The organism is Arthrobacter sp. G119Y2 (assembly GCF_038069765.1).
GTDB lineage: Bacteria > Actinomycetota > Actinomycetes > Actinomycetales > Micrococcaceae > Arthrobacter_B.
The window spans coordinates 109921-166733 of the sequence record NZ_JBBPFS010000002.1 but is presented as its reverse complement, the minus strand read 5'-3'; the positions used below and the strand labels follow the sequence as shown (position 1 = coordinate 166733).

Annotated in this window: 49 protein-coding genes and 3 tRNA genes; 21 read left to right on the top strand and 31 right to left on the bottom strand. The window is 66.3% G+C overall.

The genetic code is table 11. The features are described from left to right. Positions 1–96: 96 nt before the first annotated feature. The 3 genes from nusG to WKB88_RS04470 all read right to left on the bottom strand — a co-directional run bounded on the left by nusG (position 97) and on the right by WKB88_RS04470 (position 1453). Positions 97–921 (bottom strand): transcription termination/antitermination protein NusG, encoded by an 825-nt coding sequence (gene nusG / locus WKB88_RS04480; RefSeq protein WP_341393365.1) that lies wholly within the window; start codon positions 919–921, stop codon positions 97–99. 95 nt (positions 922–1016) lie between these two features. Further along, entirely contained in the window at positions 1017–1283 is a 267-nt protein-coding gene (secE, locus tag WKB88_RS04475) for a preprotein translocase subunit SecE (protein ID WP_341393364.1), read from the bottom strand. Between the two features lie 97 nt (positions 1284–1380). Further along, positions 1381–1453 (bottom strand) — tRNA-Trp (locus WKB88_RS04470). A 298-nt stretch (positions 1454–1751) separates the two neighbouring features. On the opposite strand from WKB88_RS04470, the gene WKB88_RS04465 reads away from it, so the two are divergent. Next, positions 1752–2972 carry a pyridoxal phosphate-dependent aminotransferase gene (locus tag WKB88_RS04465; protein ID WP_341393363.1) on the top strand — a complete coding sequence of 407 codons (1221 nt, stop codon included), beginning with the start codon at positions 1752–1754 and terminating at the stop codon, positions 2970–2972. Positions 2973–3026: 54 nt separating this feature from the next. On the opposite strand, the gene WKB88_RS04460 is transcribed toward WKB88_RS04465, so the two are convergent. Further along, positions 3027–3713 carry a response regulator transcription factor gene (locus WKB88_RS04460; RefSeq protein WP_341393362.1) on the bottom strand — a complete coding sequence of 229 codons (687 nt, stop codon included), beginning with the start codon at positions 3711–3713 and terminating at the stop codon, positions 3027–3029. After that, positions 3710–5035 carry an ATP-binding protein gene (locus WKB88_RS04455; RefSeq protein ID WP_341393361.1) on the bottom strand — a complete coding sequence of 442 codons (1326 nt, stop codon included), beginning with the start codon at positions 5033–5035 and terminating at the stop codon, positions 3710–3712. Before WKB88_RS04455 ends, WKB88_RS04460 begins: the two co-directional genes overlap by 4 nt. Before the next feature lie 133 nt (positions 5036–5168). Between WKB88_RS04455 and WKB88_RS04450 the strand changes: the two genes are divergently transcribed. The 5 genes from WKB88_RS04450 to WKB88_RS04430 all read left to right on the top strand — a co-directional run bounded on the left by WKB88_RS04450 (position 5169) and on the right by WKB88_RS04430 (position 9120). Further along, positions 5169–6587 (top strand): PspC domain-containing protein, encoded by a 1419-nt coding sequence (locus WKB88_RS04450; RefSeq protein WP_341393360.1) that lies wholly within the window; start codon positions 5169–5171, stop codon positions 6585–6587. After that, positions 6584–6838: a hypothetical protein gene (locus WKB88_RS04445; RefSeq protein WP_341393359.1), complete on the top strand. Its 255-nt coding sequence runs from the start codon at positions 6584–6586 to the stop codon at positions 6836–6838. Before WKB88_RS04450 ends, WKB88_RS04445 begins: the two co-directional genes overlap by 4 nt. Positions 6839–6919: 81 nt before the next feature. Then, positions 6920–7159, top strand: a complete 240-nt coding sequence (locus tag WKB88_RS04440) for a PspC domain-containing protein (RefSeq protein WP_341393358.1) — start codon at positions 6920–6922, stop codon at positions 7157–7159. Between the two features lie 154 nt (positions 7160–7313). Continuing rightward, on the top strand, positions 7314–8342 hold the full coding sequence (locus WKB88_RS04435; protein ID WP_341393357.1) for a 6-phosphofructokinase: 1029 nt from the start codon (positions 7314–7316) through the stop codon (positions 8340–8342). A 58-nt stretch (positions 8343–8400) separates the two neighbouring features. Then, complete coding sequence (locus tag WKB88_RS04430; protein WP_341393356.1) at positions 8401–9120, top strand: GNAT family N-acetyltransferase; 720 nt, start codon at positions 8401–8403, stop codon at positions 9118–9120. A gap of 39 nt (positions 9121–9159) precedes the next feature. On the opposite strand, the gene WKB88_RS04425 is transcribed toward WKB88_RS04430, so the two are convergent. From WKB88_RS04425 to WKB88_RS04410, 4 genes are all read right to left on the bottom strand, one after another. After that, positions 9160–9558, bottom strand: a complete 399-nt coding sequence (locus tag WKB88_RS04425) for an ankyrin repeat domain-containing protein (RefSeq protein WP_341393734.1) — start codon at positions 9556–9558, stop codon at positions 9160–9162. 54 nt (positions 9559–9612) lie between these two features. Then, positions 9613–10704 carry a CAF17-like 4Fe-4S cluster assembly/insertion protein YgfZ gene (ygfZ, locus tag WKB88_RS04420; protein WP_341393355.1) on the bottom strand — a complete coding sequence of 364 codons (1092 nt, stop codon included), beginning with the start codon at positions 10702–10704 and terminating at the stop codon, positions 9613–9615. Positions 10705–10767: 63 nt separating this feature from the next. Further along, positions 10768–11367, bottom strand: coding sequence for an FABP family protein (locus WKB88_RS04415; protein WP_341393354.1), 600 nt, complete (start codon positions 11365–11367; stop codon positions 10768–10770). A gap of 210 nt (positions 11368–11577) precedes the next feature. Further along, on the bottom strand, positions 11578–12324 hold the full coding sequence (locus tag WKB88_RS04410; RefSeq protein WP_341393353.1) for a hypothetical protein: 747 nt from the start codon (positions 12322–12324) through the stop codon (positions 11578–11580). Between the two features lie 144 nt (positions 12325–12468). Here WKB88_RS04410 and WKB88_RS04405 point away from each other — a divergent pair, with 144 nt between their 5' ends. The 10 genes from WKB88_RS04405 to WKB88_RS04360 all read left to right on the top strand — a co-directional run bounded on the left by WKB88_RS04405 (position 12469) and on the right by WKB88_RS04360 (position 22095). Then, positions 12469–13179 carry a winged helix-turn-helix transcriptional regulator gene (locus WKB88_RS04405; RefSeq protein ID WP_341393352.1) on the top strand — a complete coding sequence of 237 codons (711 nt, stop codon included), beginning with the start codon at positions 12469–12471 and terminating at the stop codon, positions 13177–13179. 81 nt (positions 13180–13260) lie between these two features. Next, positions 13261–14235: a mycothiol synthase gene (gene mshD / locus WKB88_RS04400; protein ID WP_341393351.1), complete on the top strand. Its 975-nt coding sequence runs from the start codon at positions 13261–13263 to the stop codon at positions 14233–14235. A 95-nt stretch (positions 14236–14330) separates the two neighbouring features. After that, a complete protein-coding gene (locus WKB88_RS04395; RefSeq protein WP_341393350.1) occupies positions 14331–16556 on the top strand; it encodes an RNA degradosome polyphosphate kinase in 2226 nt (741 codons plus the stop codon). Positions 16557–16567: 11 nt separating this feature from the next. After that, entirely contained in the window at positions 16568–17611 is a 1044-nt protein-coding gene (locus tag WKB88_RS04390) for an NUDIX hydrolase (protein ID WP_341393349.1), read from the top strand. Positions 17612–17718: 107 nt separating this feature from the next. Further along, a complete protein-coding gene (locus tag WKB88_RS04385; protein WP_341393348.1) occupies positions 17719–18246 on the top strand; it encodes a ferritin in 528 nt (175 codons plus the stop codon). Between the two features lie 23 nt (positions 18247–18269). Further along, positions 18270–18773, top strand: a complete 504-nt coding sequence (locus WKB88_RS04380; RefSeq protein ID WP_341393347.1) for a DUF1648 domain-containing protein — start codon at positions 18270–18272, stop codon at positions 18771–18773. 123 nt (positions 18774–18896) lie between these two features. Then, on the top strand, positions 18897–19700 hold the full coding sequence (locus WKB88_RS04375) for a thymidylate synthase (RefSeq protein WP_341393346.1): 804 nt from the start codon (positions 18897–18899) through the stop codon (positions 19698–19700). Between the two features lie 13 nt (positions 19701–19713). After that, complete coding sequence (locus WKB88_RS04370) at positions 19714–20397, top strand: dihydrofolate reductase (protein WP_341393345.1); 684 nt, start codon at positions 19714–19716, stop codon at positions 20395–20397. A 9-nt stretch (positions 20398–20406) separates the two neighbouring features. Next, on the top strand, positions 20407–21546 hold the full coding sequence (gene asd, locus WKB88_RS04365) for an aspartate-semialdehyde dehydrogenase (RefSeq protein WP_341393344.1): 1140 nt from the start codon (positions 20407–20409) through the stop codon (positions 21544–21546). 78 nt (positions 21547–21624) lie between these two features. Continuing rightward, entirely contained in the window at positions 21625–22095 is a 471-nt protein-coding gene (locus WKB88_RS04360; RefSeq protein ID WP_341393343.1) for a hypothetical protein, read from the top strand. A gap of 71 nt (positions 22096–22166) precedes the next feature. Here the strand turns inward: WKB88_RS04360 and WKB88_RS04355 are convergent, their stop codons facing one another. The 8 genes from WKB88_RS04355 to WKB88_RS04320 all read right to left on the bottom strand — a co-directional run bounded on the left by WKB88_RS04355 (position 22167) and on the right by WKB88_RS04320 (position 29274). After that, the gene (locus tag WKB88_RS04355) at positions 22167–23243 is read right to left on the bottom strand and encodes a UDP-N-acetylmuramate dehydrogenase (RefSeq protein ID WP_341393733.1); all 1077 of its coding nucleotides are present in this window, start codon (positions 23241–23243) and stop codon (positions 22167–22169) included. 5 nt (positions 23244–23248) lie between these two features. Next, entirely contained in the window at positions 23249–23680 is a 432-nt protein-coding gene (locus WKB88_RS04350) for a MaoC family dehydratase (RefSeq protein ID WP_341393342.1), read from the bottom strand. A gap of 4 nt (positions 23681–23684) precedes the next feature. Next, positions 23685–24134, bottom strand: coding sequence for an FAS1-like dehydratase domain-containing protein (locus WKB88_RS04345; RefSeq protein ID WP_341393341.1), 450 nt, complete (start codon positions 24132–24134; stop codon positions 23685–23687). Further along, the gene (locus WKB88_RS04340; RefSeq protein WP_341393340.1) at positions 24131–24361 is read right to left on the bottom strand and encodes a hypothetical protein; all 231 of its coding nucleotides are present in this window, start codon (positions 24359–24361) and stop codon (positions 24131–24133) included. Before WKB88_RS04340 ends, WKB88_RS04345 begins: the two co-directional genes overlap by 4 nt. Before the next feature lie 90 nt (positions 24362–24451). Continuing rightward, a complete protein-coding gene (locus WKB88_RS04335; protein WP_341393339.1) occupies positions 24452–25375 on the bottom strand; it encodes a DUF2797 domain-containing protein in 924 nt (307 codons plus the stop codon). A 128-nt stretch (positions 25376–25503) separates the two neighbouring features. Next, a complete protein-coding gene (locus WKB88_RS04330; RefSeq protein ID WP_341393338.1) occupies positions 25504–26070 on the bottom strand; it encodes a type 1 glutamine amidotransferase domain-containing protein in 567 nt (188 codons plus the stop codon). 111 nt (positions 26071–26181) lie between these two features. Then, on the bottom strand, positions 26182–27642 hold the full coding sequence (locus tag WKB88_RS04325; RefSeq protein WP_341393337.1) for a MinD/ParA family ATP-binding protein: 1461 nt from the start codon (positions 27640–27642) through the stop codon (positions 26182–26184). Positions 27643–27879: 237 nt separating this feature from the next. Next, entirely contained in the window at positions 27880–29274 is a 1395-nt protein-coding gene (locus WKB88_RS04320; RefSeq protein ID WP_341393336.1) for an APC family permease, read from the bottom strand. A 179-nt stretch (positions 29275–29453) separates the two neighbouring features. On the opposite strand from WKB88_RS04320, the gene WKB88_RS04315 reads away from it, so the two are divergent. Next, entirely contained in the window at positions 29454–30842 is a 1389-nt protein-coding gene (locus tag WKB88_RS04315) for a flavin monoamine oxidase family protein (protein ID WP_341393335.1), read from the top strand. A 42-nt stretch (positions 30843–30884) separates the two neighbouring features. Here WKB88_RS04315 and WKB88_RS04310 read toward each other — a convergent pair whose 3' ends face one another. Genes WKB88_RS04310 through WKB88_RS04295 form a run of 4 tightly spaced genes read right to left on the bottom strand, consistent with a single transcriptional unit; the run spans position 30885 to position 36900 of the window. Further along, positions 30885–32165, bottom strand: a complete 1281-nt coding sequence (locus WKB88_RS04310; RefSeq protein WP_341393334.1) for a M20 family metallo-hydrolase — start codon at positions 32163–32165, stop codon at positions 30885–30887. Next, positions 32162–33862, bottom strand: coding sequence for an amidohydrolase (locus tag WKB88_RS04305; RefSeq protein ID WP_341393333.1), 1701 nt, complete (start codon positions 33860–33862; stop codon positions 32162–32164). Before WKB88_RS04305 ends, WKB88_RS04310 begins: the two co-directional genes overlap by 4 nt. After that, positions 33859–35553 carry a thiamine pyrophosphate-dependent enzyme gene (locus WKB88_RS04300; RefSeq protein WP_341393332.1) on the bottom strand — a complete coding sequence of 565 codons (1695 nt, stop codon included), beginning with the start codon at positions 35551–35553 and terminating at the stop codon, positions 33859–33861. The genes WKB88_RS04305 and WKB88_RS04300 overlap by 4 nt, the downstream gene beginning before the upstream one ends. Positions 35554–35577: 24 nt before the next feature. Next, positions 35578–36900 (bottom strand): MFS transporter, encoded by a 1323-nt coding sequence (locus WKB88_RS04295; RefSeq protein ID WP_341393331.1) that lies wholly within the window; start codon positions 36898–36900, stop codon positions 35578–35580. A gap of 163 nt (positions 36901–37063) precedes the next feature. On the opposite strand from WKB88_RS04295, the gene WKB88_RS04290 reads away from it, so the two are divergent. After that, positions 37064–38242 carry a helix-turn-helix domain-containing protein gene (locus WKB88_RS04290; RefSeq protein ID WP_341393330.1) on the top strand — a complete coding sequence of 393 codons (1179 nt, stop codon included), beginning with the start codon at positions 37064–37066 and terminating at the stop codon, positions 38240–38242. Positions 38243–38306: 64 nt separating this feature from the next. Here the strand turns inward: WKB88_RS04290 and WKB88_RS04285 are convergent, their stop codons facing one another. Then, positions 38307–40286, bottom strand: coding sequence for a hydantoinase B/oxoprolinase family protein (locus WKB88_RS04285; protein ID WP_341393329.1), 1980 nt, complete (start codon positions 40284–40286; stop codon positions 38307–38309). Between the two features lies 1 nt (position 40287). After that, on the bottom strand, positions 40288–42324 hold the full coding sequence (locus WKB88_RS04280) for a hydantoinase/oxoprolinase family protein (RefSeq protein ID WP_341393328.1): 2037 nt from the start codon (positions 42322–42324) through the stop codon (positions 40288–40290). Positions 42325–42585: 261 nt separating this feature from the next. Between WKB88_RS04280 and WKB88_RS04275 the strand changes: the two genes are divergently transcribed. Continuing rightward, positions 42586–44076 (top strand): helix-turn-helix domain-containing protein, encoded by a 1491-nt coding sequence (locus tag WKB88_RS04275; protein ID WP_341393327.1) that lies wholly within the window; start codon positions 42586–42588, stop codon positions 44074–44076. Here WKB88_RS04275 and WKB88_RS04270 read toward each other — a convergent pair. From WKB88_RS04270 to WKB88_RS04255, 4 genes are all read right to left on the bottom strand, one after another. Beyond that, entirely contained in the window at positions 44012–45463 is a 1452-nt protein-coding gene (locus WKB88_RS04270) for an APC family permease (RefSeq protein WP_341393326.1), read from the bottom strand. The genes WKB88_RS04275 and WKB88_RS04270 overlap by 65 nt on opposite strands. A gap of 83 nt (positions 45464–45546) precedes the next feature. Further along, positions 45547–47028 (bottom strand): aldehyde dehydrogenase family protein, encoded by a 1482-nt coding sequence (locus WKB88_RS04265; protein ID WP_341393325.1) that lies wholly within the window; start codon positions 47026–47028, stop codon positions 45547–45549. Between the two features lie 86 nt (positions 47029–47114). Then, the gene (locus WKB88_RS04260; RefSeq protein ID WP_341393324.1) at positions 47115–48311 is read right to left on the bottom strand and encodes an acyl-CoA dehydrogenase family protein; all 1197 of its coding nucleotides are present in this window, start codon (positions 48309–48311) and stop codon (positions 47115–47117) included. A gap of 54 nt (positions 48312–48365) precedes the next feature. Then, the gene (locus tag WKB88_RS04255) at positions 48366–49769 is read right to left on the bottom strand and encodes an aminotransferase class III-fold pyridoxal phosphate-dependent enzyme (RefSeq protein ID WP_341393323.1); all 1404 of its coding nucleotides are present in this window, start codon (positions 49767–49769) and stop codon (positions 48366–48368) included. A gap of 80 nt (positions 49770–49849) precedes the next feature. On the opposite strand from WKB88_RS04255, the gene WKB88_RS04250 reads away from it, so the two are divergent. Then, positions 49850–51361, top strand: a complete 1512-nt coding sequence (locus WKB88_RS04250) for a PucR family transcriptional regulator (protein WP_341393322.1) — start codon at positions 49850–49852, stop codon at positions 51359–51361. Here the strand turns inward: WKB88_RS04250 and WKB88_RS04245 are convergent. From WKB88_RS04245 to WKB88_RS04235, 3 genes are all read right to left on the bottom strand, one after another. Further along, the gene (locus WKB88_RS04245) at positions 51358–52557 is read right to left on the bottom strand and encodes a CaiB/BaiF CoA transferase family protein (protein ID WP_341393732.1); all 1200 of its coding nucleotides are present in this window, start codon (positions 52555–52557) and stop codon (positions 51358–51360) included. The two genes, WKB88_RS04250 and WKB88_RS04245, sit on opposite strands and share 4 nt — an antisense overlap. 205 nt (positions 52558–52762) lie before the next feature. Next, positions 52763–52836, bottom strand: a tRNA-Met gene (locus WKB88_RS04240). A gap of 79 nt (positions 52837–52915) precedes the next feature. Then, positions 52916–52987 (bottom strand) — tRNA-Thr (locus tag WKB88_RS04235). Between the two features lie 198 nt (positions 52988–53185). Between WKB88_RS04235 and WKB88_RS04230 the strand changes: the two genes are divergently transcribed. Further along, the gene (locus tag WKB88_RS04230; protein WP_341393321.1) at positions 53186–54562 is read left to right on the top strand and encodes a protein kinase domain-containing protein; all 1377 of its coding nucleotides are present in this window, start codon (positions 53186–53188) and stop codon (positions 54560–54562) included. 117 nt (positions 54563–54679) lie between these two features. Here WKB88_RS04230 and WKB88_RS04225 read toward each other — a convergent pair whose 3' ends face one another. Next, positions 54680–56596, bottom strand: a complete 1917-nt coding sequence (locus tag WKB88_RS04225) for a DEAD/DEAH box helicase (protein WP_341393320.1) — start codon at positions 56594–56596, stop codon at positions 54680–54682. Between the last annotated feature and the right edge of the window lie 217 nt (positions 56597–56813).

Genomic DNA, 56813 nt, shown 5'->3' with positions numbered 1-56813 from the left:
ACAGGAGCGTCCGTCCGGGTTGGTGGCCGCCATGGCGTGGCGGCCGGACGCTGCCGGCAGGGTAAAGCGGACCTGCAGACAACGAAGTCTTTTGTGCTACTGCAGCTTGGTGACCTGGCCGAAGCCAAGGGTCACCGGAGTCTCGCGCTCGAAGATCGTCACGAGGACCACCAGCTGCTGGGACTCGGGCTTGATCTCGGAGATCGTGGCCTGGAGCGTCTCGAACGGGCCTTCGTTGACCGTTACGGGCTCGCCGACCTCGAAGTCCACTGCGTAGTTCGAGGACTCCTGCGCGGGCTTGCCGGCTTCGATCTTCGGCGCAACCACGGTGTGCTCGAGCATGGAGTAAACCTCTTTGAGGCTCAGCGGCACCGGGTTGTGGGCGTTGCCCACGAAGCCCGTGACGCCGGGGGTGTGCCGGACAACGCCCCAGGATGCATCCGTCAGTTCCATGCGCACCAGGACGTAGCCGGGAATGCGCACCCGGTTGACGATCTTGCGCGTGGTGTTCTTGATCTCGACGACTTCTTCCATCGGAACCTGGATTTCGAAGATGTTCTCTTCCATGTCCAGGGTCTGGATGCGGGTCTCGAGGTTGGCCTTCACGCGGTTTTCGTAACCTGCGTAGGAGTGGATGACGTACCAGTCACCCTCCTGGCGGCGCAGCTTGGCCTTGAAGGCCTCGGCCGGGTCTTCCTCGGGCTCTTCGGAGCCTTCGGAATCGTCGGCGGCGGACTCGCCGGAGGCTGAGTCATCGGAGTCTGCGGAATCAGAGTTCACGGCCTCGTCGGCGTCGGCATCTTCTGCCGGCACACCGTCCTCAGCGGGCGCCTGGGCGCCGTCTGCTGCGGTCGTTTCATCCTCGGTATCCAGATCAGCGGTTTCGTCATTGATCTGTGATTCGAGTTCTTGCTCGGACACGTAGATTCCTGCTTTCTTCTTCAGAGCTCTATGGGGTTTGTCACTAGCTCAAAGGCCTGCGGTTCCTGCCCTTGGGGCGGAACACAGGCAGGGCGCTAGCTCTCGCCGCTACCTTCACCGAAGATCCACAGTGCTCCCGCACCAAAGACAAAATCCAGAACTGTCACGATAACGATCATCACGACCACAAAGGCCAGAACCACGATGGTGTATCTCAGCAGTTCCTTGCGGGTGGGTGTGACCACCTTCTTCAGTTCAGCAATAACCTGACGAAGGAAGAGCGCAATGGCCGCGAAAAAGCCGCGCTTCTTCGGCCCGCTGGAGGGGTGTCCCTTGGAGCTGCTGGCAGCTGTCTCGGTCACCTTTCGCCTCACTCATCTGTTAGGTTCACAGCCGCAGCGCGTGCTGGGACTGCTGCTTCATGAAGGACTGCTGAGCTGTCGTGATGACAGCCGTGCGCAGGGCAGACAGGACTCGAACCTGCAACCTGCGGTTTTGGAGACCGCTGCGCTACCAATTGCGCCACTACCCTATGGAGGAAACCACTCTACCGGTAATGCCCCTCGTCAGCGAACCGGCGACAGGCACAGACCAGTGTCGAGACTTCAACACCGAAGGTCTAGTCTACTCAAAGTTTGCGGTTCCGTCGAACCGGGGCTTTTCGGCACCGTCAAGGGGGACGGCAGCGCGCTGTTCCGGACACCGGATCGGGGGCTGCGCGGCGTCGTCCCCGCCGTAAGGAGCCGCCCCCGTCATAAGAAACGGCGGGAGCCGGTGCCTGCACCTAAACTGGGGTGGACCACCGCACCGCAACCACAGACGGGAACGTCATGCCTTCCACCGGCCGAATCTCTGAGCGCATCGCCTCCATCGCAGAATCCGCCACACTTGCTGTAGACGCCAAAGCGAAGGCCCTCAAGGCCGCCGGCCGGCCCGTGATCGGTTTCGGCGCCGGTGAACCGGATTTCCCCACGCCGGAGTACATTGTCGACGCCGCGGTGGAGGCTGCACGCAACCCCCGTTTTCACCGGTACTCCCCCGCGGGCGGCCTGCCGGAGCTGAAAAAGGCCATCGCGGAGAAGACCCTGCGCGACTCGGGCTACGCAGTGGAACCGGCTCAGGTCCTGGTGACCAACGGCGGCAAGCAGGCCGTGTATGAGGCGTTCGCGACCCTGCTGAATCCCGGCGACGAGGTCCTGCTGCCGGCTCCCTACTGGACCACGTATCCGGAGGCCATCCGGCTCGCCGGCGGCGTGCCTGTCGAGGTTTTTGCCGGCCCCGAGCAGGGGTACATGGTCACCGTGGACCAGCTCGAGGCCGCGCGCACCGACAGGACCAAGCTGCTGCTCTTCTGCTCCCCGTCCAACCCCACGGGCGCCGTCTACCCCGCCGACGAGGTTGCCGCCATCGGCCGCTGGGCTGCTGACCGGGGGCTGTGGGTGGTCACCGACGAGATTTACGAGCACCTGACGTACGACGGCGTGAAGTCCACGTCGATCGCCGCCGCGGCTCCCGAGCTGGGGAACAAGGTGGTGGTGCTCAACGGCGTCGCCAAGACCTACGCCATGACCGGCTGGCGCGTGGGCTGGATGATCGCGGCCCCCGACGTCATCAAGGCGGCCACCAACCTGCAGTCGCACCTGTCCTCCAACGTTGCCAACGTCTCGCAGATGGCCGCCCTGGCTGCCGTCTCGGGACCGCTGACCGCCGTCGACGAGATGAAGACTGCTTTTGACCGCCGCCGCCGTGCCATGGTGTCCGCGCTGAACTCCATTGACGGCGTGGAATGCCCCATGCCCGAGGGCGCCTTCTACGCCTACGCGGACGTCCGCGGCCTGCTGGGCAGGGAATTCCCGGGGAGCGAAGGGCCGGTCCGGCCGCAGACCTCGGCGGAGCTGGCCGCCGTGATCCTGGAGACGGTGGAAGTGGCGGTGGTCCCCGGAGAAGCTTTCGGCCCCTCCGGCTACCTCCGCCTCTCCTACGCGCTCGGTGACGAGGACCTCGCCGAAGGCATGGGCCGGCTGCAGGACTTCCTCGGCCGCGCACAGTAGGTCCACCGCTCCGCTGCCGAGACTGCGCGGCTGCTCGCCCTGCCCCCGGCCGGGTTAGAGCAGCCGGCGGTCCGCGGCCCACCGGGTGAGCTCATGCCGGTTGGAGAGCTGCAGCTTGCGCAGTACCGCGGAGACATGGGTTTCAACGGTCTTCACGGAAATAAAGAGCTCCCGGGCCACTTCCTTGTAGCTGTAACCGCGGGCGATCAGCCGCATCACTTCAAGTTCCCGGGCCGAGAGCCGGTCCAGTTCATCGTCGACAGCCGCCACGGTGCCCGTGCCGAACGCGTCCAGGACAAATCCGGCCAGCCGCGGGGAAAACACCGCATCGCCGCCCGCGACCCGCACCACGGCGTCGGAGATCTCCGCTCCGGAAATGGTCTTGGTGACGTAGCCGCGGGCGCCGGCGCGAATCACGGTCACCACGTCTTCCGCCGAATCCGAGACGCTGAGCGCCAGAAAGCGGGTGCTGCCCAGCAGGTCGCGGCAGCCGGCAATGACTTCGGCTCCGCCGCCGCCCACCCCGCCGGGCAGGTGCACGTCCAGGAGGACGACGGCGGGGCGGTGCGCCCGGATGGCGGCCACGGCAGATTCCACGGTGTCCGCTTCGGCGACCACCCGCAGCCTGCCGTCCAGGTCCGCTTTCAGACCGGACCGGAAGATGGCGTGGTCGTCAACAACCACCACATTGATGGAACTGCTGGTGTTGACGGAGGTGCCGCCGTTGATGGCGCTGCTCATTGGTGCTCCGATGCATGGTTGGTATGGGTGTCCGCCTCCGGGTCCGGACGGGAAAGCGGCAGGGACAGCCGCACTTCGGTCCCGTCCGGCCCGCTGCGGATGGCTGCGGTGCCGCCGTTGCGCCGCATGCGGCCCACGATCGATTCCCGCACGCCGAGCCGGTCCGGCGGTACTGACTCCGGGTCGAACCCGGGTCCCCGGTCGCGGATGAAGACCTCCGCACGTTCCGCAGTGCATTCCAGATAGACCGAGACAGGTCCGCCGGCGTGCTGGGCGGCGTTCACGAGCGCCGCCCGCGCGGCTTGGACCAGGGCTTCCGTGGCTGCATCCAGCGGCGCGTTTCCCACTGCCACCACCTCCACGGGATGTCCGTATTCGTCCTCGACCTGCGCTGCGGCTACGGTGACGGCATCGGAAAGCCGACCCGGCGCCCTCGGGTCTTCATCGGCGTACAGCCAGCGCCGCAGCTCGCGTTCCTGTGCCCGGGCCAGCCGGACAACGTCCTGTTCGGAGCCGGCACGGTTTTGGATCAGCGCCAGGGTCTGCAGGACGGAGTCGTGCAGGTGTGCCGCAATTTCAGCGCGTTCGCGTTCCCTGATCCGTCCGGCTCTTTCCGTTTCCAGCTCACGCCAGTACTTCACGGCCCAGGGAGCGAAAACCAGTGCGACACCGCCCAGGACAGCCGTCGCCGCCAACAGCCCCGCGATCAGGACGTCCCAGCTGAAGGCTCCGGAGACCATGAGGAGCACTCCGACAATGACAAGCAGCAGTCCTGCCGCCAGCCGCAGGACTCCGGTCCGCCGGTCCGCGCCGGCGCGGCTGATGAGTCCGGCCCGGCGGGCATCGTCGAGCTGGGACCAGGCCAGAACGGCGCCGGCAACAATTGCGCCGAGCGGGAAAAGGATCTGCCAGTTCACGTCGGCGCCGAACCGCTGGGCAATGACGACGGCGGCAACAGCGAGCAGCGCCAGTCCAGCCAGGACGTCCCGGCCGGCAGCGGCTCCGATCCAGCCTTGAGTGGAAGCGGGGCGACCGGAAGTGGAAGCCCGGGTTTCGGAAGCGGAAGCGCCGGCGAGGTGGGCGGCAAAGTTCTGCGCGACACTGCGGGGGTTGCGCTCTGAGCCGGCGCCCTCCGCGGCCTCCGCTGCCGTGGGCACCAGGACCCACAGCCAGGCGTAGAGCACCAGACCGGCGCCGCCCGATGCGGCCAGCAGCACCATCACCGCGCGGATGAGATTGACGGACCAGCCCAGGTGCCCGGCGAGGCCGGAACAGACGCCCGCAACCAGGCGGTCGTCAGGTCGGAGCAGTGGTGCCTTCATGCACTTATCCAAGCACGTTCCGGCTGTCCGCGACGGCCGGCAGCGGGCCCCGGGCCTCTTTTCAGGGCTCACTCAGGGTCCGCTCAGGGAAGTCCCCGATCCTTTCGCGCCGATTGGCGGACAGAATGGAAATATGACCCCGCACCCAGCAGATTCCGGCCCGGCCGGAGAAGACCGCCGGCCTCCCGCCGAGGCAGCCGGCGAAGCCACCGAACCGCTCCCGGCGAACGGCGCACCCACCCGCCCCCTGCCCCCGCGGGCCGCCGGCTCCCACCGGATACCGGAAGCCGGGCCGGAGCAGGGCCCCAACGGTTTCTTTTCCTGGCTCCGGTCCCTGGGCATTGTCCGCGGCACCGACCGCTGGGCCGGGGGCGTCTGCTCCGGCCTCGCCGCCCGCATGGGCCTTGACCCCGTCCTGGTGCGCGGACTGTTTGTAGTCCTGGCCCTGTTCGGCGTCGGACTGCTGCTGTACGGGCTGGCCTGGGCCTTCCTGCCCGAGCCCGACGGGCGCATCCATGCGGAGGAGGCACTGCACGGCACCTGGACCTCCGGTACCACCGGCGCCCTGGTCGCCTGCATTTTGGGCGCCGGCAGCCCAAGCATCTTCTGGGCGGACGATGGCCTGCTTGGCGGCCTGTTCTGGACACTCTTCTGGGTGGGTGGCGCCGGTCTGCTGATCTACTGGCTGGTCACCCGTTCCGGGCACGGAAACACAGGACAACCCGGCGCCGCAGCCGCGGAAGGCAGGGGCGAGCCCGGCGACCCCCTCCGTTCCTTCAGCACCCCGGCAGCGCCCGGTTACCCCCAGTCCCCGCAGGCTGACACCTATCCCGCGGCCCGCCCACCGGCTGCTTTCGGGACACCGTCCCCTCGCACCCAGCCTCCCGCCGCCGTCCGCCCGCGGACCACTCCCGGCGGTGCCGGGATTGCCCTCGTTCTGGGCGCCGTCCTGCTCACCCTCGGCACGGTCCTGACCCTGGACTACGTCTCCCTGATCAGTCCCCAGGCCCCGGTCGCCGTGGCCCTGGCTGCAGCTGCGGTGGTCAACGGCCTGGCCATCGTGGTGCTTGGGGCCGCGGGCCGCTCCTCCGGCGTCCTGGGGCTGACGGCAGCGGCCCTTGTTGTATCCGCGGCAGTCACGGGCACAGGTATCGGCAGCTACTCCAACCTCGCCGTCGCCCATCAGGCGAACTGGGCACCGGATGACTCCCGGCAGGCTACCGGCGGTTATGCACTGGCAGCGGTGGACGGGGAACTTGATCTTCGGTATTTCTCTCGGGAGGACCGGTCTTCCGCGGAAGTGCCGGTGAGCGTGGCTGCCAGCGACCTCACCATTCTGGTGCCCGATGACGTTCCCGTCCTGGTCCGCACCGACATGCTGGCCGGCAATGTGATCATCGACGACGGCGACACCGTCACCGAGTCCGGCAGCCTGTGGCGCTCGTCGGACCGGGAACTCAACGGCACGGACGGCGATCCGCTGGTGGTGCATGTGAAGGGCTTCGCCAGCAACGTGCTGGTGACCGTGAATGAAAGCGACCTCGAACGATGAACACTTCACCCTCATCCGATGCCCGCTTCGATCCCGTTGATGATGATGAACGCCGGCCGGCCAGGACCAGCACCATCGTGTGGGGCCTGCTCCTCGCCGCGGCCGGTGTCCTGATCCTGGTCTGGCAGCTGACCGACATAGCGTTTGATCCGCTCGTCGTCCTGCTCGGCCTGACGCTCGGCACCGGCGCTGCTCTGCTCATCGGAGGCGCAGTTGCCGCCCTGGGCGGACGGGACCGGAAACGCACCTGAGCACAGGCCGAGTCACCGAACAATGTTTCACCCCGGGCGGAACCGCCCTCCAACCCGACACCGAAGAGGCAAGCTAAAACCATGAACCGATTTTTCAGCATTCTGCGTTCCTCACCCATCCGCAGGACCAGGGGCTGGGCGGGAGGCGTCTGCGCCGGCATCGCACAGCGGTTCAGCTGGGATGTCTCAGTGGTCCGGATCGCCGTCCTGATCAGCTTTCTCCTGCCGTTCGTGGGCGTCTGGACCTACCTCGCGGCCTGGCTCCTGCTTCCGAAAACGGACGGAAGCATTGTCCTGGAACGTTGGATCGGCAACCGCTAGGGGCTTGGCAGCCTTTGATTCCGGGCGCGTACCCGCGGTCAATACCGGTCCCGCAGCGCCGCCGGATGTCTCCAGCAGTGGCCCGCGGCCCGGCGATGGCTAGAATCGAGGCTGAGGATCCACCAGCCCTGCAAAAGAACCAGAGGTTTCAATCATGAAGATCGGCATCCTGACCAGTGGGGGCGACTGCCCCGGACTCAACGCAGTGATCCGCGGCGCTGTCCTGAAAGGGATCAAGATTCATGACCAGGAATTTGTGGGATTCCTGGACGGCTGGCGCGGAGTGGTCGACGGCGACATCATCGACCTCCCCCGGACCAGCGTCCGCGGTATCTCCAAGCAGGGCGGAACCATCCTGGGAACGTCCCGGACCAATCCCTTCGAAGGCCCCAACGGCGGCCCCGAAAAAATCAAGGCGACGATGGACCGGCTCGGCATCGATGCGATTATCGCCATCGGCGGCGAGGGCACCCTGGCCGCGGCCCAACGGCTCACCGACGCCGGACTGAACATTGTCGGAGTTCCCAAGACGGTGGACAACGACCTCGACGCCACCGACTACACCTTCGGCTTTGACACTGCCGTCCAGATTGCCACCGAAGCGATCGACCGGCTGCGGACCACCGGCGAGTCCCACCACCGCTGCATGGTCGCCGAGGTTATGGGACGCCATGTCGGCTGGATCGCCCTGCATTCGGGCATGGCTGCCGGTGCACACGCCATCCTGATTCCGGAAAACCCGCAGAGTCTGGACCAGATTGCCGAATGGGTGACCCAGGCCCGTGACCGCGGCCGTGCGCCGCTGGTGGTCGTTGCCGAAGGATTTGTCACCACCGACATGGAATCCCCCCATTCCGAACGCGGACTGGATGCTTTCGGCCGGCCGCGGCTGGGAGGAATCGGCGAGCTGCTCGCTCCTGAAATCGAGGCCCGGACCGGTATCGAAACCCGCGCCACCGTCCTGGGGCACATCCAGCGCGGCGGGGTTCCCACGGCCTACGACCGCGTGCTGGCCACCCGGCTGGGCATGGCAGCAATTGATTCAGTGATCGACGGCCTGTGGGGCACCATGGTGGCCCTGCACGGCACCGACATTGTGCACGTGGGCTTTGAAAAAGCGCTGGACAACCTCAAGACGGTTCCCCAGCGCCGCTACGACGAAGCGTCAATCCTGTTCGGGTAGCTGCAGGCGGGCCGGGTAATCCCCGGCCCGGCGAGGAGCGCGGTGTAGTTTGAAAGATATGACATTGGATCCGGGAACAATCGCGATCATCCAGCTCGCCTGGTCCCGACGCCTTGGACTGGCCGATGACGCGCTGGCCGAAGCCGGGGACGGGCACCGCATCTACAGCGTCCGGGACGAGTCCCGGCGGGTCTCCTTTGTGCGCCTGTTCGGGTCCGAGGTGTTCTGCGGCCCCGAGTGGGCGGCAGAGCGCGTCCGCGGCAAGAGTGCCGACGAATTGACCCGCAGGACTGCCCTGGCCAGCCTTTCCGTGGAATACGGCGGGCGGACGGTCGAATCCGAGCGGCTCTGCTTCGCCGATTCCTTCCCCGGTCCGGTGGAGCCCGCCGACGAAGTGGCCGTTGCCGAGGACCAGGAGTTCGCAGTGCAGCTTCAGCGCCGCTGCCCGCCCGACGACGTCGCGGAGGCGGGCCTGGCGGAGAAAGAGCAGCTGTTCGTCGTGGTGGACGACAGTGCGGAGGAACCGGTTGCGCTGGCCGGAGCCGGCTACACCATCCGGGACGGCATCATCGCGGACATCAGCACCCTCACGGCGCCGGACGCCCGGCGCCGCGGGCTGGGACGCTACATCACATCAGTCGCGGTCGAAGAGGCCATGGCTGCCGGGCTCATTCCGCAGTGCCGGACACCGCTGGACAACCTCGGAGCCGCACGCACCGCTGCCGGTGCCGGGTTCGTCGCCGTCGGCGTCCGCTCCGAAGTCCAGCTGTCGGTTTAGAAGCCCAGCCAGCCGGCTTAGGCGCCGCGCCGGCCGGAGTTAGGGCAGCAGGTCCAGCATTTCCTGCCGTTGGAAAAATCCTGCCATATCCCTTGCACTGGGTGAGCCGGCGTCCGGGTCCGCTCCCCCCTCCAAGAGGAGGCGGAAGATACCCGTGTAGCCCTTGAAGACGGCACCCGCCAGCGGGGTCTGGCCCCGGTCATTCTGCGTATTGACATCCGCACCCCGCTCCACCAGCAGGGCGGTGAGGTCCTCGTGGCCGTGATACGACGCCAGCATTACCAGCGTGTCGCCGGAGCCGTTGGTGAGGTTTACCGGCACGCCGGCGTCCAGGTAACCCCGGATCCCCTCCGTATCGCCGGCCCGCGCAGCGTCGAACACCAATCCCGCCAGTTCAATGATGTCGTCGTCAAGCTCTGGACGGGGTTCCTGGGTCATCATGGATCTCCTCTGAAGGGGTGGGTCGGTCTAACGTCATACCGCTGAATGCAGCTATGCCCGGGGCGGGCGCAGGAAGCCTCCGGCACGCCCGACAACCTGGCCCGCATCGGGAGCGACGATAATCTCCTGCGCCGCAGCGTAGGGCTCGCCGTCGTCGTCCACCACAAGCTGTGCGGCGGGATCCGCGGAGCGTTTCACCACGGCCAGGGCAACCGCGCCCATCTCATAGTGCTGGGCCACGGAGGTTACGGTGCCCACTTTCCGCTCACCCAGCATCACGGCGCTGCCCGAAGCCGGAAGCGTGTGCTGGGATCCGTCCAGCTGCAGGAACACCAGCCGGCGGGGCGGGTGGCCGAGGTTGTGCACCCGCGCCACGGTTTCCTGGCCCTTGTAGCAGCCCTTGGCCAGGTGCACCGCGGTGCGGATCAGGTCCAGCTCGTGCGGAAGTGTCTTGTCGTCGGTCTCGGCGCCCAGCCGCGGGCGCCAGGCGGCAATCCGCAGCGCTTCGGAGGCCATGGTGCCGGCGAGGGTGCGGCCGGAGGATTCAACCGCCGCTTCCAGTTCCTCCGCCGGTATCAGATACTCGTGCCAGGGCCGGTCCCGTCCGGGGTGGGAGTCTTCCGGAACCCCGGTGTAGGCATATCCTCCGGGGCCGATGTTGGGCCACGGATCGGTCCAGGACCGGTACTGTTCCCACGCGGGGACCGGCGACGCTGCTGCTGCCACGGCCCAGTCTGCGCTGACGTCCGCCACTTCCACCCGGAGCATGAATTTCATCCGCTCGAGCCACTGCGCCAGCTGGGGAGCTTCCGAAGTTTCCACGATCAGCCAAGCGGTGCCGCCGTCGTCAATGATTCTGGCGTCATGCTCAATCCGCCCCTGGACGCTGAGCAGCAGCAGTTCCGAGCTCATGCCCGGCTGCAGGTCGCTGACGTTTTGGGATGAAAGAGTGTTTAGCCAGCTCAGCCGGTCAGGGCCGCTGACGGTGACGACGCCGCGGTGCGAGAGATCCACGACGGCGTTGCCGCGGGCCAGTTCACGCTGTTCGCGCAGGGGGTCACCGTAGTGTGCGGCGACGCCGGCATCGAGGCCGCCGGCTTCCACGGCACCGTGGCGGGACAGGAGGGGGCTCAGGTAAGTCATATCAGGTCCAACGTCCTTGCGGGAGCGGCTATTCCACCGGGCTTCCCCGCCGGGGAAAGCAGGTCAGGCGTTCTTCTTCAGAATGGCGGAGGCGTGGGCCTTCAGGGCGTTGCCGCCTTCGGCTACATCCCAGCGCCAGTACAGATCACCGTTGACCAGGCCGAAGATCCGCGTGGCAGCGGTGTACTCCTTGGAGTTGACGCCGCGCATCACCAGGTCCGTCGTCAGCGAGATCTGCGGGCCCTTGATCTGGCCGTAGTACAGCTCGGCGATGCCTCCGGGGTGCACGATGGTGGCCGTGATGTCGAAGCCCCCGGTGTCATTGCGGAGCTTTTCGACTTCGTCCGCGCTGCGCAGGGCCGGAACAATGTCAGCGGGAGTCAGGCCAGGGCCGCCGTCGGCGTCGTTCAGCGGGCGGTCAAGCGCCCAGAAACCGGTCTCAACTGCGAGGGGGCGCAGGACGGTGCCTTCTTCGTCCGTGAGCCAGCTTTCAGCCTCGTACTTCAGATAGGGCAGGCCGTTCTGACTGAACGTCACGCGCTGCGTGAAGTACTCGGAGTCGGCTTCACCCTCCCCGAGCCGGCCGGAGCCTTCCCAGGTACCAAGGAGCCAGGACAGCGGCACGAGTTCAGGGGTCAGATCGGTGGGGATCTCCATGGGCATGGCGCTGACCTGTTCCTTCGGGTTGCTGAGGGTGGGTTACTTCTGCCCTTTGTACAGGCGGCTGATGACCAGGCCGGCGAAAGCTGCCATGCCGACGCCGGTGATGCCGAGCAGAACGATAAAGAAGATTTCAAGGGCTAAGAGCGAATCCATAGCTACATCCTAACCCGCAGCCGGACGCGTTTCCTCACATGACATCCGCGGACGTCCTTAGGGAACGAGCAGCCGCGCCATGAAGTAGACAACCGAGCCCAGCGCCGCGATCGGCGCCGCAGCGAGTGCCACGCGGCCTCGGCGGGTGGTGATGTCGCGGGACAGGACCAGCCGGCGCACCGCCATGATCACGGCCGCTCCCACAGCACCCATCAGGGCCGCTGCCAGTGCGGAGACGTCAGCCTCAGGCTGCAGGACTCCGGCCAGGGCCCCCGCCAGGGCGCCGGCTGCAACGCCCAGGGGCGCCGCAATCCGGTCCGGCAGCGGGATCAGGGACACGGCGAGGGCAACGAGGATGCCGGCCGCACCGATCGTGACTCCGGCAGGGCTGCCGTCGGCGTTGGCCAGCCGGTCAGCGGCGACCCAGCCTGATCCCATCACTGTCAGCAGCACTCCGGCGATGTTGCCGATGGTGGATTCGAGCCGGTGGGCCTGGCCGGTGCCGCGCAGCAGCTGGATCAGGAAGATGGCGCCGACACCCGCTGCGGCAATACCGGGCAGCCAGGTCAACAGCGCTGACGCCGGCGCGAAATACGCCGCGGCGCAGGCACCTGCTCCAGCGAGCGCCAGGACGGCGCCCTGGGTTTTCTTGGCGGGGACATCCAGCAGATGCGGCCAGCCGACGCCCACGGCCACCGTCAACAAGGCGGTAAAAACGGCAACCGCCGCCACTGACCAGTACGAAGCACCAACGATGCCTATGAGGGCTGCTGCCGCAAGCACCGCTACGCTCCAAAGTTTCACTCGATCCATCCTGCCTTATTACGCAGTACAGATGAAAGCTACAGGCCGGGCGGGGCCGCGTGGTTATACTTTCAAACACCTTCGCCTCCTGCGGATGCGGTCCAGCTTGTGCCCAATGATGTGCGCCCAACTTTCGGAGGAACCATGTCGCACATACTGCTCCTGACCAACAGTCCGGGCCTTTCAGTGGACATCCTGCCTGCCCTCGGACTGTTGAACCACAAGGTCCAGGTTGTACCGGCCGAGCCCACGGCCCTCCTCGAGACGGAGCCCAGCGACGTGGTCCTCGTCGATGCCCGCAAAGACCTCGTGGGTGCCCGGTCCCTGACCCAGCTGCTGAAGGCCACCGGACTCGACACGCCCCTGATCCTCATTCTGACCGAGGGCGGCATGGCCGCAGTGGCAGCGAACTGGCTGGCCGACGACGTCATTCTCGACTCGGCGGGTCCGGCCGAACTCGAAGCCCGGCTCCGGCTCATGACAGCGCGTGCCAACTCCTCTTCCGCGGCAGCCGCCACCGAGATCCGCGCGTCCGGCGTCGTCATCGACGAGGCCAGCTACACGGCGCGCGTGAACGGCACCGCCCTGAACCTGACCTACAAAGAGTTTGAGCTCCTGAAGTACCTGGCGCAGCATCCGGGCCGTGTCTTCACCCGGGACCAGCTGCTCCACGAGGTCTGGGGCTACGACTACTACGGCGGCACCCGCACGGTGGACGTCCACGTGCGGCGGCTGCGTGCCAAGCTCGGGCCGGACCATGAGAACCTCATCGGCACGGTCCGCAACGTCGGATACCGGTTCACCCGCTCCCGGATGGCCGAAGATCCGGCCCCCGCCGCCAGCCGGGACGCCTGAGGCACGCTCCCGGTGCAGCCCGCCGGTCCCGCTTTGGCCGGGCCTGGTTGCTCCCCGCCGCCCGGGGGTTAGGCTTCTTCAATGAGAGACGAACGCGTACAGCCCTGGTCCGTGACCCTCACCAAAGGAACACCCGAGCCGGATCTGCTGGCCCGGATCCGCCAGCTGGCGGCGGCGGCCGCTGATGCCGACGGCAACCCCCCGCTCTCGGAACAGACGCTTGTTGACCTCCGGTCCGCCGACGCGGACCCCGACGCTCTGCTGGTGTTCACCACCTGTGCCGCCGAGGAATCCGCCAACGCCGACGCCCTGGCCGGCGTTGCCGTGCTGACGGGCGGCCGGGCCGGTGAACCCGGTGTCCTGGAGCTGGTTGTCCATCCGTCGTACCGGGGCAAGGGCGTGGGCACCGCCCTCGCTTCCGCGGTCCGGGATCAGGTCCGCGGCGGCCTTGCTTCCCCGCCGCAGGCATGGTCGCACGGCAACCACGAGGCCGCCGTCGAACTGGCGCAGCGGTTTGGCTACCGCCCGGTGCGCGAACTCCTGCGCCTGCGCCTGACCCGCAGCGACGGGGCCGGGGACCTGCCCGCCGCCAAACTGCCCGACGGCGTGTCCATCCGCCCCTTCCGGCCCGGAGCGGACGAGGACGCGTGGCTTGCCGCGAACGCTGCCGCGTTTGCCCACCATCCTGAGCAGGGCAGCATGACCCGCGCCGATCTGGACGCCCGCATGGCCGAGGACTGGTTTGATCCGGAGGGCTTCCTCCTCGCCGTCCGCGACGACGACGGCGCGATCCTCGGCTTCCACTGGACTAAGGTCCATCCCGGCGCCGGCGGCCATCCGCCCATTGGAGAGGTGTATGTGGTTGGCGTCGTGCCCGGGGCGCAGGGCCTGGGGCTTGGAAAGACGCTGACCGTTGCCGGAATCCGCCACCTGCAGGACGCCGGGCTCCAGGCCATCATGCTGTACGTGGACGCCGACAACGAGCCGGCCATGGCGCTGTACAAGAGGCTGGGTTTCGTTCGGTGGGACGCCGATGTGATGTACGCGGCCGGCTGAGCCTTAACAGCTTGTAATGTTGATTCGACGGCTGCATGCGCCGGGGCTTCCCCGGCGCGCAGCCCGAACCGCCGCCAGCACTGCAGGGAGAGACCATGGGATCCGATACCGCCGCCGAACCGCATTACACTTTCGGGTCGGCTGAGTCCATGTCGGCGCCGCGGGCCACCGAGGACCGGATCGACATACCCGACTTCGGCCCCGCGCTGGTACCCGACGGTGAGATCAGCCCGGAACGCTTCCTGGACCGGGAGATCAGCTGGCTCCACTTCAATGCCCGGGTGCTGGAACTGGCCGAGGATCCGGACCTGTACCTGCTGGAGCGCGTCAGCTTCCTGTCGATTTTCGCGTCCAACCTCGACGAGTTCTTTATGGTCCGGGTGGCCGGCCTTAAGCGCCGGATCGCCACCGGGCTGGCCGTTCCCTCGGCTGCAGGCCTGAGCCCCATCGAACAGCTGGAGCATATTGTCGAAGCCGGCTACCGGCTGCAGCAGCGCCATGCGGAGGTTTTCGCCCGGCAGATCCGCCCCGCCCTGGCCGAGGAGCAGATCCATCTGGTGAGCTGGAACGAGCTCGACGACGCCGCCAAGGCCTACCTGCACCGCCAGTTTGCGTCCAAGGTCTTTCCGATCCTCACCCCGCTGGCCGTGGACCCGGCGCACCCTTTCCCCTACATCTCCGGGCTCTCGCTGAACCTGGCCGTGGTGGTGCGCAACCCCGTCAGCGGCAAGGAGTTCTTCGCCCGCGTCAAGGTTCCGGACCAGCTGCCCCGGCTGATTTCCGTGGACGGGCCGCGCGCCGGCAACGTTGCGGGCCGGATGGCCCGTTTCATTCCGCTGGAAGACGTCATCGCCGAGCATCTGGACCAACTGTTCCCGGGCATGGACGTCATGGAGCACCACACCTTCCGGGTCACCCGCAACGAGGACCTGGAGGTGGAGGAGGACGACGCCGAGAACCTCCTGCAGGCGCTGGAGAAGGAACTCCTGCGCCGCCGGTTCGGGCCGCCCGTCCGGCTCGAAGTCACCACCGACATCAATCCCAGCATCCGCGAGCTGCTGGTGCGCGAGCTGGGGGTCGAAGAGGACGAGGTGTACGCGCTGCCCGCACCGCTGGACCTGCGCGGCCTGGCCCCCATCAGCCGGATCGACCGCGCCGACCTGCACTATCCCAAGCAGGTTCCGCACACCAGCCTGCACCTGAAGGAATCGGAAACCTCCAAGCCCGCTGACGTTTTCGCGGCGATGCGCCGCCGCGACATTCTGCTGCACCACCCCTACGATTCCTTCTCCACCTCGGTCCAGGCCTTCCTGGAACAGGCGGCCGCCGACCCGCGGGTCCAGGCCATCAAGCAGACCCTGTACCGCACCTCCGGAGACTCCCCCATCGTTGATGCCCTGATTGACGCCGCCGAGTCCGGCAAGCAGGTGCTGGCGCTGGTGGAGATCAAGGCACGCTTTGATGAGCAGGCCAACATCTCCTGGGCGCGCAAGCTGGAGCAGGCCGGCGTCCACGTGGTGTACGGCATCGTGGGTCTGAAGACCCACTGCAAGCTGTCCCTGGTGGTCCGCCAGGAAGTGGACGGGCTGCGCCGCTACTGCCACATCGGCACCGGCAACTACCATCCGCGCACCGCCCGGTATTACGAGGACCTGGGACTGCTGACCTCCAATGAGCAGGTGGGCGAAGACCTGACGAAGCTGTTCAACCAGCTCTCCGGCTACGCCCCGAAATCCACGTTCAAGCGCCTGCTCGTGGCTCCCCGGTCTGTCCGCTCCGGCTTGATTGACCGGATCGAGCGGGAAATCGCCAACAAGAAGGCCGGCCTGAACGCCCGCGTCATCATCAAGGTCAACTCCATGGTGGACGAGGCGATCATCGATTCGCTGTACCGTGCCTCCCAGGCCGGCGTGCGGGTCGACGTCATTGTGCGCGGCATCTGCTCCGTGCGGCCAGGCGTTCCCGGGCTGAGCGAGAACATCACCGTGCGGTCCGTCCTGGGCCGCTTCCTGGAACACTCACGCGTTTTTGCCTTCGCCAACGCCGGCGATCCGGTGGTGTTCATCGGTTCGGCCGACATGATGCACCGCAACCTGGACCGCCGGGTCGAAGCCCTGGTTCAGCTGGCCTCAAGGGAAGATGTTGCGGACCTTATTTCCCTGATGGACCGGTACATGGATCCCGGGACGGCGAGCTGGCACCTTGAAAAGGACGGCATCTGGACCAGGCACCACAAAAACGAAGAGGGGGAACCGCTGCAGGACGTCCAGTCCTGGCTGCTGGCCTCCCGGTCCCGCCAGCGTGCCGCCGCCCGCCGTTGACCGCCATGTCCATGTCCTCTGAACCTGACACTTCCACGGGCGAGCGGACCCGGCTTCCGGACGAGCCTGCCAAACCCCGGGGCGGCTGGTCCGACGAGGAACAGGCTCCGGAAGCCGGCGCCGCGGTGCCGGAGACGATCAAGGTGGTTGCCGCCGGTGCCCTCTGCTGGCGCACGCGGAACGGCCAGCTTGAGGTGCTCATGATCCACCGCCCCCGGTACAAGGACTGGTCCTGGCCCAAGGGCAAGCTCGATGACGGTGAAACGACTCCGGAGTGCGCCGTCCGGGAAGTCCGGGAGGAAGCCGGCATCGGCATCCGCCTGGGCATCCCGCTGCCGGCCACGGTGTATCCGGTGTCCTCGGGCATGAAGATTGTCCACTACTGGGCTGCCCGGATTCAGGACGGCAAACCGGTGCCGGACGGCAAGGAAGTGGACGGCGTCCGCTGGTGCAGCCCTGCCGAAGCCCACGCGGAGCTGACCAATCCCTCCGACCGGCTGCCCCTGCATGCCCTTGAAGAGGCGCACGCCGAGGGCAGGCTGCGGACCTGGCCGCTGATCATTGTCCGCCATGCCAAAGCCAAGCCCCGTTCCTCCTGGACGCGCGCCGAGGGAGACCGCCCGCTGGCTGCCACCGGCCTGCGCCAGGCACAGGCGGTGTCACGGCTGCTGGCGGCCTGGCAGCCGGACCGCGTGGTGTCCAGCCCGTGGGTGCGGTGCGTGCAGACGGTGCGCCCGTACGTGAAGACCAGGTCGGTGAAGTTCAAGACGGTGGACGCCATCACCGAGCGCAGTGCCAAACGCAAGCCGGGGAAGGCCCGCAGCGCGGTGGAGGCGCAGTTCGACAAGGGCAAACCCGTGGTGGTGTGCACCCACCGGCCGGTGCTTCCCGTGGTCTTTGAGGTCCTCGCCCGGCACATGCCGGCAGGCCTGTCCGTCGGGTTGCCGGCCAAGGACCCCTATCTGGCGCCGGGGGAAGCCGTTATCTGCCAGGTCAGCGCGGCCGACGAGGGGCGAATCGTTTCGCTGGAGCGGTTCCGGGCCTTCGACGACTGAGGGGGGGGCCGGCCCGCGCCGTCGCCCCTGCCCCGGCGCTCCTGGGCCGGGCGAAGCTAAGCCTAACCGTGCTTTTGCCGCGCCCTGCAGGAGCCTAGGGTAGGCGCATGACCACTTTCACAGAACTCCTTGAAGCCCAGATCGGCCACGAATTCAACGCCTCGCAGCAGTACGTGGCGATGGCTGTGTTCTTCGACGGCGAAGACCTTCCGCAGCTGGCCCGCCACTTCTACGCGCAGTCGGTTGAGGAACGCAACCACGCCATGATGCTGGTGCAGTACATGCTGGACCGCGATCTTCCCGTGCGCATTCCCGGCGTGGCCGCCGTGCGTAACGGCTTCAGCTCCGTGGTGGAACCGATCGCCCTGGCCCTGGAGCAGGAGCAGCAGGTCACCCGCCAGATCGAGGCGCTGTTCGCGGCGGCCCGCGCCGAGGGTGATGCGCTGGGCGAGCAGTTCATGCTCTGGTTCCTGAAGGAACAGGTTGAGGAAGTGGCCTCCATGTCCACGCTGCTCACAGTGGCCAAGCGGGCGGACAACCTCTTTGACCTGGAGAACTTCATGGCCCGCGAACGCGTCGGCGACGGCGGCGAGCACGACGCAGCCGCTCCCGAAGCTGCAGGCGGAGCCCTCTGAGAGCTGGGAGCAGGGCCGTCTCCGTGCCGGGCGTCCACCCCGGCTGGTATCTGGCCGCCGGGCTCGTAGCGGTGCTGGTGGCAGCGGTGGGAGCAGCGGCCTGGCCAACGCTGCCGGAGCGCCTGCCGGTGCATTGGGACGGCTCCGGCACCGCGGACCGCTATGAGGAGAAGTCCTTCGGGACGGTGTTCTTCGGCCCGCTGATCTCCGCCGGCCTGATCCTGTTCCTGTACGTGACAGCCCTGGTTATCCGGCCGTTTCCGCTCAACAACGCTGCTCCGGCCGGCGTCGATGAGCAGGTGCATCAACAGGCCGGCATGGATGCAACGTTGTATTTCCTGGCCTTGACGACTGTGGAGCTGTCCCTGCTGGTGGGCTGGATCAGCCTGCGCGGCTGGTTTCTGCCGCCGGACGGATCGGTCCTGCTGTTTGCCCTTCCCACGCTGGGATTCCTCGCGGCGATGGGCGGGGCCGGGCTGCTGGCCTTGCGCCGTTACCGCCGTTTGGTGGCCGAGCTCTCCACTTAGGCATGTCCCATCACTTAGGCATTTCCCATCCATCGTGCAGAAACCGGCCATCGACTCCGTCCGGGCCATCCACGGCGTCGAACCAATCCTTCGGGCCGGGCAGGAAGCAACTAGACTGGTGCGGTGACTATTCCTACCCCGTACGAAGACCTGCTCCGCGACGTCATGGCGCACGGGACGCAAAAATCCGACCGCACAGGCACCGGAACGCGCAGCGTTTTCGGCCGGCAGATGCGCTTTAACCTGCGGGATTCCTTTCCGCTGATCACCACCAAGCGCGTGCACTTCAAATCAGTGGCCCTTGAACTGCTCTGGTTCCTGCGCGGGGATTCCAATGTCCGCTGGCTCCAGGAGCGCGGCGTGAGCATCTGGAACGAATGGGCCGACGACGACGGTGAGCTGGGCCCGGTCTACGGCGTCCAGTGGCGCTCGTGGCCGGCTCCGGACGGCGGACAGATTGACCAGATCGCCAAGGTGGTCGAGAGCATCCGGACCAATCCCGATTCCCGCCGCCACATCGTCACGGCTTGGAACCCCGCCGAGGTGGACAACATGGCGCTGCCGCCGTGCCACGCCATGTTCCAGTTCTACGTGGCCGACGGCAAGCTCTCCTGCCAGCTGTACCAGCGCTCGGCGGATCTGTTCCTCGGCGTGCCGTTCAACATCGCTTCCTACGCACTGCTGACCCTGATGGTGGCACAGCAGACCGGGCTGGAACCCGGCGAGTTCGTCTGGACCGGCGGTGACGTGCACATCTACGACAACCACGTGGACCAGGTCCGCGAGCAGCTCAGCCGCGAGCCCTACCCCTATCCCCAGCTGCGCCTGGCCCGAAAGCCGGAGTCTATTTTCGACTACGCGCTGGAGGACTTCGAGGTCCTGGACTACCGCCACCATCCCGGCATCAAAGCCCCGATTGCAGTTTGAGAGGCGCAGTCCCTTGAGTTCACCCGTTGATCCCATCCGCTATTTTCCCGTCGCCGGGGAAGGCTCCCCGGAGGGCCTGGACTTGTCCTCAGTGCTGGCGGAGGCCGGCCCGTCCGGAAAACCCGCTCCGGTGATCGGCATGATCTGGGCCCAAACGCTCGACGGCGTGATCGGGCGCGACGGCGGCATGCCCTGGCACCTGCCCGAAGACCTGGCACATTTCAAGAACACCACCGCCGGACATCCGGTCATCATGGGCCGGCGGACCTGGGAGTCCTTCCCGCCCGCCTACCGCCCCCTGCCCGGCCGCACCAACATCGTGGTGAGTTCCAGCCAAACGCTTGCGGACGAGATTTCACCTGCGGGCGCCGTCGTGGTCCCTTCCCTGGAACAGGCGCTGGACACGGCCCGGCACAGCCCGGGCGGGGACCAGATCTGGATCGTCGGCGGGGCGCAGCTGTATGAGGCAGCCGCTCCGTTTGCCGACGCCGCCGTAGTGACCGTGATCGAGACAAGCCTCGAGGGTGACACCTATGCTCCCCGGCTGGGCCCCGACTGGACCTTCACCGCGGTCAGCCCCGCGGAGGACTGGCACACCGCCGCCAACGGGACCTCCTACCGGATCGCGGTGTGGGTCCGCACACAGAAGCCTTCCGGCAGCGTCACCAATCAGGACGCCCAGGCAGTCCTGCCCTAAACTGGGAGCATGACTTTCGCAGCTACCTCCGTACCCACCGCGGGCTTCATCGGCTGGCGGGGCATGGTCGGTTCCGTCCTCATGCAGCGCATGCAGGATGAGGGCGACTTTGGCCTGATCAACCCCGTGTTTTTCTCCACCTCCAATGCCGGAGGTGCCGCGCCGTCCTTTGCCGACGGTGCCGGGAAGCTCCAGGACGCGTACGACGTCGAGGCGCTGGCGAAACTGCCGATCATTGTCACCGCCCAGGGCGGCGGCTACACCTCCGAGGTTTATCCGAAGCTGCGCGACGCCGGCTGGGACGGCCTGTGGATTGACGCGGCGTCCACCCTGCGCATGGAGCAGGACTCGATCATCGTCCTGGACCCGGTGAACCGCGACGTCATCGACGCCGGGCTGGCCCGCGGCATAAAGAACTTCGTAGGCGGCAACTGCACGGTCTCCTGCATGCTCATGGGCCTGGGCGGACTGTTCCGCAACGGCCTGGTCGAGTGGGGCACGTCCATGACTTATCAGGCAGCCTCCGGCGGCGGCGCCCGGCACATGCGCGAACTGCTCAACCAGTTCGGCGAGCTGAATTCGGCCGTAGCCGACAAGCTGGCCGATCCTGCCTCCGCCATCCTGGACATCGACCGCGCGGTCCTGGCCCGGCAGAAGGACCCGGGCATGGATTCCTCCCAGTTCGGCGTGCCGCTGGCCGGTTCGGTGATCCCCTGGATCGATGCGGACCTGGGCAACGGGCAGTCCAAGGAAGAGTGGAAGGCCGGCGCCGAGACCAACAAGATCCTGGGCCGGGAAACCGAGGGCCGGATTCCGTTTGACGGGCTGTGCATCCGCATCGGCGCCATGCGCTCACATTCCCAGGCGCTCACCCTGAAGCTCACCGAGGATCTGCCGGTTGCTGAGATCGAACGCATTATCGCGGCCGACAATGAGTGGGCGAAGGTGGTTCCGAACACCAAGGAAGCCTCAATGGCTGAACTGACTCCGGTGGCGGTCAGCGGAACCCTGGACATCCCGGTGGGCCGGATCCGCAAGCTGGAAATGGGCCCGGAATACATCAGTGCCTTCACCATCGGCGACCAGCTGCTCTGGGGCGCGGCCGAGCCGCTGCGCCGTATGCTGAAGATCGCCACCGGCAACCTCTAGGGCGCATGCTTCCGCCGGTGCCGCCGGTCGGTAAGCGGCCCTCCCGCGAATGTCAGTGGCGGGTGGGACGGTGTTCCCATGGAGCACACACCGCCGGGCCGGCACCCCTTTGAATCCATAGATTCCATCCTCGACAGCTTTTTCGCGTCCAGTTGCGTCGGAAAGCAGATACCCACCGGTGTGAGATATCTGCGGGTGGGAGGACACCTGCGGGATTACCTCGAAGCGGAAGGCGAGCGGGTCCTCTGTCCCGAAGACGCCGAGCTGCTGGACCTGGAACGCTCCCTGGAGCCCGACTCGGCCTTCGCGCGGCTGTTCGGAGCGGAAGTGCTCGCCTACACGCTCAGCGGTTTCCTGGAACCGGAGTGGCTGCTGCCGGATCTCCAGGACCGAAGAACACAGGTCAGCCTGACGCCGCGGCTGGTCCAGTGGCTGTGCAACTGCCACCTCCTGGATCCGCGCCGGGACCGCGCTGCCATCCGCAGCACGAGGGCGGCGGCGGCCTGGGCGCGGCGCGGGCCTGCCCTGGGCCGCCGGGATGATGGCTAGCCGCCGGGCGGCTGGCCGGGGCCACGGCAGGCAGCCAGGCGGTCCACTTAGCCAGGCAGCCGGTCAGGCAGTCAGAGGCTGCAGTTGATCAGCAGCGGCTCGGGGTGCAGCCGGATACCGAACGCATCTTCCACGCCTTCGGCTACGGCCCGCGCCACAGCCAGCAGATCTTCAGCGGTGGCGGTGCCCCGGTTCGTCACGGCCAGCGTGTGCTTGGTGGAGAGCGAGGCCCGGCCTCCGGCCAGTTCGGCGCCCTGCCCCGTGGACGGCAGGCCAAAGCCCTTGGGGAATCCGGACCGGTCGATCAGCCAGGCAGCGCTGAGTTTGACCATGCCGGGCTGCGCCACGGGGTAGCGCGGAGCCTCGGGCGGCAAATGTGCGGCCGACTCCTCGGGCACCACCGGGTTGGTGAAGAAGGACCCGGTGCTGTAGGTGTCGGGGTCTTCGGGGTCCAGCACCATGCCCTTTCCGGCACGCAGCCGCAGCACTTCGCGGCGCACGTCTTCAGCGGCAGCCCGCTCCCCCACCGCAACGCCCAGTGCCCGGGCCAGCTCGGCGTACCGAACCGGAGCACTTTCCATGCCCCGGGTCAGGCCGAAGTCGACGGTGAGAACCACATAGCGGGGAGAGCCGTTGACCGTACTCCGCTTAAGCACCGAATCCCGGTACCCAAACTGCAGGTCCTCGTTGGCGAACGTCACGATGCTGCGTTCCCTGCGGTCCCAGGCCCTGACGCCGGTAATAGTGTGCGAAACGTCGGCGCCGTAGGCACCCACGTTCTGCACCGGCGTCGCACCGGCCAGACCGGGGATGCCGGAGAGCGCCTCCAATCCGGAGCATCCTCCGCGCAGCGTCTGCTCCACGACGTCGTCCCAGGGATGTCCGGCCTGCGCGCGGACGGTCACGGTTCCGTCGGGGTTGCCGCTCGTCTCCAGCCCGCGGGTGGCGACATGGACGACGGCGCCGTCGAAACCGGCGTCTGAAATCAGCAGGTTGGAGCCTCCGCCCACAATGAGCAGCGGCTCCTTCGCTTCATCGGCGGCGCGCACAGCGCCGATGAGTTCATCTTCGCTTTCCGCGTTGATGTAACGGCGTGCCGGGCCGCCGACACGCGAGGTGGTCAGTGATGCCAGGGGCACGGAAGTCAGGGCGCTCACCAGATCCGTACAACCGCCTGTGCCTTGACCAGGACCTTCTGGCCGTTGAAAGTGACGGTGAGATCCACGCGGGCGGTGGAGTTGTCCGTGTCGAGGGCACCGATCACGCCGGTGACTTCGACGACGGCGCCCGGCGCATCGTCCAGGTCCTGAACCGGAACGGGACGGGTAAAGCGGGTCTGGTAGTCGATGACGGCGCCGGGGTCGCCGATCCAATCAGTGACCAGCTGCACCGCAGCACCCATCGTGAACATGCCGTGGGCGATGACCCCGGGCAGCTCCACGCTGCGGGCAAAACGTTCGTTCCAGTGAATGGGGTTGAAATCTCCGGATGCTCCGGCGTAACGGACAAGGTCGGCGCGGGAAATCTCCAGCGTTGCCGAACCGATTTCCTGCCCGGTGGCAAGCTCGCTCAATGCAATCGACACGGCGTTACTGCCCTTCTCCTCGAACGAGGATGGATGACACGGCGGTGGCGACCTTTTCGCCCTCCGTGGTGGAAATCTCCGAGCGGGTAGTAAGCAGGGCGCCGTCGCCCATGGCCCGGACTGAATCCACGTAAAGCTCAGCGATCAGTTCGTCACCCGCAATGATGGGCCGGTGGTGCGTGAAGCGCTGGTCGGCGTGGACAACCCGGCTGAAATCGATCCCGGCTTCCGGGTCGGAGATCAGCTGCGCGTCGGCGCGCTGGGCAACGATCACGGCGAACGTAGGCGGAGCCACCAGGTCCGAATACCCCAGACTCTGGGCTTCGGCGACGTCGAAGTGGGCGGCGTGGCCGGCTTTGACGGCACGGGCGAACTCGCGGATTTTCTCGCGGCCCACCTGGTACGGGTCGCTGGCGGGGTAGCTGCGGCCCTGCAGTTCGGGATTGATGCTCATTTGGTTCCCTTCATCCGGCGCCGGGCGTCCCGGGCTCGAACCACCATACCGGCGATGTGCAGGCACATGCCCACAGCAATCACCGGGGCGGCAATGTACATCAGCAGCTGAGCGTCGCTGACGGCGCCGACGACGACCATCAGTACTCCGGCTCCCGAGATCACCAGCGCGGAGACAACCAGTTTGCGGTAGAGGGCGGAACCGGTCTCCCAGGGAGTGTTTAGCATGGTCCCAGAATACAGGCGGCGCGCAGTTGGCCGCGAAACGGAGCCGGGGCTGCGGGACGGACGGGAGCGGCGCCCGCCGCCGGGACGCGGCTAGAAGAGCGCGGTCTGCAGGGCCGGCAGCAGGGTCCGGTAGGAACCGGTGCGCAGGCGCCTGCCCTTGAGCCGGGCCAGGTTGGCGAGAAACGGGATCTCGGAATCCTCCACCCGCACCAGCGCCGCGGCCCCGAGCATTGCCTCAATCACCATGCCGTGTTCCCCGGCTCCGGGATCCAGCGGATACGGGACCGCTCCGGCGGCATCGGGCACCGCCAGCGCCTGGTCCGGGCGCTGCCAGACTTCCTCCGTGACGGTAAACCCTTCGGTTCCGGAAGCCGCCAGCAGGAGCCGCGCGGCGTCCGCATGGCCGGCGTTGAGTCCGTCCAGTACATCCGGTGCCAGCGGCCGGGCCAGGGCCGAGATCTTGGCCTCGGCCCGCACGGTCTGGACCAGTCCCGCTTCGGCAGTGACCAGATCTTCCAGGATCCGAACGACGCGCCCGTCCGCGGCGCGGGCGATGTACCGCGCCGCCACGGCCCCCTGTTCAGTCAGGCGCAGGCGCTTGTGTCCGTCCGCCGCCGTGCCCACCTTGGTTGTTCCGTCGGCAAAGGTGGCGACGTACAGCCAGTGCGGCTGCGCCAGGTACAGCTTCAGTCCCGGGGAAGCAATGCCGGAACGGTGGCTGTTGTGCACCAGCCGCCAGTCGTCGCGGGCGAAACAGGGGCCGCACTGATAGCCGCGGTCCGCTGCGCTGTGTGCGGGGCAGGGCTCGTGGGTCCGGCTGTGGCGGTCCTGAACCTTCACCGATCCCAGGCAGAACTTCAGCGCTCCGCCGTCTCCGGGGAGCACCCGGTAGGACAGGAGGGTGCCGGGGTCCAGTCTCTGCCGGCGTTTTTCGCCGTCGGGAGAGCTCAGTGCCAGGTAGGGGCCGCCGTCGTCCCAGGACACTCCGGTGCACAGGTACCGGTCGTCAGTCATGTGCGGATCTCCAGGCAGTTCGGGCAGTGACACAATTCCGACGGCTCAGGCCGGCGGGCAGAAAAAATGGGGCGGGGAATTTCTTCCCCACCCCATTATCGGGCGTCTTCAGCCGGAACCGTGCTGATTCAGGCGTGTTGGCCTTCGTGCTCGCCTTCGGCGATCTCTTCAAGCAGCTTGTCGTTGAAGGCCGGCAGGTCGCCCGGGTTGCGGCTGGTGACCAGCCCCTGGTCCACCACAACTTCCTCGTCGCTCCAATTGGCGCCGGCGTTCTTCAGGTCGGTTGCCAGCGACGGATAGGACGTCATGTCCCGTCCCTTCACCACGCCGGCCTCGATCAGAAGCCACGGACCGTGGCAGATGGAGGCTACCGGCTTGTGCGCCTCGAAGAAGGCGCGGGCGAAGTTCTGCGCGTCTTTGTCCACCCGGAGGAAATCGGCGTTGACCACTCCGCCGGGCAGCACCAGGGCATCGTAGTCCTCGGCATTCGCATCAGCGACCGCCAGGTCAACGGTGAAGGTTTCACCCTTCTCGATGCCGTCAAAACCCTGGATGGTGCCGGTGGACGGCGAAACGAGCGTGGGCTCGCCGCCGGCGTCCTTCACCGCGTCCCAGGGACTGGTGAGCTCCACCTGCTCCACGCCGTCGGTCAGGAGAAAAGCGACCTTCTTGCCGGAAATGTCATGTTCAGCCATGGTGCCTCCGATATTCGCTCGATGCTTGGCCGGCGGTTTGGGAACCGCCGCGGAACCTCCCGGTTCCCCTGCCTCTACCCTAGAAAACCCGACAGACAATAAGCAAGCTGACTAAGTTGCCGGAACGGGCTCCGAAAGCCCCTCCGCCACAGCCGCAGCGGCAGCCAGCCAGGCCCGCTGGGTGGCGGGACGCAGCGAACCGAACCGGATCTGCCCCTTCCGCAGGGCAGCGTCATAGGGGATGGTGACCGTGGCCCGGGCCAGCGGCTCGAACCCCTGGGCCACTGACCGGATCTGGGCGTCGGTGCCGTTGCGGTCGGATTGGCTGACAATGACGACGGCGCCGGCCGCAAGCTGGGCAAACGCACCGCCGCGTTCCTGCAGTGCCTCCAGCAGCAGTGCGCCGGCCTCGGCATGCTCTTCGACCGTGGTGGTGGCAATGACCAGCTGGTCCGTGTGGTGGATCATCCGCAGCCAGCGCTCAGCGCTTTCATCATTTCCGGAGTCCACCAGGTTGAGCCGGAAGTATTTGGAGGCCACTTCATGCAGGGCGTCAAAGTCAGCCATCGTGATTTTCTGCTCGGAGGCCAGGACATCCGGCTTGGACCGCAGGACGTCGAATTTGTCCTCGGTCTGGTGGTGCACGAAGCGGGCCAGCAGCGCGGACTGGGCCGACGGCGACAGCAGATTCCCGGTGTTGGGCAGCAGGTCCATCACGGTTGCGTCATGGGGGCCCTGCTCGGTGCGCCAGCCCAGGGTTCCGCGGGTTTCGTTGTTGTCCCAGGCCAGCACGGGGCCGCCGCCGTTGCGGGCGAATACTGCAGCCAGCATCACGGTGGTGGGCGTCTTGTTGGCGCCGCCCTTGCCGTTGACCACGGAGATGGTCCGCGGCCCGGGCCAGTGCTGGCTGACGGCGCGGATGTCGCGGCGCTCGGCCAGTTCAGACTCGGACGGGGACATCCGAAGACCAAGGCCGGCGAGCAGGCCGCGGAAACCGCGGGTGGCGGGGATGCGGGCTGTCTGGGTGTCCAGGAACGACGCCCGGCGGCGGGCCGGGGCGCGCTCGCGCAGTTCCGCACGGGTACCGGCAGGTTCGGCGGCGGGTTCCGGGGCGTTGCGCGCGGGTTCGGCTGCCGGTGCCGGCGCCGGGGCGGGAACCGCGGCAGGCGCCGGGGCGGGAGCGCGGTCGGGCACCGGCAGGGCCGCAAATGACGGAACGGGTGTCTGGACCGGATTCAGGTCCGGAGCGTCGTACCCGGCGGCAGTGGCATCAGCAGCACCTGCCGGGACCGGCTCGAAAAACGGCTCCGGGGGCAGCGGGGGAACCGGAGGCGCCGCCGGATAGTCCTGTCCGGGTCCGGTGTCCAGGCGGTACCCGGAGAACCCGTCACCGGAGGAGAGTGTTCCGGCGAAATTGCCGTCGTCTGCGCTGAAGATCCGGTCGGCGAACGTGGAGGTGTCCGTCCCTGCCCCGCTGTTTCCTGCGCTGCGTTGCGCGGTGGTACGCAGGCCTCGCCGCGTGGGCCAGTTCTCCGGGTAATCGGGGTCGGAATCGGGCGTGTTTTCAGTCATGGGGTCTGCGTCTTTCGTTCCGGAAGGGGCGATTGATCTGGACGTTTGTTCTGGGATGGTACTTCGCCGCCTGCGTCGGGCACCCGCGTAGCGAAATCCCTTCCCTCGCTCCCCCGGCGAATGAACGGCCCTTCCACCCTACAGAACCCCCTTCCATCCCATCGAACTGCAGCGGATTACCCGCTTCCGGTTTCTGGCTACCGGTCGCCGCCCGCACCGCTGCGGCCGCTGCAGGGCTCAGGCGGATGCCTCCGCTGTATCGAGATCAACGCGCGGCGGAGCCAAGGTGAATCCCCGCGTCAGAACAGCAAGGTAAACGATGCCGACCGCCATCCAGGCCAACCCCAGCATCAGCGCGGATGTTGACAGGCTGAACCAGAGCCACACAGTCAGAATGAATCCGATTCCCGGAATTAGTCCGTACTTCAAAACCCGGCCAACGCTTTGCGAAGCCCCATCGAGGAGGAAAAATTTGATGGCTCCCAAGTTGACCAGGGAGAAAGCGAAGAGGGCGCCGAAGCTCACCACGGATGCAACCGTTTCAAGCTCCACGACGAGGGCGAGCAGAGACACGGCTGATACCACCAATATGGCGCCCACCGGCGAGTGGAACCGACCGTTCACGCGACCGAAGACCTTGCGCGGAAGGACTCCATCGCGGCCCATGGCAAACAGGATCCGGGAAACACTGGCCTGCGAAGCCATGGCGGAAGCAGTTGCCCCGGCGATATAGGCCGCCAGGAACAGCGCCGTGAGCATTTGTCCGCCAATGCCGTCCATGATCTCGATTGCCGCTGCATCCGGGTCCGAGAAGGACTGCCAATCGGGGTGCACCAGATGGCTGACCCAGGAAATCAGGATAAAGGCCGCACCGCCGATCAGGGTGGTAAGGATGATCGCCCGGGGAACGGTGCGCCGCGGTTCCCTTGCTTCCTCGGACATCGTCGAGACGGCGTCGAATCCCAGGAAAGACAGGCAGAGAATAGCGGCGCCGGCCATTATCAGCGCCGGGGACATGGACGCTGAGAACACCGGCTCGGTGACGGAGCTGCCAGCGGGAATCTTCACTGCGGCGAGCACCACGAATACAACCACGAATACGGCCTGGGCTCCCACGAGTACCAAGTTGGCGCTTCGCACCACCGTCAACCCGACAATGTTGAGCAAAGTAACGAGGACGATGGCAGCCAAGGTAAACACCCAAAAAGGTACGGCTGGAAACTGGGCGTTGAGGTACACCCCGATCAGCAGATAGTTGATCAGCGGGAGCAGGAGGTAATCGAGCATCAGCGTCCAACCGGTGGTGAATCCCAGATGGCCGCCAAAGATCCGCTGCGTGAAGCTATATGCGGAACCGGCGGAAGGAATAACTTTGACAAGGAAGGCGTAACTGAAGGCCGTAAACATCATGGCGGCCAATGTCACTGCGTAGGCGGCGGGCAAATGCCCCTCAGTCAGCGTGGTGACCAGCCCGTAAGTGGTGAAGATCGTCATCGGCACCATATATGCCAGGCCGAATAGCACCAGCGACGGCGTCCCCATCACCCGTTTCAGCCCGGGCCCGGCCTGCTCTGCCGCTGGCGGCGTGATGCCGGTGGCCGCCGGCTGGGACGCGCTGAACTGCTGCTTCATGCCTACTCCTTGAAAGGACGGGAAACTGCCCAGACGCTACGGTGCCGGACCCGAGCCCACAAGGGATTTTCCGTCGAAAAGGCGGCCAGGATTGGACGATTCATCCACAAATCCGGAGAGACTCGCCGGATAGACTGCCTCCGCGGCGGCATCGGCTGTCGGCGCTGAAAGGATCACCGATGCATGATGTCATTGTTATTGGGGCGGGACTGTCCGGCCTCACAGCAGCCCGTAGCCTCACGGAGACGGGCTTGGACGTGCTGGTGTTAGAGGCACGGGACAGGGTCGGTGGGCGAAACGAGGGAGGCCGGCTCCGCGACGGCACTCCTGTTGAGCTTGGCGGTCAGTGGATTGGGCCGACACAGGACGCTGTGATCGGCCTTCTCGGCGAACTCGGGCTGGAAATGTTCCAGGTATACGACGAGGGCCGCTCCACGCTCCTCCTTGACGGCTGCCTCCGCTACGCCGATGACGACACTTTCGGACTACCCGCCGCCTCCGTAGACTCCTTCCGCAGGGTGCTGGCAGCACTGGAGTCCCTGGCCCTGACTGTAAATTTATCCGATCCGGGCCGGACACCGGAGGCAGCATCCCTCGACCGGATCACGGCGGACGCCTGGCTGCGGGAACAAACCGCGGATCCCGTGGTGCGGCGGTTTTACGACACGATGCTGGCCACAATTTTCGCCGCTGACACGGATGAGTTCTCCCTGCTGCATCTCCTGTTCTACGTGAAGTCCGGCGGTGGCCTGGCGCGGTTGATGACGACCCTGGACGGGGCCCAGGACTCAAGGGTTGCCGGTGGCACACACCGGATCTCCGAGGAGATGGCCGTTGCCCTGGCCGAAAAGGTGCGCTTGGAATCACCTGTGCGCCGGATCAGCTGCCGGGGGTCGGCGGTCGACGTTGAGTACGACGGGGGAAGCGCCTCGGCCCGCCGCGTTATTGTGGCCATTCCTCCGGTCTTGGCCGGCCGTCTGGTCTATGACCCGCCCATGCCGCCGAACCGGGACAGCCTCACTCAGCAGATGCCCGCCGGCACCGTCATCAAGTTCCAGATAGCGTATGAACGCCCCTTCTGGCGCAGGGCTGGCCTAAGCGGTGCCGTACTGAACCTGGACTCGTCTGTGGGCCTTGTCTACGACAACTACGTTCCCGGATCGTCCGCAGGTGTGCTGGTCGCCTTTATCGAGGGTGCGCACGCTCGCCATGCCAATGAGCTGAGCCCTGCCCAGCGGCGAAAGCTGGTCCTTTCCGAGCTGGTGGAATTCTTTGGCCCCGAGGCTGCACATCCCACCGACGTCCTGGAACGCAATTGGAGCGAAGAAGAGTTCACCCGTGGGTGTTACGGCGGCAGGCTGGGTACCGGACTCTGGACCCGGCTAGGGAAGTCTCTGCGCGAGCCGGTCGGACCGATCCATTGGGCCGGCGCCGAGACCTCCGAGATATGGAACGGCTATATGGACGGGGCGGTGCGTTCCGGGCAACGCGCCGCGGCTGAGGTTGCGGCGGCGCTTGCTCCGGGTGTTCCGTCTGAACAGGCGCCGCCAATCGAGACCGTGCGTTAGGGCGAGGAGACATCTGGTCCCGGCTGCAGCCCTGGCAAAATGCTAAGGCACAGCTACAAATGCACCCTCAACCACGCGTCCAAGCAGCTCGGTCAGCAGGTCCACCCCGGCCAGCATGTCGTCGTCGCTGGTCAGTTCCTTTTCGTTGTGGGAAATGCCCTCCACGCTGGGGACAAAGAGCATGATCGTGGGCACCAGATCCTTGAGGTTGGTGGAATCGTGCCCGGCCAGGGTACGCACCGTTCCGTAGGACAGGCCCAGATCGGCCGCGCACTCCGCGGCCAGCGACATCCCGGCCTTGTCATAGGCCTTCGCTCCCCAGACGTGCTGCGCACCCTGCTCGATCCGCACCGCTGCCGACTGTTGAATAGCCGCAATCCGCCGGTGCAGCTCGGCGTCGGCCGCGGCGAGGACCTCGGCGTCGGTGCTGCGCAGGTCCACCAGCAGTTCCACCCGGCTGGCAACCACGACGGGCGAATTTGGGTACACGGTGAACTCTCCGCAGGAAGTGATGACGGCGTGTTCTTCCGTGCTGAACCCGTCGGCGATTTCCCGGGCCGCCACCACGAGCGCGCTGGCGCCGAGCAGGGCGTCGTGCCGGTCGGCGATGATCGTGGCCCCGGTGTGCGCCTGTTCACCGTGCACGGTGAATTCGTATTTGTTGGCGCCCCAGGTCGACTCCACCAGGCCGATGGTCAGGCCTGCGTCCTCCAGGGAGCGGCCCTGTTCAATGTGGATTTCCAGATAGGCTGCCAGGTCCAGGGAGAAGTCTCCGATGGTGCCGATGCTCTCCAGCGCTTCGCGCACGGACGTGCCGCGGGGATCCACTGTCTCGAGGACATGCTCGGCGGACAGCTTGCCCGTGAAGACGGCGCTGCCCATCATCGACGGCTTGAACCGGCAGCCTTCCTCGTTGAACCAGTTCACGACGGCGACGTTGAACTGCGGTGCCGACCCGCCGGCGGCCAGCCGCTGCTGCAGCCTGATGGCCGCGTGAACGGCTGCCAGGACGCCGTAGGCGCCGTCGAACCGCCCGCCCAGCGGCTGCGAGTCCAGATGCGACCCCATGGCGATGTACGGCGCGCCGGGGACCAGTTCCAGCAGGGCAAACTGGTTGCCCACGGCGTCGTAGCGCACCTCGAAGCCATGGCCCTCGGCCAGGCCGCGGAACCAGTTCCTCGTCTGTCCGTCTTCCGCAGTGCCGGCCTGCCGGTCAACTCCCCCGCCCGCAGTGGCCCCGAAAGTGCTCATGGAATGGAAATCTGCGAGGAAGGCGCCGGCACCGCTGCCGAGGGGTGCCTGCTGGCGGGTAGTGATGGTCATAGTGCTGCTCCTGTGGTTCGGGCCGGGGACTCTGTCCCCGGCTGTGGTCCGGCAGCCAGCCGGTTGTGGGTAAATTCGCCGCCGGCAATCGTGGCCAGCACCTGAAGCTCAGAGATGTCCGCCGAGTCCAGCGGAGATCCGGACAGCACGGCAAAGTCCGCCAGCTTGCCCCGGCGGAGCGTGCCGTTCCGTGCGTGGGTACCGGTGGCCTGTGCAGCCCAGTCGGTGTAGGTGCGCAGTGCTTCCTCCGGGGTGAGTCCCTCGCCTGCTCCGCCCAGGATCCTGCCCTGTTCGGTTTTGCGGTCCACCCAGGACTGCATCGCGCGCAGGACGTTGTTATCCGCAACGGGCAGGTCGGAACTGCCAGCCACGAGGATTCCGGCGTCCACAAGCGACCTGCCCCGGTAGAGCCAGCCTTCCCGTTCCGGCCCGACCATTGCAGCGAATTGATCTCCGAGCGGCCCGATGAACGCTGCCTGCGGCGTGACGGCGATGCCGGCAGCAGCAACGGCAGCTAACTGGTCCGGCCGGGCGATACCGAAGTGTTCAATCCGGTTGGGCAGGGAATTGCGTCCGTAGCGTTCCTGGCACGCGATGATGATCTCCGTTGCCAGGTCGATGGCGGCGTCGCCGATGGCGTGCAGGGCGATGGGCCAGCCGGCCCGGTAGGCCGCGTCCACGCGCTCGCGGTACACCGCCGGATCATCGAGCAGGTATCCCGTGTTGTGCGGGTGGCCGCAGTAGTCCTCGGTGACCGCCGCCGTCGCGCCCAGGAGCGAGCCGTCCATGAAGACCTTGACCGGGCCCAGCGACACCCACTCGTCTCCGAAGCCGGCTACGGCACCCAGATCAATGCCGCGGCCCGTACCGGTGCCGTGCATGTCGGTTTCGTTGGCCCGTAGCGGGCGCAGCGCGTCGAGTGCGGGCATGAGCTGGGCGCGTGCGTGCAGCCGGCCGCTCGCGGCGGCGAGCTGATAGGCGCGGACTTCCACCGGGCTGTGGCCGATCCACCCGCCGCCCACTCCGGCCTCGGTGAAGCTGGTGATGCCTTCCGCGGCGAACCGGGCTGTTGCGGCGTCCAGCGCGTCGACGATTCGTGCCACCGGATAGGGCAGCAGCAGGTCCTGGAGCAGCTGCTGGGCGGCTTCTTCCACGACTCCGGTGGGTGAACCGTCCTCGCCGCGCAGGACGGATCCGCCGGTGGAGTCGGAAAAACCGGGTTCAAAGACTCCTGCCAGTTTCAGTGTGGCGGTGTTGGTGATGGACAGGTGCCCTGAGACGTGGCGCAGATAGAGCGGCCGGTCCCCCGTGATCCGGTCCAGCTCACGGATGTCCGGGTAGGCTCCGCCGTGGTGCTTGTGGTTGAAGCCGGTTCCGTTGATCCAGGCGTCCGGGGTGTCCGCCAGCCGCTGCACTTCGGCCTCCAGCAGGGCATACAGCTCGGGGAGCCCGCGTGCCTGCTCCAGATCAACGGCTCCCAGCCCCAGGCCCCACCACGTGGTGTGGCAGTGCGCGTCAATGAAGCCGGGCACCACGGTTGCCCCGTCCAGCCCGATGTCCTGTTCGGCGGTGCAGCCTTCCAGTTCCTCGTCGAATCCCGCGATCCGGCCGTTGAGCACGCCGACTGAAGAGGCCGCCGGGCGCTCCGCTTCCAGGGTGATGATGTTTGCCCCGCGCAGGATCAGGTCGAGTTTCATCGGTTTCCTCCTGCCGCTGCCGGTTCCGGGGCGGTGGAGCCGGCGGTGCTCCCGGTTGCGGTGCCGGCTGCGTTCGAGGTGTCCGGAGCCATGGTTGCCGGGTCGGTGATGAGGTGCAGCAGGGCCAGGCGCCCGCTGCCCAGTGCCCGTTCCAGCGCCGGTCCGAAATCGGCCGTTTCCTCCACCCGTTCGCCGTGGCCTCCGAAGCTGCGGATCAATCCGGCGAAATCGGGGTTGTCCAGGGCCGTGCCGGAGGGACGGTGGGGGTAATGCCGGCGCTGGTGCGCCACGATGGTGCCGTAGCCGCCGTTGTCCGCAACGATAATCAGCGGTGCGGCTTTCCGGGCCGCGGCAACCGCCAGCTCCTGCGCGTTCATCATGAAGTCTCCGTCGCCGCAGACGGCAACCACGCGGCGCCCGGGGTGAATCAGCGATGCCGCCACAGCGGCGGGAACCGCGAGCCCCATGGCGCCGTTGCGCGGCCCCACCAGCGAGCCGGCGCCGTGGTGGCTGAGGTAGCGGGCACCCCAGATGGTGGCGTTTCCCGCCCCGTAGGTCAGGATGCGGTTTTCGGGCAGCAGTTCCTCCAGAAGTCCGAAGGCCGTCCCAAGGTCGACGCCGGTGCCTCCGTCCGCGGCCGGCACGGAATACCGTGCCTGGTCGGCGGCAAGGGCTTCCATCCACGCGCCGCTGCGGCTGCCGCGGGCCGCCCCGGGCTGCGGCAGCGCCGCCACAAACGCCGCCGGCGCAGCGGGAATATGCAGGTCGATCCGCCCGGCATGTCCTGCCGCCTCCGGATCCTGAAGCACAAGAAGAGTTTCGGCCGCCAGCCCGCGGGTGTACCCGTCGCTGAGGACGTCCGTCCTGGCGCAGCCGACGAAGAGCAGCAGATCGGCCTCATCAAGGCGGCCTGCCAGCGTGTCGGCCCGGCCGTAGCCCAGCCACCCGGACCAGGCAGGAGAGAGATGCGGAACGGCGTCGTAGGACCGGAAGTCCGCGGCCACCGGAATCCGTGCAGCCGCCGCCCAGGCAGCAAGCTGACCGCCGTCGTCGGCTGTCCATCCGTCCCCGCCCACAATCAGCAGCGGGCGTTCGGCGCGGGCCAGCCGGGATACCAGTTCCCCCAGCGCCCGGGACGCCGGTTCAGCGTCTGCTGGCGCACGGAGCGGAACGGTTCCGGTGCCGGCCGTGCGCACCAGGACATCCTCGGGCAGGCCAATGATGACCGGTCCGGGACGGCCGGACACGGCCAGCCGCATGGCCGCGGCGACTGTTTCCGCGGCCCGCCGTTCGTCGTCGAGCACCATCACCTGCTTGGCCGTGGTGCCGAACCAGCCCTCCAGGCTGAACTCCTGGAAGGCGCCGCGGCCGCGGTCCGTCAGCGGGATCAGGCCGACAAAGAGGACCATCGGCGTTGCATCCTGCCAGGCGGTGTGGACGGCGATCATGGCGTTCGCGGCTCCCGGCCCCCGTGTCACCATGGCAACACCGGGAGTTCCGGTGAGCCGGGATTCCGCCAGGGCCATGAACCCGGCACCTCCCTCATGCCGGCAGACAACGGTGTCAATGGAGGAATCGTGCAGCCCGTCGAGGACGTCGAGGAAACTCTCGCCCGGGACGGTGTACACGCGGGCGACGCCGTGTTCCTCGAGCTGGCGGACAATCAGGTGGCCGGCGGACAACGATGGCATGAGAGCTCTTTCGGTGGGAGGAAATTAGTGCTTGAAGCCGGGCAGGTCCACGCTCATCCGCGGCACAATAACGCCGGCGGCGGCAGTGAACAGGCTCAGGAGCACCAGCAGGACTGCCGCCGGCCACCAATGGTCCGAGGCCGCGGCGACCATGGCGGTGGCAAGCAGCGGCAGGAAGCCTGACACCATGCCGGCGGTGTTCTGGGCGAAGCCGACACCCGTGTACCGGGTGCGGGCCGGGAACAGTCCGGTGAGGACGGTGCCGTTGGCTGCGTACGGCAGGGACAGAGTGGCCACCGCAAGGGTCATGCCCACGACCACCAGCACCTCGTTTCCGGACGTGATCAGCAGGAACGAGGGAACGGCCGCCGCTGCGGAGGCGAGCCCGCCGTAAAGAAGGACACGGCTGGCGCCGAAGCGTTCACCGAGCCGTCCGCCCAGGATCAGGACGGGGATTTCGACGACGGCGGCAACCATTCCGCCCAGGAGCATCAGCTGAGAGGAATAGCCCAGGATGGCAACGCCGTAGTACACCACGAAGGCCGTGACGAGGTAGAAACCGCCAACACCCAGCAGCGCCGCGGCCATGCCGACCAGGATGTGCTTCCAGGAATCGACCAAGGTGGTGCGGATCGGAGTCTTCTCGACCTGCCCGTGCTCGAGCAGTTCGGCGAACACCGGGGACTCGTCAAGCCGGCTCCGGATGTACAGCGCAATGAACAGCATCGGAATGGCGGCCAGGAACGGGATGCGCCAGCCGAAGTCGTCGAAGTTCTCCTTGGAGAAGAAGACCGTCGCCAGGAAGAATCCGCCGGAGGACAGAATGGTGCCGATCGGGGAACCGATCTGGGGCAGGGCGGCGTAGCGTGCGCGGCGCGCCAGCGGTGCGTTCTCCACGACTATGGTCATGGCCCCGGACCACTCCCCGCCGACGAAGAGCCCCTGCGCAACCCGCAGCAGCACAAGCAGTACCGGTGCCGCGATGCCGATCGCGGCGTAGGTGGGGAGCATGCCGATCAGCCCGGTGATGACGCCGATGCCGACGATGGTGATCATGAGCGTCTTGCGGCGTCCGATCCGGTCGCCCATGGCGCCGAAGAACATGCCGCCGAGCGGGCGGGCCAGCAGTCCGACGCCGAAGGTCGCGAAGGAGGCCAGGGCAGCGGCAGTGGCGTTCTCATTGGTGAAGTACTGGACGTTGAAGACCAGGGCCGCGGCGGCACTGAAAAGGAAGAAGTCGTACCATTCCATCGCGGTGCCGATCAAGGCGCCGATGGAGACCTTCATGGCCTCCTTGTCGGTGATGGTCCGGGTGGCCCCGGCCTCGAGGTTCAGTTGTTGTGTCATGGCCTGCCTCTGCAGCTGCTGGGGTCCGCGGGCGTGGAAAACGGCCGGTGCGGACGGGAACGAAGCACCAGCATGTCACCGGGGAGGGTTTGTGACGTGCATCTAATGACGCCGGTTTGGACGGCTAAACTGTGCAAAAGCACAGAATTGGAGCGTTTACGCGGTGGCCATTGCAGGGAAACATGAAGTTAACACAGACGAGTTTGAGGGGCGGTGGAACGCACTGCTGGACGGGCTCAGCGTCGACCGGCTGAGCAGCCTGTTCCTCGAGCGCGTGCTGCGGCTGGAAGACTACCGCGACGGGACACTTCCGGCCAGCGAAATCCGCCGGACCGCGGCGGCTTCCTTCCGGACGCTGATCGCGAGCCTGCGGCAGACCTCCAATCAGCGGGAACTGGCGGCGGTACGGCAGGACATTGCCCTGGAGGTCGGAGTGTCGCGCGCCCGCGCCGGGGTTCCGGTGGAATCCCTCACGTCAGCCATCCGGCTGGATTTCACCGTGCTCTGGAATGAGCTGATGCTGCTGGCCGATCCCGCGGACGCCGAGCTGCTGGTGCGCCGGGCGGAGACCGTTTGGCACGTCGTCGACTCTTACGCCGTGCAGACCCAGGCCACCTACCTCGATGAACGCCAGCGCATGGCCCAGGAAGCGTCGTCCGTGCGCCAGGGATATGTGGCGGCCCTGTTCGGGCCTGCGAGTACTCCGCCGGAGCTGCTGGCCCGCACCGCCCTGGAGCTCGGCATCGCCGAGGATGCCGTCCTGGCCGTGGCTGCTGCAGCGGCCGACGGCGCGGGCCAGCTCCACCTGGCCGCCGCCGCTGCCTCACGCCGCGGCGCGGCAGTCTTCACCCATCCGCTGCCGGACGGACTGGCCGCGTTCTGGGTTGCCGATTCCCGTGCCGGCAGTGCGGACCGGGAAACGATGGAGCAGATTCGGGGAATCCGCTGCGGACTGGTGGAACCGGTGCACGGCCTGGCCGGGCTTCGGACGGCGGCCCGGACCGCACGTGCCCTTGCTGCACTCGCCGGTGACGGCGACCGGGCCGCGTTGACCATGCGCAATGCGTGGGCCCGCCTGGCCCGCCACAGGTTGGCCGAGACCGGTGTTCCAATGGTTCCGGACGTGGACGAGGCGCTACGGCAGTGCGGCCCCGTGGAGAAGGACCGGCTGCAGGAAGCCGTGCGGTCCTATCTGGCCACCGGCAGCGTTGCCCGTTCCGCGGAGCAGCTGTTCTGCCACCGGAACACGCTGATGAACCGGCTGCGGCGCTTCACCGAACTGACCGGCATCGACGTCACAGTTCCGGAGGCAGCTGCCCGTCTGGTGGTGGCCTGGTCCTAGGAACCAGGCCGGAAGCAGTCCTCAGCCGCGGCGGCGGGACAAGCCCATCGTCCTCGGCAGCGTCTTACGCAGTCCAACCTGCCACAGAGCGGCGCTGCATCATCTGCCGGTACTGCTCCGTGGTTGTTGGAAAGTGTTCCCCGGTTCCCCAGTCAAGGATGACTCCGTGTCTACGCACTACGTCCATCGCGTCGATGTCTCCCTGGCGATAGCGCTTGGCCACCAGCGCCGGGTCTTCCTCCATCCACGAGCGGCGAAGCCGACTGATTTCGGCCCGGGTTTTGACCGTGGCGGGGCCATCGATCTCGAAATCGTCAATCTCGGCGTCGTGCTCAACTATGACCACTCCGTAATCCAACTCCGCTCGCTTCACAGAGACATACCCGTCGATGACATCCTCCAGGACCTCTTCTGGAGTACGCTCCAGCGGATCACCGAAGCCGCCCCCGCCTGCGGACGGACGGGTGAAGAAATCTCCTGACTCAACGGGTACCGAAGAAAATACGGCACCGAGGTATTTTTCTCCTTCCCGCCCCTTGTTCAACCAAACTCCGTGCGGAATGGATGGCAACCCGCCGGCAATACCCCAGGTGACGGACCTGGCGCGATCGCAGCAATAGCTCATTACTGCATTTGTGGCATCCATAAGAATCCCGCCCTTCTCCACCCCGACACCGCCGCGGAAACGGCCCGGTCCGCCTGAATCCGTGATCAGCTCATGGTGGGTAGTGAGCACCGGGGTCAACCGCTCCTGGCCCTCGACAGGCTGGACTGCAAGTCCTGCGCCGAAGACGGGTGCCGTGGCTCCTGTTCCGTCCTTGGAGGAGCGCCCGCCCCAGCCGCCTGCCATCCAGTCGTACCACATGAAAAACGGCTTCTCCCGGCTTCGTCCGTCGCGCCCTCCGATGAGAAGGTATTCGAGGTTGAAGGCGCACGCCATGGCCCGTTCCGGCATCACCTGGGACCAGATTTCGAAGATCCCGTTCATCAGTTTTTCGTAAGGTCCCGAACAGAAACCTGTCACCGCGTGCGGCCAACCGGCGTTGACCACTGTGCCTTCCTCGCCGATGTCGGCGGTCACAGCTGCATAAAAGCCTGAATTGAGGGGAACATCGGGAAAAAACGTCTTGGTTCCGGCGTAAATGGCCGAGAATGTGGTGCCGTAACCCGAGTTCAGGAACGTGGACACTACCTCTGCAGACCCCGTCAGATCGTACCGAATGCCGGTCCCGTCCAAGGTCAGCTTTATCTTGATGGGGACCAGGCCCTCGTCCTTACCAGGATCGCTGTCCAGGTAATCCACGGTTTCCCATTCCCCTTGTGGAAGGGACTCCAACTGGCGCAGCACGGTTCTGGTGACGTAGTCCTGGGTTTCTCTCATGGCTTCCAGAACAGTTGCCCGTGAATACCGTTCGACCAGTCGCAGGATCTCACGTTCACATACTGCGGTGGCTTCAGCCTGGGCGTGCAGGTCGCCCATAGCCTGTTCCGGGGCCCTCGTGTTGCCGACGAGCAATCGGGCTACATCCCGCTGAAACGTCCCTCGCGACCAGACCCGTACCGGCGTAATACGGAGGCCTTCGCCAAAATGTTCCTTGGCACTGACGTCAAAGGAGCCAGGTACGGACCCACCAATATCTGCCCAGTGTCCTTTGTTTTGCGCGAAGCCCAGCAGCACATCTTGGGAAAATATCGGGCGGATAAAGCTAACATCGTTGAAGTGCGTGCCTCCCCGGTAGGGGTCATTGACGCAGAACACGTCTCCGGGATTGATGTCGCTGTTGAACTCTTCCAAAACGGACTGACATTGAAAGTGCAGGGTTCCCACGTGCACTGCGATGTCTGCGCTGCCCTGCATAACGGTGTTGCCCTGCGCGTCACACAGGGCGGACGAGAAATCGCGGGAATAGATGACGAAGGAATAGCAGGTGCGCAGAATCTGCTCGCTCATCAGGTCCACGCTGGTAACGAACGCATTCTTCAAGACCTCAAATGTCACCGGATCAAGCGTTCCAACTGGTTCCACAGCGTGTGTTGGTTTCATGTCAGGCCTCCTTCAGATGGATGCGGATGTTGAACCACTCGTCCACTTCGGCCTGGGTACCCGGTGGAATCAGCGTGGTGGAGTCAAGTTGGGAAATAACGGCCGGGCCGATAATCCGGGCTCCCGCAGGTGTTGTGGAACGCTCGTAGACCGGGGTTTGCTGCCAGCCGCCTTCTTCGAAAAAGACGGAGCGAACGGAGAGTGGATCTCCGGGGTCTGCAACCAATTTTTCAGCCCGGCGGAAGGATGGCTTCGGAGTCCGGCCGATCCCGGTGACATGCAACTGATATACCTCCACCGGCTGGTCGTCTTGGCGGAACGCGTATTCCTTCTCGTGTTGTTCGTGGAAGGTCTGCACCGCCTGCGCCAACGCCTCCGGGCCACGGTTCACGGGAACCATGAGCGAACGCCACTGCCCGTGGTAACGCATCGAAATTTTACGTTGGAGGACCGCGTTCTCGGCAGTCACCCGCTCGTGTGCAAGGCGGCCGGCGGCGTCCGCTTCCAGCGCGCCAAAATGCTGTTCGAGGTCCTCGGAATCGATTCGGCCCACAAGCTCCGAGTACATTTCCGACAAGTCGTGGCGGATGTCCACCAGAAGGCATCCCATCGCCGAGGTCACGCCGGGGTTGGGCGGCACAATCACGGTGGGAATACCTAGTTCACGTGCAACTTCCGCCCCGTGCAGGGCTCCGGCACCGCCAAATGCGATTAGGGCAAAATCACGGGGGTCCAACCCCCGGCGGATGGAGACGAGACGGACGGCGTCTGCCATATTTGCGTTGGCGACCTTGAGGATGGCACACGCTGCTTGTTCCGTGCTCATGGCGAGTGGCTTGCCTATGACAGTGTCGATGGCGTCCAGGGCTGCGTCCCTATCCAGGCGTTTTGCGCCCCCTGCCAGATCGCTGCCCAACCGGTTCAACGCAATGTTGGCATCCGTATTGGTGGGCGCAGTGCCGCCGTTGCCGTAGCAGGCAGGTCCGGGATCAGCGCCAGCAGACTGAGGTCCGTTGCGAAGCGACCCTGCGATGTCGATGTGAGCCAGAGACCCGCCGCCGGCACCAATGGTGAGCACCTCAATGCTCGGGAAGATGATCGGATGGCCGTACTCAACCTGCCACTCCTTCGTGGTGCGCAGCTCCCCGTCATTGACCAGGCAGATGTCAGTGGAGGTGCCTCCCATGTCCAATCCCACCGCGTGGGACATGCCGCACTGTTCAGCGATGAACTGGGCGGAGATGGCTCCTGCGGCGATACCGGAGGCCGCCAGACGCACCGGGTACTGCTCGACCATTCGCGGTGTCATCGAGCCGCCTCCTGAGTGGAGGAGCAGCAGGTCGCCCCGATAGCCTCCCTCACGCAGTGCACCGCTCAGTCGATTCACATAGCCGGAGACAAGCGGAGCCAGCACAGCATTCGATACGGCCGTGTTGAACCTGTCATGCTCGAAGATCTCGGGAAGGACTTCAGCAGACGCGGAGATCGTGGCCTCCGGCAGCTCCTCCTCCAGAATCTGCCGCATCCGCCGCTCGTGCGACGGGTTGGCAAAGGAGTTGATGAAGCAGACCGCCACTGTACTAACCTGCCGCCGCCGCAGCACGGCAGCAAGCTTCCGCGCTTCTTCCTCGTCTAGCGGAGTTACTACATTGCCTTCGAAGTCGACACGCTCCCCAACTTCGAAACGGTCGCGCCTCCGGATGTAGGGCCCCGGAACGTCGTCATATGCGTCCCACAGGTTGTCCTTGGTCCCGTCCCTAATCTCGATTACATCGCGGAAACCTCGGGTGGTGACCATAGCTGCTTTGGGAAACCGGCGGGTAATAAGAGCGTTGGTGGCCACCGTAGTTCCGTGGCTAAATAGCGAAACATTGTGAAGGTCTATCTCGCCGCGTTTAATGCCGCTCATCACAGCAGCCATGGGGTCGGCGGGTGTCGATGGAACCTTGGTGACCCTTATAGAGCGGTCATCCTCATTGAAGATGCAGACATCAGTAAATGTCCCTCCCACATCGACGGCCACACGAATTTGACTCAATGTTTTCTCCTCCGGATCGAATCCATCCTTCTACTGTGGTGCCAATCACATAGACTGTCATTGTTCGTTACACAAGATTGGGCCCGACCCTTTTGGACAGGATCCAAATTAAGGACCTTGGAAATTAAGGACCATGGAAGGTTGGGCAGCGGCTTGCACCTTAGCGACCTGGTTGAAGCAGCAGCGTACGGGGCAAATCCACTTGTGAATGGGGGACGCGATCGTGAGCTGCTTGGAACGCACAACTATCGACCGAGAGCGGTGGTTGAGCGACTTGAACCAGGCTTTGTCGTGCTCATGGATGCAGAGCACTTGTTTCCGCTGCCGAGCGCGCCGGGTTGGGCCGATGCCTTGGTCACGCGCTTCAGCGCAGCGGGAGTATCGGCGCTGCTGTACCGGCCAGGAAATGATGGGGAAGGCACGCCGGAACCACTGGTGCAGTCGGCCAGGCTCGCCTGCTTACCGCTCTTTGAGCTTCCAGTCAGCACCACGCTGAGGGAGGTTGAGCAATACGTCTTCATGAGACTGCAGCGTGAGGAACTGATCCAGCTCCAGCGCTTCAACCGGCTTCTGACCAGCCTCCTGGAGGCAGCAGGCAGCCCGGACCCGCTCAACGCCGTCGTTGCCCGTCTTGCTGACGTGGTTAGTGGATCCGCCTTCGTCTACGACCTCTCCGGTAAAATCATCCATTCCGCCGGGACAGGCCCCGCCCGCCTAATCTGGGACGCCCACGCCACGTTGATCACCGAACGTGTTCCCCTTCAAATTGGGCGCTGGACGGCAATGACTCGGCGTGTCGCTCGGGGGCCGGACATTTTTTTGGTGGCAGTCGCGAGCCAGCAGTCACAGCATCTGGCGGAAATCGCCGAGCCTGCTCTGGAAGCCAGTGCCCAACTGTTCAGGACCATCAGCGGAATCAACAGTGCGGCCTGGACTAACCAGCAACATTACGGCCAGTCGCTCCTCTCGCTGCTGCGCAACGGTATTTCGCCCCACCGGGAACGACGGCTACTGGACCAACTCCTTCCCTACGGCTTCCGTACAGGGGACAGTTTCCGGTTCGCTGTCCTGTCTGCAATTGGCGAGCCCTCACTGCGGCGGCACCACGACCTGCTCAGTCTGGGCCTGGAACTGGGGCTTGGGCTCATCGTAGCTGAGCACTACGATGTGGGCGCTAGCCCGGTCATGCACGCACTGGCCACTGAACGCAGCCAGTTGTCCGAATGGTTCAGGGAAGCTGGAGCCAGCCATGTGGTGGGCGCTTCCGAACCGTTTTATACCCTGACAGGTTCCCCGGAGGCGTATCAGGAGGCTGAGACGGCCCGTACGGTCGCCGAGCGCCGGCGGCCTCCGGGCCAAGGCCTCGTAATCCGGATGGAGGATGTCGGGTTGGCTGCATGGCTCAAGGCCCGGAACCCGGGGCCTTCGGTAGCTGACCGTATGGCTCGTCAAACCGCACCGCTGAGGGATCAGCCACAACTGCGGGAAACGCTGGTCCTTTGGTTTGCACACGGTATGGACGTGAGGTCAACGGCACAGGCCATGTTTGTCCATCCCAACAGCATCCGATACCGGCTGCGCCGGTGTGAGGAGCTCTTGGGCAGCTCGCTCCAGTACCCCGAGATGCTGGCTAACGTATATCTGGCGTTGCAGGACGAAGTCCTGACAGCCGAAGCTGACGGCGCCCTCAGCCGCGGCGGCGGGCGGCAAGGCGTTCCAGCAGGTCCTCCTCTGCCCGGATCCCCGGTTTGATTCCGGCGGGGATCCGCAGGAGGAAGACCATGCCCAGGCCCCACCACAGGCCGAAGAGCAGCCACGGGACGGAACCGAGCGCGGCGGGCATTCCCGGCAGATACAGCGACAGCAGCCCCAGGCACAGCACCACTGCGGCGATGCCGATGATGCGCCCGCCGTTGCCGGCGCCGCCGATCCGCAGCGGGCGGTCCATCTTCGGCTCGCTGCGGCGCAGCAGCACGAAGACCAGGGACACCAGCGCGTAGGCAATCACAATGCTGGGGGAACCTGAATCGACCAGCCAGCCCAGCATGTTCTGCCCGAAGAACGGAGCCAGGACGGACAGCCCGCCGATGAAGACCAGGGCATTGACCGGAGTGCGGTACGTGGGATGGAGCTTGCCGAACCACGCCGGCAGCATGCCGGACCGCGCCATGGAGTACATCAGCCGGGAAGCACCGAGCAGAAGCGAGTTCCACGAGGTCAGGATGCCCGCAATGCCGCCGGCAATCAGGACCTTGGCCATGATGTCGCTGCCGAAAAGCTTGCCCATGGCGTCCGCCGTCGCGATGTCCGTTCCCGCCAGCTCGTCAGCGTTCATGGCCGAGGAGGTGGTGAGGATGGTGCCCACGTACCAGGCCGTGGCCAGGGCCACCGCAATGACTACGAGCCGGCCGATCTGGCGGGCCGGAATTTTGGTCTCCTCCGCCGACTGCGGGATGACGTCGAACCCGACGAACATGAACGGCACAACAACCAGCACGGCGAAGAAGCCGCCCATCCCGCCGGTGAAGAACGGTTCCATGTTGGCGGTCGAACCGCCGGTGAAGGAACCGAAAACCAGCATCAGGCCCACGATGAGCAGCAGCAGGACCACAAAGGTTTGGGCAATGCCCGCGTGCCGCACGCCCCGGATGTTGATGGCGGTCACGACGACGGCGGCAACGGCGCCCACCAGCGCCCAGGTCAGGTGGACCTGGTCCCCGGCAACGCTCCACAGCGGCACTGCGTTCAGATCGGGAAAGAGATACGTGGCGGTCCGCGGCAGCGCGACGGCCTCGAACGCCACAATGGTGATGTACCCGCCGGTGATTCCCCAGGAGCCGATGAAGGACCAGCGCGGGCCCATCCCCCGCAGCAGGTAGTTGTGTTCCCCGCCCGCCTTGGGCATGGCCGCTACCAGTTCCGCGTAGGTGAGGCCGACGACGGCCATGATCAGCCCGCCGGTCACCATCGCCAGCACCGCGCCCATGGTTCCCGCCGAGGCTATCCAGTCTCCGGTCAGAACCACCCAGCCGAAGCCGATCATGGCTCCGAAGCCGAGCGCCAGTACGTCCCAGTTGCCCAGGACCTTGAGCAGGGACGGTTCCGACTGCCGGACGGATTCCACTTTTGAACGTGCCATGGGCGTGCCCCTTTAGTTTTGCCGGTGCGAAGTAGGTGGTTTTGGTGCCTTTGGTGCAGGAGTTGCCTGGTGTGGACGGCAGACTACCGCGGGTTTCCGCCGCGCAGATAGACCGTGGTGGTGTGGCTGAAAAATTCCTTCGCCGCTCCGCCCTGCTCCTTCGGTCCGTATCCGGATTTCCGCGCACCGCCGAAAGGCACATGGGGATCGGCACCGGCGGATTCCGAATTCACGTGGAGGATTCCGACGTCGATGCTGTCCACCGCTTCAAGCACCCGGGTGACGTCCTGGGTGAACACTGCGGCGCTGAGCCCGAAGTCGCTCTCATTGGCGAGTTCGAAGGCATTGGCTGTGCCTGAGGCCCGGCGCACCGAGAGCACCGGGCCGAAAAACTCTTCCCGCCAGGCGGTATTGGCGGCACCGGAAGCAGGGTTGCGGGGAAGTTCCAAGATGGTTGCGGGCAGGTAGAAGCCGCCCTCGGGATCGCCGGGGCCCTTGCCCTCATAGGCGAGCGCAGCCCCTTCTTCGACGGCTGCCGAGATTCCCCTGCGCACGCTGTCTGCGGCGCCGGCGCTGATCAGCGGCCCCATGTGCACTCCCGGGTCCGTGGGGTCCCCCACCGCCCAGGCGTCAAGGCGGGTGCGGAGGCGGCCCAGGAACTCGTCCGCCACCTGCTCGTCCACCACGAGACGCGAAGTTGCCGTGCACTTCTGTCCCGTGGAGCGGAACGCACCGAGGACGACCTGTTCCGCTGCCAGGTCCAGATCGGCGTCCTTCAGCACGATGGCTGCGTTTTTTCCGCCCATCTCCGCCTGGACCGGGAGGCCCCGGGAAGCACCTGCGGCCGCGAGGCGGCGCCCGACGGCGGTGGAACCGGTGAAGGTCAGGCCGTCCAGCCGGGGATGTTCCACCAGGGCGGTGCCCAGTTTTCCCGGCCCGATGAGCAGGTTCAGGACGCCCTTCGGCAGTCCGGCGTCCGCGAGGGCCTCAGCCAGCCGCACCGCCAGCAGCGGCACGGTGGACGCAGGTTTCCACACGACGGTGTTGCCGTACACCAGCGCCGGCGCAATCTTCCACGCCGGGATGGCGATGGGAAAGTTGAACGGCGTGACGACACCCACGACGCCGAGCGGCTTGCGGACAACCAGGATGCGCTCACCCCTCCGGGGGGAGGCAAAGACTTCGCCGGCCGCCCGGTCGCCTTCGTTCCCGAAGTACCGCAGGATCTGCGCGGCACGCGCCACTTCGCCCCGGGCCTCGGCGAGTGTTTTTCCCTCCTCCCGGGCCAGTTCGCGGCCCAGGCTTTCCTCTGCCCGCTCCAGCAGGCCGGCTGCCCGGAGCAGGACCGCACCGCGTTCGTGCATCGGGGTACCCGCCCACGCGGCGGCCGCGTCCGAAGCCGCCCGGACGGCGCGGTCCACGTGTTCGGCCGTGGCCTGCAGGCCCTCCGCAACCACTTCGCCGGGACGGGCGGGGTTGGCGGAGGACAGGACGGCCCCGGTGCCCTCCTCCCATGATCCAGCGATGAACTGGCGCAGCTGCACTGCGGGGGCAATGGGCGTCATGGGGGTGTGCTCCTGGTGTTGGACTGCCGGTCAGTGGACAAGATCAGTGGACAAGGGCTCAGCGGACTAGGAATCAGGGGAAGAAATCAGCGGAAGGCGGCAAGGCCGGTGAGGTGCTGGCCCAGAATGAGGGTGTGCACCTCATCGGTGCCTTCATAGGTGCGCACCGACTCGAGGTTGTTGGCGTGCCGCAGGGGCGAGTAGTCCAGGGTGATGCCGTTGCCGCCGAGGATGGTGCGAGCCTCCCGGGCGATGGCGATGGCTTCGCGCACGTTGTTCAGCTTTCCCACCGAAATCTGGTGCGGCTGCAGGGTTCCGGCGTCCTTGAGCCGGCCCAGATGCAGGGCAAGGAGGAACCCCTTGTTGATTTCCAGTGCCATGTCCACGAGCTTCTGCTGGGTGAGCTGGTAGCCGGCGAGCGGTTTGTCGAACTGCAGCCGGTCCTTTGAATAGGCCAGTGCGGCCTCGAAGGAGTCGCGGGCCGCGCCCATGGACCCCCAGATGATTCCGTAGCGGGCCTCGTTCAGGCAGGAGAAGGGACCGCGCAGTCCCCTGGCGCCGGGGAGAACCGCGTCGGCCGGCAGCCGCACGTCGTTAAGCTCAATCTCGCACTGGATGGAGGCGCGCATGGACAGCTTGCCTTCGATCGGAGTGGCGGCAAATCCGGGAGTGTCGGTGGGTACAAGGAATCCGCGGATCCCCTCGTCCGTCTGCGCCCAGATGACTGCCACCGCGGCCACGCTCGCCAGGCCGATCCACCGCTTGGTGCCGTTCAGCACCCAGTCCTCCCCGTCCTGCCGGGCGAAGGTCTTCATGGAGGACGGGTCCGATCCCGCCGTCGGCTCCGTCAGCCCGAAGCAGCCGATGAGCTCCCCGGCCGCCATCCCGGGCAGCCACCTCTGCTTCTGCTCCTCCGACCCCCACTTGTAGATGGCGCTCATGGCCAGGGAGCCCTGCACGGAGACGAAGGTGCGCAGCCCGGAATCTCCGGCTTCGAGCTCGGCGCCCGCCAGTCCGTATTCAACGGCGGAACGGCCGGCGCAGCCGTAGCCGTGCAGGTGCATGCCGAGCAGCCCGAGCCTGCCCATTTCCGGAACGATGTCGAGCGGAAAGTGCGCGTCCTCGAACCAGCGGGCGATGTTGGGCCGGATCTGCTCATTGACGAACCCGCGGACCCGGGAACGCAGGGCGAGTTCATCGGCGGTCAGGAGTGCGTCGAAATTGATCAGGTCGGACGGATCCAGGACCGTCTCTTCGGTTCCGGGCGTGAAAGCGGTGGTCATTGTGGTCCTTCTCGGTGGGTGCGGGTAACGGGGAGGGCCGGAGCTAGGCCGGGGCTAGGCCGGGGCGTCCGACGGTGCGGCGTTCTGCGCCGCGTCGAGGACGGCGCTGCGCAGAACGGCCAGCCCGTCACGCAGCAGCTCCTCGCTCATGACCAGCGGCGGCAGCAGCCGGATGACGTTTCCGTACGTGCCGCAGGTCAGGGTGAGCACTCCCTGTGCATGGCAGGACGCGGAGATGGACTGCGCCAGGTCCGGACGCGGCTGCAAAGTTTCGGGATCGGCGAATTCCAGGGCCAGCATTGCCCCGCGGCCGCGGAACTGGGCCACGACGCCGGTTTGTTCCACCAGCGGCTCCAGCACCTCCCGGGCCGCAGCCTCGATGGCGCGGGCATTGGCGAGGAGCGTGCCGTCCTCGAACTCCTCGAAAACCGCAAGCGCCGCTTCGCAGGCCAGCGGATTTCCGGCATAGGTGCCGCCCAGTCCGCCGGTGTGTACGGCGTTCATAAGCTCCGCCCGTCCCGTCACGGCCGAGAGCGGCAGGCCGCCGGCCAGGGCCTTGGCGGTCAGTGTGATGTCACCGGCCACGCCTTCGTGCTCGCTGGCGAAGAGGGTGCCGGTGCGTCCCATGCCGGCCTGGATCTCATCCATCACCAGCACGATGCCGTGGCGGTCCGCCAGGGTGCGCAGCCCGGACAGGAAACCGGGGGCCGGGACGATGAAGCCGCCTTCCCCCTGGATCGGTTCGACCACCATTGCGGCAAACGATTCCGGGCCGTGCTCCGCCAGGGTGGCCTCGACGGCGGCCAGGGCTGCCGCTGCGGGATCCGCGCCCGCGGCGCCGCCCCCGGGTGCCCGCAGGGGGTTGGCCGAGGCAGCCCGGACAACCTCCGCCGGCAGCGGCCCGAAGTTGAGCCGGTAGGGGTTGACCTTGGCGGTCATCGCCATGGTCAGCAGGCTGCGGCCGTGGTACGCCTCGTCGAACACCAGCACGTTGGCGCGCCCCGTGGCCGCCCGGGCAATCTTGACGGCGTTTTCCACCGCTTCGGCACCGGTGGAGAACAGCGCCGTGCGCTTGTCGAAGGCCCCCGGTGTGTGCCGGTTCAGCCAGCGGCACACTTGGGTGAAGGAGTCGTACTCGGTGACCATGAAACAGGTGTGGGTGAACCGTTCCAGCTGCGCCGCAACGCGCCGGCGGACCCGCGGGTTGGACGCGCCCACGCTGGTCACGGCAATTCCGGAGGCAAAGTCGATGAACCGGTTGCCGTCCACATCCGCGAGGATGCCGCCCTCGGCCCGGTCCACGAAAACGGGCAGGACGGTGCCGAACCCGGCGCTGACCTGCTCCGCACGCTCGGCATGGAGCTGGAGTGAACGGGGACCGGGCACAGCGGTTGCCAGGTGGCGGGACTGGGGAAGCGGGGCCGCGGCAGTGGCGGTATCCATCGGAGTCTCAATCATGGGGTTACGCTACGCAGCGCTGCGACATGCGTCATTGAGCATTCCACCCAATCCGGGCAGCGGTACTGGATGATTTGTCTATGGTTTCGCTTACTGAGCTCAGCAGCACACTGGGCCCGCATCTGGCCTCCGTCTCCGGCCGGCGGCTGACCCAACGGCAGCTGACCGGGGTGCACGTCTCCGAACTGGAGGATCCGACGCCGTATCTGGAGGGCGGGGAACTGCTCCTGACCACGGGCATGCCGCTGGGCGGAACCGCTGCCGCCACCGCGGAATATGTGGCACGACTGCGGAACAAAGGCATCCCCGCACTGGGCATCGGCCTGGGTCCGTGGTTGGAGCAGGTGCCCGAGTATCTGCTGTCCGCCTGCAGCGAGGCAGGCATCGATCTGCTGACCGTGCCCGACGGCGTGCCGTTCCAGAATGTCTCCCGGGCGTTTTGGGGCTTGTCGGTCAAGAGCAGCCAGGCCGGCCTCATGGGCAGCCTGGGCACGCAGACTTCACTGGCGCAGGCGGCCATGCGCCCGGATGCCACGTCCGCCGTCGTACGCGGCCTTGCACAGGCGCTGGGCGGATGGGCTGCGTATCTGCCGGCCGGCCCCGACACCGCCGTCTGCTGGCCGGAGAGCGCTGAAGCGTATCTCCCGCAGCTGCGCGCCGAAACCATCCGGCTCAACCGGACGGGCACCCACACCGCCGCCACCTTCGAGATCCACGGCCAGGCCGTCGTCGAGTATTCCATCGTCGCAACCGGCCGCATTCAGGGATTTTTGGCCGTCGGACCGGGGCGGACACTGACCGCAGCGGACCGGCAGGTAATCCTCACCGTGTGCACCCTGCTGGCGCTCAAAGCGAAGCAGCGGGAGGTGGTTGCCGGAGCGACGTCGGCTCTCGGTTCGGCGGTGGCCAAGCTGGTGCTGCACGGGCACACCGAAGCCGCCCGCATCCTCGCCGAGGATCTCGGGCTGCAGGATCTTCCGCGCAGGGTCCGGGTGTTGGCCCTGTCGGTGCGCCCGGGCGACGACGCCGAAATGCTGATCCGGGCAGCCGGCTCGCTGTCCCCTGATGCCGGTCTGCCGGCGCTGCCGCAGCAGCTGGCCTCGTGCCTGCTCCGGCACGAGGAGGAAGCTGCCCTCTACCTGGTGCTGCCCGAAGAAACAGCGCCGCAGGAACAGGATTCCCCCGACGGGGGCGTCCCCGAAAACCACCCCCGCCTGGCGGGTGCGTTGAGCGAGCCGGTATCCCTGGGCGAGGTTGCGGGGGTCATGCCGGCCCTCCGCCGTGCGCTGCGGCAGGCGCCCGCCGGGTCGCTCGCGGGGACCGGAGGCCCCCACAACCAGCAGGCCCGGGAATGGATCGACACTCTGGCACGGTACCGACGCGCGGACCTGGTGGGAACGGTCGCGGAATACCTGCGCCACCGGGGGCACTGGGAAAATGCGTCGCGCAGCCTCGGCGTGCATCGGAACTCGCTGCGGCACCGCATCGGCATTGCCGGTTCCCTGCTGGGCGTGGATCTGGATGACCCGGATGTTTTTGCGCCGTTGTGGCTGGAACTGCGGCACTACGAGCGCGCCGCGGACGGCAGCTAGCCGTTTGCAGGGCCGCGCAGCCAGCCGGTGACGCTTTCCGTGTGCTCTCCGAGCCGGGGCGGGGCCTCGCCGCGCGGAGCCAGCGGCGGGTTCCACACCGCCGGATGGCGCAGCTGCCGTCCGGTGACCGTCCCCGCGGCGTCCCGCACCTCGATCGTGGGCTCCAGCCCCAGCGACTGCGCGTACGCGATGCCTTCGTCGATGCCTGCCACCCGTCCGGCCGGGACCCCGGCACCAGCCAGCCGGTCCTGCCACTGTGCCGCCGGAGCGGCAGCCAGCAGGGACTCCAGCTGCGTCACCAGGACTTCCCGGTGCTCCACCCGCGCCCTGTTCGTGGCGAAGCGCTCATCCGAGGCCAGTTCCGGGGCGCCCAGCTCCTTGGCCAGCCGCCCGAACTGTCCGTCGTTGCCGCAGGCCACCGCAAGCGGGCCGTCCGCACATTCGAGCAGCTGGTAGGGAACGATCGACGGGTGGGCGTTACCCATCCGGCCCGGCACGATGCCGGCTCCGAGGTACGCCTGCCCCTGGTTGGCCAGGGCGCCCTGCAGGCTGGACAGCAGGTTCACCTGCACGTGGCTGCCGCGGCCGGTGGCCTGCCGTGCGTTCAGCGCCGCCAGCACGGCGATCGCCGCATCCTTGGCCGTCAGCACGTCAACCAGTGCCACTCCTGCCTTGTACGGTGAGCCGCCGGCGTCGCCCGTGATGCTCATGAGCCCGCCCAGGGCCTGGACTATGAAGTCATAACCGGGAATGTCAGATCCGCCGGCGGCACCAAACCCCGAAATGGAGGCGTACACCAGCTGCGGGTTATCCGCGCTCAGGTCGGAATACCCCAGTCCCAGCCGGTCCAGTCCCCCGGGCTTGAAGTTCTCGACCAGCACGTCGGCCCGAAGGGCCAGTTCCCGCGCCAGCGCCAGGTCCTCCGGAGCGGACAAATCCAGGCAGACGGATTCCTTGTTGCGGTTGACGGACTCATAATAGGTGGCCCCCGTTCCGGACCACGGCGGCCCCCAGCTGCGGGTGTCGTCACCGGTTTCCGGACGCTCCACCTTGATCACCCGGGCACCCAGATCCGCCAGCGTCATGGTGCACAGCGGCCCCGCCAGCACCCGAGAGAAATCGGCAACCAGGATGCCGTCCAGCGGCCGCTGTCCGCCGTCGTCGTCCCCGGGTACCTTCTTCGGCGAATCGGACATCATTACCCCTCCGGCGTGGCGCTGGTGCTGCACCCCTGTGCAGCTGACGGCCTTCATCGTAGCCACGAGCCGGGGCGGCAGGGTTGGATGTTCTGACCAGAGGAGGGGATAACCCGCACACCGGGCCGCGCACGCCGGACCGGGGAAAGGAGTTCCCGGACACAGAAAAACCCCCGGAATCACAAGGATTCCGGGGGTTCAGCTGTAGCGGTGGGGAGGCTCGATCTCCCGACCTCACGATTATGAGTCGTGCGCTCTAACCAACTGAGCTACACCGCCAAAAAATGAGTGAAGCCCGCGTCCCTAAATTGGCCTCTGCAAAACAAACAGCCTTAGCAACACGGGCCCTCCCATTGAGAGCCCCGACCGGGAATCGATCCCGGGACCTCCATCTTACCAAGATGGCGCTCTACCACTGAGCTATCGGGGCAACGAGTAAATACTTTACCAGCACTTTTGGAGAACGTGAAATCGGCGAAAAACCGCACCAATAAAGTGATCCGGGCCACTTGGGGAGCGGGCTCCGGGGGCGTCCGCGGAGCACCCTTCCACCCCTCCCCAGGCGGCCGGGCAGGTAAGGACAGACACGGATTATCAGTATGCTTAGGGTACGAGAAAGTAGGCATGGGTGACAGATTCACCGCAGCATCCGGTTGGTGCCCTGATGGGCGGCCGCTACCGCCTGGAACAAAAAATCGGAGCCGGTTCCATGGGGACCGTCTACCGTGCCCGGGACGAATTTCTGGATCGGGACGTGGCAGTCAAGCTGGTCCGCTCCGCAGCAGCCACCCCGGAACAACAGCAGCAGACCGACGCCGAAGCAAAGATCCTGGCCCGTTTGAACCACCACAGCCTGGTCACCCTGCTGGATGCCGGAGCCCACAGCAGCGGCACCGGGGAGCAGCAGGTCTATCTGGTGATGGAACTGGTGGACGGGTCTGACCTGCGCGCCCGGCTGCAGGACGGCCCGCTGATGGCCCGCCAGGTGGCCCAGCTGGGTTATGACCTGGCGGTCGGCCTGGATTACATGCACGGCGCCGGCGTTGTGCACCGGGACGTCAAGCCGGCCAACATCATGCTTTTCGACTACAGGCGGGACGAAACCCGGCTGCGCGCCAAGCTCACCGACTTCGGCGTCGCGCTGATCGCCGGCGACCCGCAGCAACAGAGCGGAACGTTCACCGGAACGGCCGCCTACATGAGCCCGGAGCAGGCCCGCGGGGACGCCGTCGGGACCCCGAGTGACATCTATTCGCTGGGCCTGGTGCTGCTGCAGTGCCTGACAGGCGTGCAGGCCTACCCCGGCCCCGCGCTGGAGAGTGCCGTTGCACGCCTTCTGCGGCCCCCTGCCATCCCCGCAGACATGGAGGAGGGGTTCCGGGTCCTCCTGCAGGACATGACCGCCCTGGAGCCTCGGGAGCGGCCCTCCGCCCACGAAGCGTCGCTGGCACTGTTCGAACTGGCGGTTGCACCCCGGGCAAGGCACCGGGTAACTCCGCCGTTGATCCCGGCAGATGAGGCGCAGCGGATGGAAGCGGTCCGCCGCTACAACCTGCTGGACACCCCGCCGGACGGTTCCTTTGACCGGATCACGGCCCTGGCCGCACGGCTGTTCTCGGTCCCGGTGGCAATCGTGAGCGTCGTGGACACCGACCGCATCTGGTTCAAGTCCCACCACGGCACCGATGTCCAGCAGATCGGGCGGGATCCGGGGCTGTGCGCCTCGGCCATCCTGCAGGACGACGCCTGGGTGGTGTCCGACGCGCGGGCTGACCCCAGGACGCTGGCCAATCCCCTGGTAGCCGGCGAGTTTGGCCTGCAGTTCTATGCGGGGGTGCCGCTGCGGACCCGCGACGGGCACAACCTCGGCACGCTGTGCATCCTGGACCGGGAGCCCCGCGACGTCACGGACAGCGACGTGCGCACGCTTGAGGACCTCGCCGCGATCGTCATGAATGACCTGGAACTCAGGCTTGAGGGGCAGCGCACGCTCTCCGTTTCCTAGCCCCCGCAGGTTTAGCCGGCAGGTTTAGCCGGCAGCGCGGCAGGCTCAACCGGCAGCACAAAAAAGGAAGGGCGCCTTACGGATTTCTCCGTAAGGCGCCCTTCCTCTGTCTACTGCTTAGTCGCGGAAACGCGGCTGGCGGGTACCGGCAGGCTTGAAGCCGCCGCGGTCGCCTTCGCGCTTCTTGAAACCGCCGCGGTCGCTGCCGCGGTCGCTGGCGCTGCGGTCACCGAAGGAACGCTCGCCGTCGCGCTTCTTGAAATCCTTCTTGAAGCCGCCGCGGTCGCCGCGGTCGTTGAAGCCGCCGCTTTCGCGCTCGCGGGCCGGCTTGCGGCCGTTGTCCAGCTCGAGGTGGATCAGCTCGCCGCCGATCCGGGTGCGGGACAGGGCACGCAGCTGATCCTGGCTCAGGTCGGCCGGGAGCTCAACGAGCGTGTGGTCGGCGCGGATGTCGATGCCGCCGATCTGCGCGGAGGAGAGTCCGCCTTCATTGGCAATGGCGCCAACAATGGAGCCGGGCATGACGCGCTGGCGGCGGCCGACGGCGATGCGGTACGTTGCATTGCCTTCGGTCAGCGGGCGTGTCGGGCCGCGGGAGCCGTTGCCGTCATTGCGGCCTTCGGAGCGCTCGCGCTGGCGGGCCGGTGCCTGCGGAATTTCTTCCATCAGCAGCGGGCGGCCGCCCTGGGCCATGACGGCCAGTGCAGCGGCAACTTCCTCGGCGGTGACATCGTGCTCGGCCAGGTAGTTCGTGACCAGGTCGCGGAAGACCGAGACATCCTCGGATGCCAGGGTTTCGGTGATCTGCTCGGAGAACTTCGCCAGGCGCTTGTTGTTGACGATGTCGATGCTCGGAAGCTGCATGTGCTCAACCGGCTGGCGGGTGGCCTTCTCGATGGCCCGCAGCAGGTACTTCTCACGCGGGGTCATGAAGAGGATCGCGTCGCCGGTGCGTCCTGCGCGGCCGGTACGGCCGATGCGGTGGACGTAGGACTCCGTGTCATGCGGGATGTCGTAGTTGATGACGTGGCTGATGCGCTCAACGTCAAGACCGCGGGCGGCGACGTCGGTGGCAACCAGGATGTCGATCTTGCCGCTGCGCAGGGCCTCGACGGTGCGCTCGCGCTGCTGCTGCGGGATGTCACCGTTGATTGCTGCGGCCTGGTAGCCGCGGGCCTTGAGCTTGTCAGCCAGGTCCTCGGTTGCCATCTTGGTGCGGACGAAGGCGATAACGCCGTCGTAGTCTTCGCTTTCCAGGATGCGGGTCATCGCGTCCAGCTTGTGCGGGCCCATGACCTGCACGTAGCGCTGGCGGGTGTTCGCACCGGTGGTCGTCTTGGACTTGACCGTGATTTCCGCCGGGTTGTTCAGGTACTTCTTGGCGATCTTGCGGATTGCGCCGGGCATGGTGGCGGAGAACAGTGCCACCTGCTTGTCGGCGGGCGTGGTCGCCAGGATCTGCTCAACGTCTTCGGCGAAGCCCATGCGGAGCATTTCGTCGGCCTCGTCCAGCACCAGGTACTGCAGGTTGGAGAGGTCGAGGGAACCCTTGGAGATGTGGTCGATGACGCGGCCCGGGGTACCGACTACAACCTGGGCGCCGCGGCGCAGGCCGGCGAGCTGGGGTCCGTAAGCGGATCCGCCGTAGACCGGCAGGACGGTGAAGTTGTCCATGTGCTTGGCGTAGGAAGCGAAGGCTTCAGCGGACTGGAGTGCCAGTTCGCGGGTCGGGGCCAGCACGAGGATCTGGGTGTCCTTGGTGGCGGGCAGGCCGGCCATCAGGGACAGGGCGGGGACCGCAAAGGCGGCGGTCTTGCCGGTTCCGGTCTGCGCCAGGCCGACGACGTCGCGGCCTTCAAGCAGGAGGGGAATGGTGGCGGCCTGGATCGGGGAAGGCTTTTCGTAGCCTACGTCCACCAGTGCCTGCAGAACGCGCGGGTCCAGACCGAAGTCGGTGAAGAGAACCTGGTTCTCTTCGACTGCTTCGGGAGCGGCGGTTGCTGCGGTTTCGGTGTTTTCTACAGAGTCAAGCAAAAGAAATAATCCTCATTCATTGGGACCGCGCGGCCGGAAGGCCGCAGGACGTAAGTCCGGCGCTATTGCAATCCCATGGCAGGACTTTCCGTCACAGCTGTAGACCGATTTCACTGGATTGTGACGTAGGCCGGTGTGACGATTTCTTTGCCGGCGCTCCCAAAAGATGAATCTGCCCGCATTCGAAAACGCGAGCCCCAACACAACGTACCTGGCG

What these genes read in the sequence shown, in the direction of transcription:
- WKB88_RS04465 (WP_341393363.1), top strand. Translation starts at nt 1,752, where the DNA reads ATGCCTTCCACCGGCCGAATCTCTGAGCGCATCGCCTCCATCGCAGAA.
- WKB88_RS04460 (WP_341393362.1), bottom strand. Translation starts at nt 3,713, where the DNA reads ATGAGCAGCGCCATCAACGGCGGCACCTCCGTCAACACCAGCAGTTCC.
- WKB88_RS04455 (WP_341393361.1), bottom strand. Translation starts at nt 5,035, where the DNA reads ATGAAGGCACCACTGCTCCGACCTGACGACCGCCTGGTTGCGGGCGTC.
- WKB88_RS04450 (WP_341393360.1), top strand. Translation starts at nt 5,169, where the DNA reads ATGACCCCGCACCCAGCAGATTCCGGCCCGGCCGGAGAAGACCGCCGG.
- WKB88_RS04445 (WP_341393359.1), top strand. Translation starts at nt 6,584, where the DNA reads ATGAACACTTCACCCTCATCCGATGCCCGCTTCGATCCCGTTGATGAT.
- WKB88_RS04440 (WP_341393358.1), top strand. Translation starts at nt 6,920, where the DNA reads ATGAACCGATTTTTCAGCATTCTGCGTTCCTCACCCATCCGCAGGACC.
- WKB88_RS04435 (WP_341393357.1), top strand. Translation starts at nt 7,314, where the DNA reads ATGAAGATCGGCATCCTGACCAGTGGGGGCGACTGCCCCGGACTCAAC.
- WKB88_RS04430 (WP_341393356.1), top strand. Translation starts at nt 8,401, where the DNA reads ATGACATTGGATCCGGGAACAATCGCGATCATCCAGCTCGCCTGGTCC.
- WKB88_RS04425 (WP_341393734.1), bottom strand. Translation starts at nt 9,558, where the DNA reads ATGACCCAGGAACCCCGTCCAGAGCTTGACGACGACATCATTGAACTG.
- ygfZ (WP_341393355.1), bottom strand. Translation starts at nt 10,704, where the DNA reads ATGACTTACCTGAGCCCCCTCCTGTCCCGCCACGGTGCCGTGGAAGCC.
- WKB88_RS04415 (WP_341393354.1), bottom strand. Translation starts at nt 11,367, where the DNA reads ATGCCCATGGAGATCCCCACCGATCTGACCCCTGAACTCGTGCCGCTG.
- WKB88_RS04405 (WP_341393352.1), top strand. Translation starts at nt 12,469, where the DNA reads ATGTCGCACATACTGCTCCTGACCAACAGTCCGGGCCTTTCAGTGGAC.
- mshD (WP_341393351.1), top strand. Translation starts at nt 13,261, where the DNA reads ATGAGAGACGAACGCGTACAGCCCTGGTCCGTGACCCTCACCAAAGGA.
- WKB88_RS04395 (WP_341393350.1), top strand. Translation starts at nt 14,331, where the DNA reads ATGGGATCCGATACCGCCGCCGAACCGCATTACACTTTCGGGTCGGCT.
- WKB88_RS04390 (WP_341393349.1), top strand. Translation starts at nt 16,568, where the DNA reads ATGTCCTCTGAACCTGACACTTCCACGGGCGAGCGGACCCGGCTTCCG.
- WKB88_RS04385 (WP_341393348.1), top strand. Translation starts at nt 17,719, where the DNA reads ATGACCACTTTCACAGAACTCCTTGAAGCCCAGATCGGCCACGAATTC.
- asd (WP_341393344.1), top strand. Translation starts at nt 20,407, where the DNA reads ATGACTTTCGCAGCTACCTCCGTACCCACCGCGGGCTTCATCGGCTGG.
- WKB88_RS04360 (WP_341393343.1), top strand. Translation starts at nt 21,625, where the DNA reads ATGGAGCACACACCGCCGGGCCGGCACCCCTTTGAATCCATAGATTCC.
- WKB88_RS04345 (WP_341393341.1), bottom strand. Translation starts at nt 24,134, where the DNA reads ATGAGCATCAATCCCGAACTGCAGGGCCGCAGCTACCCCGCCAGCGAC.
- WKB88_RS04340 (WP_341393340.1), bottom strand. Translation starts at nt 24,361, where the DNA reads ATGCTAAACACTCCCTGGGAGACCGGTTCCGCCCTCTACCGCAAACTG.
- WKB88_RS04335 (WP_341393339.1), bottom strand. Translation starts at nt 25,375, where the DNA reads ATGACTGACGACCGGTACCTGTGCACCGGAGTGTCCTGGGACGACGGC.
- WKB88_RS04330 (WP_341393338.1), bottom strand. Translation starts at nt 26,070, where the DNA reads ATGGCTGAACATGACATTTCCGGCAAGAAGGTCGCTTTTCTCCTGACC.
- WKB88_RS04325 (WP_341393337.1), bottom strand. Translation starts at nt 27,642, where the DNA reads ATGACTGAAAACACGCCCGATTCCGACCCCGATTACCCGGAGAACTGG.
- WKB88_RS04320 (WP_341393336.1), bottom strand. Translation starts at nt 29,274, where the DNA reads ATGAAGCAGCAGTTCAGCGCGTCCCAGCCGGCGGCCACCGGCATCACG.
- WKB88_RS04315 (WP_341393335.1), top strand. Translation starts at nt 29,454, where the DNA reads ATGCATGATGTCATTGTTATTGGGGCGGGACTGTCCGGCCTCACAGCA.
- WKB88_RS04310 (WP_341393334.1), bottom strand. Translation starts at nt 32,165, where the DNA reads ATGACCATCACTACCCGCCAGCAGGCACCCCTCGGCAGCGGTGCCGGC.
- WKB88_RS04305 (WP_341393333.1), bottom strand. Translation starts at nt 33,862, where the DNA reads ATGAAACTCGACCTGATCCTGCGCGGGGCAAACATCATCACCCTGGAA.
- WKB88_RS04300 (WP_341393332.1), bottom strand. Translation starts at nt 35,553, where the DNA reads ATGCCATCGTTGTCCGCCGGCCACCTGATTGTCCGCCAGCTCGAGGAA.
- WKB88_RS04295 (WP_341393331.1), bottom strand. Translation starts at nt 36,900, where the DNA reads ATGACACAACAACTGAACCTCGAGGCCGGGGCCACCCGGACCATCACC.
- WKB88_RS04285 (WP_341393329.1), bottom strand. Translation starts at nt 40,286, where the DNA reads ATGAAACCAACACACGCTGTGGAACCAGTTGGAACGCTTGATCCGGTG.
- WKB88_RS04270 (WP_341393326.1), bottom strand. Translation starts at nt 45,463, where the DNA reads ATGGCACGTTCAAAAGTGGAATCCGTCCGGCAGTCGGAACCGTCCCTG.
- WKB88_RS04265 (WP_341393325.1), bottom strand. Translation starts at nt 47,028, where the DNA reads ATGACGCCCATTGCCCCCGCAGTGCAGCTGCGCCAGTTCATCGCTGGA.
- WKB88_RS04260 (WP_341393324.1), bottom strand. Translation starts at nt 48,311, where the DNA reads ATGACCACCGCTTTCACGCCCGGAACCGAAGAGACGGTCCTGGATCCG.
- WKB88_RS04255 (WP_341393323.1), bottom strand. Translation starts at nt 49,769, where the DNA reads ATGATTGAGACTCCGATGGATACCGCCACTGCCGCGGCCCCGCTTCCC.
- WKB88_RS04250 (WP_341393322.1), top strand. Translation starts at nt 49,850, where the DNA reads ATGGTTTCGCTTACTGAGCTCAGCAGCACACTGGGCCCGCATCTGGCC.
- WKB88_RS04245 (WP_341393732.1), bottom strand. Translation starts at nt 52,557, where the DNA reads ATGTCCGATTCGCCGAAGAAGGTACCCGGGGACGACGACGGCGGACAG.